The 57671-nt window shown below is 73.3% G+C and carries 39 protein-coding genes, 1 pseudogene and 1 riboswitch (1 of these 41 only partly in view); of the genes and pseudogenes, 11 read left to right on the top strand and 29 right to left on the bottom strand.

What is annotated here, in order from left to right; translation table 11 throughout:
• A protein-coding gene (locus ACRX5S_RS02335; protein WP_436770969.1) for a glycosyl hydrolase family 18 protein crosses the window boundary here: on the top strand, window positions 1-849 show its 3' end. Its footprint begins 993 nt before the window's first position; only the last 849 of its 1842 coding nucleotides appear in the window; the start codon falls outside the window, past its left edge; the stop codon is at window positions 847-849.
• 340 nt (window positions 850-1189) lie between these two features.
• Here ACRX5S_RS02335 and ACRX5S_RS02330 read toward each other — a convergent pair whose 3' ends face one another.
• Both ACRX5S_RS02330 and ACRX5S_RS02325 read right to left on the bottom strand, forming a co-directional pair.
• Entirely contained in the window at window positions 1190-1495 is a 306-nt protein-coding gene (locus tag ACRX5S_RS02330; RefSeq protein ID WP_436770968.1) for a putative quinol monooxygenase, read from the bottom strand.
• A gap of 65 nt (window positions 1496-1560) precedes the next feature.
• Window positions 1561-2223 (bottom strand): maleylpyruvate isomerase N-terminal domain-containing protein, encoded by a 663-nt coding sequence (locus ACRX5S_RS02325; RefSeq protein ID WP_436770967.1) that lies wholly within the window; start codon window positions 2221-2223, stop codon window positions 1561-1563.
• A 97-nt stretch (window positions 2224-2320) separates the two neighbouring features.
• Here ACRX5S_RS02325 and ACRX5S_RS02320 point away from each other — a divergent pair, with 97 nt between their 5' ends.
• Window positions 2321-4330: a hypothetical protein gene (locus ACRX5S_RS02320; RefSeq protein WP_436770966.1), complete on the top strand. Its 2010-nt coding sequence runs from the start codon at window positions 2321-2323 to the stop codon at window positions 4328-4330.
• Between the two features lie 100 nt (window positions 4331-4430).
• Here ACRX5S_RS02320 and ACRX5S_RS02315 read toward each other — a convergent pair whose 3' ends face one another.
• Window positions 4431-5504, bottom strand: coding sequence for a serpin family protein (locus tag ACRX5S_RS02315; protein ID WP_436770965.1), 1074 nt, complete (start codon window positions 5502-5504; stop codon window positions 4431-4433).
• Window positions 5505-6143: 639 nt separating this feature from the next.
• On the opposite strand from ACRX5S_RS02315, the gene ACRX5S_RS02310 reads away from it, so the two are divergent.
• Window positions 6144-6659 carry a nuclear transport factor 2 family protein gene (locus tag ACRX5S_RS02310; RefSeq protein ID WP_436770964.1) on the top strand — a complete coding sequence of 172 codons (516 nt, stop codon included), beginning with the start codon at window positions 6144-6146 and terminating at the stop codon, window positions 6657-6659.
• Between the two features lie 248 nt (window positions 6660-6907).
• Entirely contained in the window at window positions 6908-8572 is a 1665-nt protein-coding gene (locus tag ACRX5S_RS02305) for a purple acid phosphatase family protein (RefSeq protein ID WP_436770963.1), read from the top strand.
• A gap of 96 nt (window positions 8573-8668) precedes the next feature.
• On the opposite strand, the gene ACRX5S_RS02300 is transcribed toward ACRX5S_RS02305, so the two are convergent.
• From ACRX5S_RS02300 to ACRX5S_RS02275, 6 genes are all read right to left on the bottom strand, one after another.
• Complete coding sequence (locus ACRX5S_RS02300) at window positions 8669-13315, bottom strand: hypothetical protein (protein ID WP_436770962.1); 4647 nt, start codon at window positions 13313-13315, stop codon at window positions 8669-8671.
• A gap of 223 nt (window positions 13316-13538) precedes the next feature.
• Entirely contained in the window at window positions 13539-14468 is a 930-nt protein-coding gene (locus ACRX5S_RS02295) for a hypothetical protein (protein ID WP_436770961.1), read from the bottom strand.
• Complete coding sequence (locus ACRX5S_RS02290) at window positions 14465-16156, bottom strand: hypothetical protein (RefSeq protein ID WP_436771146.1); 1692 nt, start codon at window positions 16154-16156, stop codon at window positions 14465-14467. Before ACRX5S_RS02290 ends, ACRX5S_RS02295 begins: the two co-directional genes overlap by 4 nt.
• Before the next feature lie 246 nt (window positions 16157-16402).
• Window positions 16403-17839 carry a HEAT repeat domain-containing protein gene (locus tag ACRX5S_RS02285; protein ID WP_436770960.1) on the bottom strand — a complete coding sequence of 479 codons (1437 nt, stop codon included), beginning with the start codon at window positions 17837-17839 and terminating at the stop codon, window positions 16403-16405.
• A gap of 139 nt (window positions 17840-17978) precedes the next feature.
• Entirely contained in the window at window positions 17979-18476 is a 498-nt protein-coding gene (locus ACRX5S_RS02280) for a hypothetical protein (protein WP_436770959.1), read from the bottom strand.
• A gap of 99 nt (window positions 18477-18575) precedes the next feature.
• On the bottom strand, window positions 18576-18806 hold the full coding sequence (locus ACRX5S_RS02275; RefSeq protein WP_436770958.1) for a hypothetical protein: 231 nt from the start codon (window positions 18804-18806) through the stop codon (window positions 18576-18578).
• A gap of 1004 nt (window positions 18807-19810) precedes the next feature.
• Here ACRX5S_RS02275 and ACRX5S_RS02270 point away from each other — a divergent pair.
• On the top strand, window positions 19811-20974 hold the full coding sequence (locus tag ACRX5S_RS02270) for a hypothetical protein (RefSeq protein ID WP_436770957.1): 1164 nt from the start codon (window positions 19811-19813) through the stop codon (window positions 20972-20974).
• A gap of 77 nt (window positions 20975-21051) precedes the next feature.
• Here ACRX5S_RS02270 and ACRX5S_RS02265 read toward each other — a convergent pair whose 3' ends face one another.
• The gene (locus ACRX5S_RS02265) at window positions 21052-22947 is read right to left on the bottom strand and encodes a penicillin-binding transpeptidase domain-containing protein (RefSeq protein WP_436770956.1); all 1896 of its coding nucleotides are present in this window, start codon (window positions 22945-22947) and stop codon (window positions 21052-21054) included.
• A gap of 379 nt (window positions 22948-23326) precedes the next feature.
• Between ACRX5S_RS02265 and ACRX5S_RS02260 the strand changes: the two genes are divergently transcribed.
• Complete coding sequence (locus tag ACRX5S_RS02260) at window positions 23327-23611, top strand: WhiB family transcriptional regulator (RefSeq protein WP_358354603.1); 285 nt, start codon at window positions 23327-23329, stop codon at window positions 23609-23611.
• 150 nt (window positions 23612-23761) lie between these two features.
• On the opposite strand, the gene ACRX5S_RS02255 is transcribed toward ACRX5S_RS02260, so the two are convergent.
• From ACRX5S_RS02255 to ACRX5S_RS02245, 3 genes are all read right to left on the bottom strand, one after another.
• On the bottom strand, window positions 23762-24382 hold the full coding sequence (locus ACRX5S_RS02255) for a phosphoribosyltransferase family protein (protein ID WP_436770955.1): 621 nt from the start codon (window positions 24380-24382) through the stop codon (window positions 23762-23764).
• 133 nt (window positions 24383-24515) lie between these two features.
• Window positions 24516-26456, bottom strand: coding sequence for a vWA domain-containing protein (locus tag ACRX5S_RS02250; RefSeq protein ID WP_436770954.1), 1941 nt, complete (start codon window positions 26454-26456; stop codon window positions 24516-24518).
• A 4-nt stretch (window positions 26457-26460) separates the two neighbouring features.
• On the bottom strand, window positions 26461-27540 hold the full coding sequence (locus ACRX5S_RS02245; RefSeq protein WP_436770953.1) for an AAA family ATPase: 1080 nt from the start codon (window positions 27538-27540) through the stop codon (window positions 26461-26463).
• A gap of 298 nt (window positions 27541-27838) precedes the next feature.
• On the opposite strand from ACRX5S_RS02245, the gene ACRX5S_RS02240 reads away from it, so the two are divergent.
• Window positions 27839-29629, top strand: a complete 1791-nt coding sequence (locus ACRX5S_RS02240) for a serine/threonine-protein kinase (protein WP_436770952.1) — start codon at window positions 27839-27841, stop codon at window positions 29627-29629.
• 779 nt (window positions 29630-30408) lie between these two features.
• On the opposite strand, the gene ACRX5S_RS02235 is transcribed toward ACRX5S_RS02240, so the two are convergent.
• The gene (locus ACRX5S_RS02235; protein WP_436770951.1) at window positions 30409-31452 is read right to left on the bottom strand and encodes a DUF2637 domain-containing protein; all 1044 of its coding nucleotides are present in this window, start codon (window positions 31450-31452) and stop codon (window positions 30409-30411) included.
• Between the two features lie 451 nt (window positions 31453-31903).
• On the opposite strand from ACRX5S_RS02235, the gene ACRX5S_RS02230 reads away from it, so the two are divergent.
• Window positions 31904-32758 (top strand): hypothetical protein, encoded by an 855-nt coding sequence (locus ACRX5S_RS02230; protein ID WP_436770950.1) that lies wholly within the window; start codon window positions 31904-31906, stop codon window positions 32756-32758.
• Window positions 32759-32779: 21 nt separating this feature from the next.
• On the opposite strand, the gene ACRX5S_RS02225 is transcribed toward ACRX5S_RS02230, so the two are convergent.
• From ACRX5S_RS02225 to cobT, 4 genes and pseudogenes are all read right to left on the bottom strand, one after another.
• Window positions 32780-34780 carry a protein kinase domain-containing protein gene (locus ACRX5S_RS02225; RefSeq protein ID WP_436770949.1) on the bottom strand — a complete coding sequence of 667 codons (2001 nt, stop codon included), beginning with the start codon at window positions 34778-34780 and terminating at the stop codon, window positions 32780-32782.
• Between the two features lie 109 nt (window positions 34781-34889).
• Window positions 34890-35837 (bottom strand): TrmH family RNA methyltransferase, encoded by a 948-nt coding sequence (locus ACRX5S_RS02220; RefSeq protein ID WP_436770948.1) that lies wholly within the window; start codon window positions 35835-35837, stop codon window positions 34890-34892.
• A gap of 41 nt (window positions 35838-35878) precedes the next feature.
• Window positions 35879-37117: a uroporphyrinogen-III C-methyltransferase gene (gene cobA, locus ACRX5S_RS02215; protein ID WP_436770947.1), complete on the bottom strand. Its 1239-nt coding sequence runs from the start codon at window positions 37115-37117 to the stop codon at window positions 35879-35881.
• Between the two features lie 91 nt (window positions 37118-37208).
• Window positions 37209-39395 (bottom strand): annotated as a pseudogene (cobT, locus tag ACRX5S_RS02210) (nicotinate-nucleotide--dimethylbenzimidazole phosphoribosyltransferase); the annotation flags it as partial.
• 2778 nt (window positions 39396-42173) lie between these two features.
• Here cobT and ACRX5S_RS02205 point away from each other — a divergent pair.
• The gene (locus tag ACRX5S_RS02205; protein WP_436770946.1) at window positions 42174-43706 is read left to right on the top strand and encodes a hypothetical protein; all 1533 of its coding nucleotides are present in this window, start codon (window positions 42174-42176) and stop codon (window positions 43704-43706) included.
• 20 nt (window positions 43707-43726) lie between these two features.
• Here ACRX5S_RS02205 and cobC read toward each other — a convergent pair whose 3' ends face one another.
• From cobC to ACRX5S_RS02175, 6 genes are all read right to left on the bottom strand, one after another.
• Window positions 43727-44830, bottom strand: a complete 1104-nt coding sequence (gene cobC, locus ACRX5S_RS02200; RefSeq protein WP_436771145.1) for an Rv2231c family pyridoxal phosphate-dependent protein CobC — start codon at window positions 44828-44830, stop codon at window positions 43727-43729.
• Window positions 44831-44998: 168 nt separating this feature from the next.
• Window positions 44999-45427: a cobalamin biosynthesis protein gene (locus ACRX5S_RS02195; RefSeq protein WP_436770945.1), complete on the bottom strand. Its 429-nt coding sequence runs from the start codon at window positions 45425-45427 to the stop codon at window positions 44999-45001.
• A complete protein-coding gene (gene cbiE, locus ACRX5S_RS02190) occupies window positions 45427-46641 on the bottom strand; it encodes a precorrin-6y C5,15-methyltransferase (decarboxylating) subunit CbiE (RefSeq protein WP_436770944.1) in 1215 nt (404 codons plus the stop codon). Before cbiE ends, ACRX5S_RS02195 begins: the two co-directional genes overlap by 1 nt.
• A gap of 205 nt (window positions 46642-46846) precedes the next feature.
• Window positions 46847-48262, bottom strand: a complete 1416-nt coding sequence (locus ACRX5S_RS02185; protein ID WP_436770943.1) for a cobyrinate a,c-diamide synthase — start codon at window positions 48260-48262, stop codon at window positions 46847-46849.
• Complete coding sequence (gene cobO, locus ACRX5S_RS02180) at window positions 48256-48870, bottom strand: cob(I)yrinic acid a,c-diamide adenosyltransferase (protein WP_436770942.1); 615 nt, start codon at window positions 48868-48870, stop codon at window positions 48256-48258. Before cobO ends, ACRX5S_RS02185 begins: the two co-directional genes overlap by 7 nt.
• 174 nt (window positions 48871-49044) lie before the next feature.
• The gene (locus ACRX5S_RS02175) at window positions 49045-51165 is read right to left on the bottom strand and encodes a putative cobaltochelatase (RefSeq protein WP_436770941.1); all 2121 of its coding nucleotides are present in this window, start codon (window positions 51163-51165) and stop codon (window positions 49045-49047) included.
• A gap of 119 nt (window positions 51166-51284) precedes the next feature.
• Window positions 51285-51408: riboswitch (cobalamin riboswitch) on the bottom strand.
• 78 nt (window positions 51409-51486) lie between these two features.
• On the opposite strand from ACRX5S_RS02175, the gene ACRX5S_RS02170 reads away from it, so the two are divergent.
• Together ACRX5S_RS02170 and ACRX5S_RS02165 are read left to right on the top strand one after the other, a co-directional pair.
• Complete coding sequence (locus ACRX5S_RS02170) at window positions 51487-52512, top strand: alpha/beta hydrolase (RefSeq protein ID WP_436770940.1); 1026 nt, start codon at window positions 51487-51489, stop codon at window positions 52510-52512.
• 65 nt (window positions 52513-52577) lie between these two features.
• Window positions 52578-53348, top strand: coding sequence for a class I SAM-dependent methyltransferase (locus ACRX5S_RS02165; RefSeq protein ID WP_436770939.1), 771 nt, complete (start codon window positions 52578-52580; stop codon window positions 53346-53348).
• Between the two features lie 58 nt (window positions 53349-53406).
• Here the strand turns inward: ACRX5S_RS02165 and ACRX5S_RS02160 are convergent, their stop codons facing one another.
• The 5 genes from ACRX5S_RS02160 to ACRX5S_RS02140 form a co-directional block, all read right to left on the bottom strand.
• Complete coding sequence (locus tag ACRX5S_RS02160; protein WP_436770938.1) at window positions 53407-53865, bottom strand: GNAT family N-acetyltransferase; 459 nt, start codon at window positions 53863-53865, stop codon at window positions 53407-53409.
• Window positions 53866-53995: 130 nt separating this feature from the next.
• Window positions 53996-54808: a MetQ/NlpA family ABC transporter substrate-binding protein gene (locus tag ACRX5S_RS02155; protein WP_436770937.1), complete on the bottom strand. Its 813-nt coding sequence runs from the start codon at window positions 54806-54808 to the stop codon at window positions 53996-53998.
• Between the two features lie 33 nt (window positions 54809-54841).
• Window positions 54842-55513 (bottom strand): methionine ABC transporter permease, encoded by a 672-nt coding sequence (locus ACRX5S_RS02150; protein ID WP_436770936.1) that lies wholly within the window; start codon window positions 55511-55513, stop codon window positions 54842-54844.
• Between the two features lies 1 nt (window position 55514).
• Entirely contained in the window at window positions 55515-56639 is a 1125-nt protein-coding gene (locus tag ACRX5S_RS02145) for a methionine ABC transporter ATP-binding protein (RefSeq protein WP_436770935.1), read from the bottom strand.
• 548 nt (window positions 56640-57187) lie between these two features.
• Window positions 57188-57664 carry a GNAT family N-acetyltransferase gene (locus tag ACRX5S_RS02140; RefSeq protein WP_436771144.1) on the bottom strand — a complete coding sequence of 159 codons (477 nt, stop codon included), beginning with the start codon at window positions 57662-57664 and terminating at the stop codon, window positions 57188-57190.
• Window positions 57665-57671: the final 7 nt, after the last annotated feature.

The raw sequence follows: 57671 nt of genomic DNA, 5'->3' as shown, positions 1-57671 counted from the left end.
CAGCAGTTCCCGAACATCAAGATCCTCTGGTCGTTCGGCGGCTGGACCTGGTCGGGTGGCTTCGGCCAGGCCGCGCAGAACCCGGCGGCGTTCGCCGAGTCCTGCTACCGACTTGTCGAAGACCCGCGCTGGGCCGACGTGTTCGACGGCATCGACATCGACTGGGAGTACCCCAACGCCTGCGGCCTCACCTGCGACAGCAGCGGATCGGCGAGCCTGCGCAACGTCATGTCCGCACTGCGGGCCCGCTTCGGCGCGAACTACCTTGTCACGGCCGCGGTCACGGCCGATGCGACGCCGGGCGGCAAGATCGACGCCGCGGACTACGCCGGCGCGGCGCAGTACATGGACTGGCTCAACGTCATGACGTACGACTTCTTCGGAACGTGGGCGACCACCGGCCCGACGGCGCCGCACTCGCCGCTGACGTCGTACCCGGGCATCCCGACCGAGGGCTTCCACAGCGACGCGGCCATCCAGAAGTACAAGGCCAAGGGCATCCCGGCCGCGAAGCTCAACCTCGGCATCGGCTTCTACGGCCGCGGGTGGACCGGCGTCACGCAGAGCGCCCCCGGAGGCAGCGCCACGGGCCCGGCGCCCGGCACATACGAACAGGGCAACGAGGACTACAAGGTGCTCCGCAACAGCTGCCCGCCGACCGGCACCGTCGCGGGGACGTCGTACTCCCACTGCGGATCGAACTGGTGGAGCTACGACACACCGGCCACCATCACCACGAAGATGGCCTACGCCAAGAGCCAGGGCCTCGGCGGCGCGTTCTTCTGGGAGTTCAGCGGCGACACCGCCGACGGTGAACTCCTGACCGCCCTCGACAACGGCCTCAACTAGCCCCACTCCCCAGGGCGGCCGCCGCCGCCCCACCCTGGGGGATGGCACCCGCCACCCCCACCAACGAACCCGGGCCCGGGCCCGTCCCCCGGGCCCCGGGTTCACCAAGCCCCAGCGCCTTCGAGCGCAGTGGAGGCTGTCGTACGAGCAACTGACCGGCGGCGCGGACTCGTTCCGGGAAGACTGGGGCACCTGTGCCGGTGCCCGCAAACCCGGGGCTTCGATCGCCGGGCGCGGACGGGTGATCCTGGCGGTTTGGGAACGTCGCCCTGGCTCAACTCAGTGACGACGGACGCGACTCCCCGGACGAACGGTCTCGCGGCCGTGGTGTTGTCGGATGTCAGGTGTCGATGCCCAGGCCGCCTGCGATGGTTAGCTCTCTGGTGGTGAACTCACCGGTGAGCATCGGCATTGCGGTGGCGATAGCTTCCTTGGCCTCGGGCAACTGGAGGGACGCGTCATGGTGGGCCTTTGAGTCCCAGACTTCCGTGACCAGGATCGTGTCCGGGTCGTCCGCGGCCAGGCCGACGACGTAGCTTCGGCAACCGAGGTCCCGGAGGCTCGCGGCGCCGGAGAGCAGAATCTCGACCACGGCGTCGCGTAGGCCGGGCTTGGTCTTCATGGAGCCGATGTAGCCGTAGAGCATGTTCGTTTGCCGCCTTGGGTCGCCGAGGTGTGAGTCGCGGGTGTGCGTCGCCAATGTGTGTGCCGTCAGGCGTCTTCGGTCAGGGGCGCGGCGCGCCAGCGCCATTTGCCGCGGCGGCGGTCGTGGCCCGGGATGTCCGCGCGGCCGGTGGCCCAGAGGAGGGTCTGCCAGCGGTGCGTGTCGGCCGGCGCCTCGGGGAACATGCGGGCGAGCGTACGGTCACACAGGTCACTCGGCGGGGTGAACTCCACGCCGAGTCCCGCGCCGATGTCGAATGCGTGGACGAGTGTCTCCACGACGCCCATCGCGGCGAAGCCCTCGGGGTCGGAGACGCCGTACGAGTGGTACGCCCGTACTGTCGGGGCGCGCGTGGCGACCAGGGCGGCGAGCATGCCCGCACTGGCTTCGAGGACCTCGTAAAGGGCCTCGGGGCCGCCCTCGCGTTCGACGTGCACGGTGTTGCCCGGTCCGTCTTCCCGCTTGTACGTGTAGACGAACGGCACGTAGCGCGCCAATGGGGGCGTGGGCGCGGCGATTTGCCCGGCGTACGCGAAGAGGTCGTCGGCCAGGTGCTCCGCGGTCTCCCAGCAGTCCCAGTCCAGCGGGCCCGCCTGCGCCGACCAGTCGGCGTCGGCCGGGGCGCGGCGAAAGGCGGCGATGGCGAGCGAGACGGCGTACTCGACGTCCCCGGCGCTGACGGGGATGCGGGGTTCCGGGGTGTCGGCCATGCGGCGAACCGTACCCGAGGAATCGCACCCGCACGCGTCGTGACGGTCGACCAGGCTACCTTGATCGCCTCATCGGACGTGAAGGCGGAGGCTTGTCGTGCTGGACGGTTTGGACGCGGTCGCATGGGCGACGCTGAGCCACGCGTACGGGTCTGCTGAGGACCTGCCCTCCTTGCTGCGCGAAGCCGCTGCCGACGATCCGGAGCGGCGCGAGGAGGCGGTCCAGGAGTTGTTCGGGACCGTGTGGCACCAGGGAACCGTGTACTCGGCGACACCGCACGCGGTGCCCTTCATCGCGGAGTTGGCCGTGCACGGGCCGGGCCATCGCGGCGACATGCTCCACCTCCTGGCGTGCGTCGTGGAAGGCGGCGACGATTGCGGTGGCGACGCCGAGGCCGTCGAAGCGGGCCGCCGCGCGGTGTGCGTCCTGCTCACGAACCCGTCGGATCTGTCGCGGTTGTCAGGACTTCCGGGCCTGGCGGGCGACGCCGATCGGGAGGTCCGGGAGGCGTGGCTCCGCGTGGTCGCCGCGTGCGGGTCGGGTGCGGCGCCTCTGCTCCCTCTCCTCGACGAGCGCCTTCGGGTCGAATCGGATCCCGTAGTGCGCGCCGACGTGGTCACGACCTTCTCCAAGGTGGATCCGTCCGCGGCCTCGGTTGCGGCGCGACTGCGGCCGTTGGAGCGGGACCCCGCCCCGCAGGTGCGCTTCGCGGCGCTGACCGAGATGGTGCGCGGCACTCCGACGCCGTACCCCGAAGACCTCGTCGCCCGGGCCGTCGACGCCCGCTTGGCGGCAACGCCGATACCCGAACGCGGCTGGCCCGAATTGAACATATCCTTCGAGGATTTGCTTGCCGAAGACGTCGGTGCGGCCTTGTTCGCGACGGCGCACGCCGCCGCAGCCGGCTCACGGTGGTCGCTCGCGTTCGCCGTCGACGAGATTTGGCGTGACCGCGAATCCGACGTCCTGCCTTGGTACTTCGAGGACCTGCGAAGCGCGGAGGACGACAGGCGGACAAGTCACGCACTGGCGCGGATCGCGCGGGCCGCGGCCGCCGCGCCCGCCTTGGCGGCCCCGTACATCGAGGTGCTTTCCCGATACGCGGCGGACGACCATGAGCCGTCGACCCGGGCGGCGGCGGTCACCGCGCTGGCCCGTGCCGGGTCGGTCGAAGCGATCGACCGGTGCGTGCACCTGGTCCGCGACGCACCGGGCGACCACGGCACCGACCCGGCCGTCGCCGCCACGGTCGAGGTCTTCGCGGAGCGCGCGGAACCGGTCGCCCTGGCGATCGCCGAACGCCTTCGCGATGCGGCCGGCGGTAGCGCCGGCACGGGCGACCGTACCGCCTCCGCGGGCGGCCATCGGGACACCGAGATGATCATGTCGCTCCGGGCGTTCCCGGATCTGGCCGAGACCCTGGTCGCCGACCTGGTGACGTTGCTGGAGTCCGACCACAGCCCGCACGCGGTCGTCCTCCTCCTGGAATCGCTGGGCCCACGGGCGCAGGCCGCGGTACCCGCGCTGCTCGAAGTCGCCCGCGGCAGCGACGAGACCTTCATGAACCTCGTTGCCGCGACCGCGTACTTCCGCATCACCGGGGACTCTGCGGTGGCCCTCGACCTCTTCGATCGGAGACTGCGCAGCGAGGACGCACAGCGCGTGTACGGGCGGGTCGGCGTACTCGGCAGAGCCGCGCTCCCCTTGCTGCCCCGGCTCGAAGGCGGCCTCCGTGCGGGCATCGATTGGGCCAGGGTCGGCGCGGCGGAGTCGATCTGGCGCATCACCGGACGCGTCGAGGACACGGTGCCGGTGATCGCCTCCGAGGCACAGAAGCCCGACACCAACAACTACGGCAACGCGCAGGCCGACGCCATCCGTGCCCTCACCGAGATCGGGCTGGTTCCCGGCGTGCTGCTGCCGGACCTGCGCTTGTTCGCGGACTCCCCGCGGCGGCTGGTCCACGACGGAACGCACGACGGCACCCCGCACAAGGACAACACCGCCCGTGACGCGGTACGCCACCTGCTGAGCACCGCCGAGGCCAGCCCGCTGCCGGTGGCCCCGCCGATTCCGGACGACGACCGCGGGTGGGGCCCGTGGTAGGGAGACGGTACGGCCTCGGCGTCGTTCAGTGCGGGAACGTGGCTCAACCCGCGCCCCAAAGGGCGCCGGACAGTCGCTCAAAAGGGCGCCGGACAGTCGCTCAGGAGGTGCCGGGGACCGAGGCCTGGTAGGCCGTGAACAGGGGGACCGTCCCGGACGCGTCCATGACGGCGCAGGCGAAGGGACGGTCGAAATTGAGGTCGAGAGTGGGCGCGGGCGGGTGCCAGCTCATGTAGTCCATGCGGACTTCCGTGACGGACGCCGCCTCGACGCCCTCCTCGTCCACGCGCAGCAGCGACTCCTGGTCGACGCGGTCCACGAACAGCGGTTCGGGCGAGAGGGCGCCGAATTCCGCCGCACCGTCGGAGAGCGCGAGTTCGACGCCGAGCATCGGGAGGTGGTCGTGCACTTCGAGAGAGGTGCGGAGGGCGAACCGCGGTAGACGCAGCGAGACTTCGTCGAAGGCCACCGGGTTCCCGGCGCTGCGCGGGGCCCAGGCCGAGGACATCACCGGGGCGGGCGGCATACCGTCCGGTCCGAGGGCGAAGCGGATGAGGGCGGGGTCGTCGCCGGCGCAGCGGAGTTCGACCACATGCACGGCGCCACCGTACGCCCCGATCGTCCACACGTCGCCCGCAGGCACCTTGCGGAACATCGTCGGGACGTCCTCGGGCTTGCCGTGCGCGGGCGTGAACGTGCGGGCGAGGGTGTCGTGGCGGTTGAACGGCTCGGCCCAACGTGCTTTGAGAGCAAGCACGTTGACGAGTATCAGGCGGGTGAGCGGGCCGGGGTCGGCCGGCATGCGCTCGATCAGGCCGTCGGTGGCGCGCGTGATCCACGCGTCGATCGCGGCGGCGTCGTCCAGGTCGCCGAACTCGATGACGGGCAGGCCGTCGCGGAACGTCTCGCGCAGTGGCGCCCGGCTCCAGATGCCCGTGGCCACCGCCAGCGCGTCGGTCGCGGCGAGGTCCCGGGCCACGGCGTTGACCAGCGGCTCGGCCTCGGGGCCGGCGACGCCGAGCAGGTCGGCCAGTTCCTCGGCGGTGTCGCCGAGCGCGCCGCACGAGATGCCAGCCAGCGCGAGCCACAGTCCGGTGGGCGAGCACACCACGTCGCCGCCCGCCGACTCGACGGCCGGATCCGACAAGACCCGGTCCAGCCAGCGGGATCCCAACTCGCGAATTTCCCCCGCGTATTCACGGACAGTCAACCCGCACTCGCCGTGGGCCATGAAACCGCCTCACCGTGTCGAAGATCGCCGGACCTCCACACTAACCCGCCCCCACACACCGCAAGCCAACCGTCGAAGACCGCCGGACCTACACCAGCCCGCCAGACCGCAAGCCACCCGTCGAAGACCGCCCGACCACCACGCCAACCCGCCCCCATACCGCAGGCCAACCGTCGAAGACCGCCCAACCTCCACGCCAACCCGCCCCCACACACCGCGAGCCAACCGTCGCGCACACAGAAGGCGCACAGGAGACGCACACAGAAGACGCGCTCGTGAGTCGCGGAACCGCGCCCGACCCGCCTCCCCCTCCCGCCCGCCCTTCCATACCTCGGGAACGTTCGCCGCCGCCGCGAAGTGCCGACGCCGATCCCCTGTCACCCGAACCAACGAAGTCGTCGTCGCGCCGGCCGCCAAGTTCGACCGAGCGTTCGATGAGCGTTCGATGCTGCCACCCGCCCACGGCCGGGCAGCCCCGCCGACACCCCACATCCCCGCGTCAGGCAATCGCTCGAAACCACCGGCGCCCACCACGGCGCGCGGCGGGTGGAAACCTCTGCTTCCGGGCGCGACAATCCGGCGATGGGACGTGATCATGAAGACGCCGTGCGCCGGATGCTCGACAAGCAGGAGATCCACGAGGTCGTGCTGCGCTACTGCCGCGGCGTCGACCGGATGGACCTGGACGCCGTACGCGACTGCTACCACCCCGACGCGACCGACGAGCACGGCAGCTTCTCCGGCGACGTCGACGCCTTCGTGGCATGGATCGGACGCCTGCTGCCGCGCTACACGATGACGATGCACCTGGTCGCGAACCACCTCGCCGAGTTCGCGGGTCCGGACGCGGCTCGCGCGGAGACGTACGGCATCGCCTTCCACCGCACCGACTCCCCCGACCCGCGCGGCAATCTCACGACCGGATTCCGGTACGTGGACGACTTCCGCCGCCGCGACGGCCGCTGGCGCATCGCGCGGCGGGTCGCCACCACGGAGTGGGTCCGCGTCGACGACCCGGCGGCGCACTGGCCGATCCCGGAGGGGATGCTGACCGGCCGCCGCGACCGCACCGACGCGGTGTACGCGCCGCTCGCCTGAGAAGGCGCTCCCCCACCGCACACGCCAACGGCACCAACATCAGTACGCGCCAACTCGCCCGTCACCGCCACCCCCACAGCCACCCGCCCTACCGCAACCCACTCCCGCATCAACACCCCAGTCCGACCCGGCCCTCTCCCCGCCCACTTCACTGGACGCAATATCGAGTCTTGTTTTCTTGCGTCCATCTCAATACGGTCCTCCGCGTCGGGGGCGCATCAACCAGGCGACGGAAGAGGGCTGGGCTCATGGCGATTTCCCGCAGATCCGTACTGTCCACCGGCGGCGTGGCCGGCGCCGCACTGCTCACCGGGGCCGCCGCGGGCACCGCCGAGGCGGCCCCGGAGCAAGCGGCCCCGGGCGCGGCAGCCACACCCGCAAGCACAACAGCATCCGACCCCTCGTCGGCCCTGCTCTGGCAACAGCCCGGCAGGATCGGCGCACCCAGTGTCACCGGCCTGCACCTCCAGTTCGGCGCGGACGCGTCCCGTGAGGTCGTGGTCTCGTGGCTCACCCCGCAGCCGGTCACCCGGCCCCGCGTGCGCTACGGCACCGTCGAGGACGGCTTCGGCCGCAGCGTGGACGCCGAGACGCGTCACTACCGCGACGGGCTCTCCGGCGTCGAGGTGTTCGTGCACCACGCGCGCCTGACCCGGCTGCGTCCCGCCACGCGCTACGTCTACTTCGCGAGCCACGAGGGCGCCGCACCCGAGACCGGCGTGTTCGACACCGCGCAACGCGGCCGCCACCGCTTCACGTTCACCAGTTTCGGCGACCAGGCGACGATGAACCTCCGCAAGGAGATCAAGCTGCCGCCGGGCACGCCGTCCCCGAACGGGCCGTACCCGCTGCACTCCAGCAACAACATCGGCACCCAGGCCTCCGCGGACATCGTGGCCGCGGTCGAACGCGTCGCCCCGCTCTTCAACCTCGTGAACGGCGACCTCTGCTACGCGGGCGTGGCGGGTATGTTCGGCCAGGACCGCGTCGCGACATGGGCCGACTGGTTCATCTCCAACAGCCGTTCGGCGCGCTTCCGGCCGTGGATGCCCTGTGTGGGCAACCACGAGAACGAGAAGGGCAACGGGCTGCTCGGTGCGTCCGCGTACCAGGCGTACTTCACGACACCCGATTCCGGAACAGACCGCGAGATGAAGGGACTTTGGTACTCCTTCACGGCGGGCTCGGTACGCGTCATCAGCGTCGCGAACTGCGACGTGGCGATCCAGGACGCCGGCGACAGCTACATCCGCGGCTATTCCGGCGGCGCGCAACGCACGTGGCTGGAACGGGAGTTGCGTACGGCCCGGGCGGACCGCGACATCGACTGGATCGTGGTGTGCATGCACCAGCCGTTCATCTCCAGCACGCGGAGCGGCAACGGCAGCGACCTGGGCGTCCGCGAGGCCTGGGGCCCGCTCTTCGACCAGTACGGCGTGGACCTCGTGGTCAGCGGCCACGAGCACCATTACGAACGCTCGCACCCGCTCCGCGGTCGCCTCCCCAACGAGACCCGCACCCCGACCCCGGCCGCGACCCGGCAGGACGTCATCGACACCAGCCTCGGCACCGTCCACATGATCATCGGCGGGGGCGGCAACTTCGCGAGCTCCCACACCAACCTCTTCGACCGCCCGCAAGGCCGTGTCATCGTCGCCCGCAGCGACCAGGACAGCCCGATCCTGCCCGGCCACAAGGACTCGATCTGGGTCACCGAGGACGCCCCCTGGGCGTCCGTCCAGGACCGCGAAAACCCCTACGGCTTCGCAGCGTTCGAGGTCGATCCCGGCGACCGCCGATCGGGCCGCACCCGCATCAACGTCACCTACTACACCTTCGAAGGCGCCCACGGCGCCCTGACCCCGGTGGACCGCTTCACCCTCGAACGCCCCCGCAACGACGCCCACCGCTGAGGCCCACCCTGCGAGGCCGCCCGAGCGGTGGCCTCGCAGCCCCACGGGGTCCAACACGCCGTTGTCAAAGCCGCGTTCGTCGGGGGCATGGCCCGGTCAGGGGACGCTGACGCCTGGGGTGTCCCTTGGGTGCGGCTGGGGCGGGATTCCCTCTGCGGTGGGGTCGGTTGGGGCGTCCGCGGGTTTGCGGAAGACTCGGGTCGCGTGGATCTGGCCCAGGCCTTCGGGGATTTCGGGGTCGGGTTGGGGGAGGCCGGGGCGGAGGTGTTCCTCCACGGAGATGTATTTGAGGCCGGCTCGGAGGTCGGCGTCGTTGCGTAGGCGGACCACGAGAGGGAACTCGGCCAGGGCCGTTGTGTCGAACAGGCCCGTGGTGTAGATGAGTTGCACGCCGAGGGCGTCGGCGACGGCGCGTTGCAGTTCCAGGAGGTAGGACGCGTTCGCGCGGCCGATCGGGTTGTCCAGGAAGAGCGTTCCCGCGTGGCGGTGGCGGGCGCGGCCGCGGTCGTTGCTGCGGAGTGCGGCCATCGTGCAGTAGAGGGCGATGGCGGCGGTCAGCAGTTGGCCGCCCGAGAAGACGTCGCCCATCTGCCCGACCGGCACGCGCTCGGCGCGCAGCACGGAGTCGGGCTTGAGGATCTCGACCTGCACGCCCCGCGGTTCGAGGCCCGCGTGCACACCGCGCAACAGCAGCGTCATGCCGTCGCGGCGCACCGGGGCCGCGTTGGGGCCGCGTCGGGCGGTGCGCGTGGCCTCGTCCACCACCTCGCCCAGCCGTTCGGACAGGTGTGCGGCGTCGGGGTCGTCGAAGCGGATACGCAGGAATTCCTGGCCCGACCACTCCCCCAGTTCCTCCGGCAGCCGCGAAAGGCGTTGCGCCGCACGGAGGGTCGTGAGCGCCGCGTCCACCATGCCGCGCAGGCGGTCGACGATGCTGTCGCGGTTGCGTTCGATCTGGGCCAGCTCGTCGGTCAGCACCCGCAGCCGCGGCTCGAACGCGGCGGCCCAGGCGAGCGCGTGGTCCGGCAGTGCGGACAAGGGGAGTTCGCGGATCTGCTGGCGGGCGGGCATGCGCACCTGCTCGAACCGCGTGGCCCCGGCATGCCGTACGACCGCCTCCGCGCGCTCGCGCACCTGGCCCTCGGCCGCCGACAGTTCGCCCGCCGCGGTACGCAGCGCCCGCCGGAACGCCGTCGCCGCCTCACGCGCCTCGGCCGCGGATCCCTCGAAGGGGACGACCTGTTCGTCCTCGGTGGACTGCTCCGCGGCCGGAAGGGTGTCGGTGAGCGAGACCGAGATCTCCGCGAAGACGGACGCGCCCGACTCGGCGTCGGACAAGGCGCGTACCAGACGCGTGTGCGCGTCCCGGGCCGCCTCGACCTCCTCGCCGCACGTGGCGTGTTCGGCCGCCGCCTCGCGCAACAGCTCCTGGGCGTGCGCCGGATCACGCGGCACGCGGTCCTCGGGCAGCTCGACGTGCGCGTCGCGCCCGTCGCCGGGGGCGTGCCGCTCGACCTCGCCGCGCAGGCGGCCGAGGAGTTCGTTGGCGGCGTCAGCGCGGCCCTCGATGGTGCGTACCTGTTCCTCGGCACGCGCGGCGGCGGCGAGCCGCGAGGGGCCGTCGGCGCCGTCCGGGCTCTCCAGGAGTTCGGCGGCCTGCTTGCGCACGCGTGCGGACAGCCGGTCCAACGCGGCCTGTGCGGCGGCCTGTTCGCTCTCCGCACGGGCCTGCTCGGCGCGCAGGTCGGCACCGACGCCGACTTTGTCGTACAGCACCGACGCGGTCCGGTACGCCTCCCGCAGCGCCGGCAGCGACGCCGATGCCTCCGATGTCGCCGCCGTGTCGTCGCCTTCCGGGGCACCGCTGATCTCGGCGCGCTCCTCCAGCAACGCCCGGGTGGTGCGCCGCGCGTCGTCGGCCGCGCGCTGGGCCTGGCGGCGGTCCTGGTCGGCGGCGCGGGCCAGCAGCTGGTTGGCCTCGGCGGCGCGCTCGTGTTCGCCGGTCTCCTGGTCGAGTTCGCGGATGCGGCGGGTCCAGCCCGCCCGTTCGCGCAGCCGGAAGGCGAGTCCGGCGAGCGTGTCGGCGCGGCGGCGCGCGAGTTGCGCGGCGTCCATGCGGCGGTCGCGCTGGTCCACGGCGCGCGTACGCACGGTCTCGGCCGCCGCGGCGGCGGCCTCGGCCGCGGAGCCCGCGGCGCGGGCGGCGACCAGGGCCTCGGTGGCGGCCTCGACGGCCGTGGCGAGTTCGCCGACCCGGCCGACCGGGCACGAGGCCCGCCACGCGGCGAGGCGCCCGGCGAGCGTACGGTCGCCTTCGAGGCGGGCGGCGCGTTCCCGGATGGCGTCGTCGCGGTCGGTGGCGCGGCGGCGCAGGGCGGTGCGCTCGGTGTCGGCGGCGCGTTCGTCGTGCATGGCCGGGTTGGGCGGCACGAGGAACACCGCTTCGGCGTCCGGGACTTCGGCGCGGGCGGCGAGCAGGGCGTCCGGCGTGCCGACCGCGACCGCGGACCGCGGCAGCAGCGCGGCCTCCGCCAACACCTCGCGTGCGCGGGCCATTTCGTGCGGGGCGGTGACGACGACGCCGTCCACGAGGTCCGGGTGCGCGTCCAGGACGGACGCGTGGCGCTCGGGCGGCACCGACTGGGCGAGGTACCGCCAGCCGGGCAGGGCGGGGATGCCGTGTTCGCCCAAGTACTCGACGGCGGAGAGTACATCGGGGCTCGGCGGCAGCAGGCCGCCGTCGCCGAGCGCGGCGAGGATGCGGCTGTCCTCAGCGGCGTCGGTGCGCAGTTGGAACAGCGCGCGCTCGCCTTCCGCGACCGCATCGGCGAGTTGGCCGCCGAGGATGTCCGCGGCGCGGTCGAGGACGGCGGCGGGACCGCCGGGTCCCTCGGGGTCGTCCGCGCCGGGACCGGACCCTGCCCCGGAAAACGCCCCCGTCCCGAACTTGCCTTCCAGCCCCAGGAGTTCGGCGACCCTCGGCTCGTCGAGCAGCTCTCCCGCGGAAGTCCGCACCCCCTGCAAGTCGTGCTCGGCAGCGGCCAGCTTGTCCGCCGCGCGGGCCGCGGCGAGTTGCGCCCGCCCCCGCTCCGACTCGGCGTCGCGTACGGTCGCCGCCGCCTGTTCGACGGCTGCGCGCGCCTCGCCCCAAGCCGTCGCGGCGGCCTTCTCCTCCGCCGCGGCGCGCTCGGCGGCCTCGGCGGGGTCGTCCTCCTCGGCGATCCAACCCGCCTCGACCGCCTGGCCGAGTTCGCTGCCGACCTCGCTGAGACGGGCGCGCAAGTGCACGGCCTCGCTCCGGGTGCGCTGCGACTCGGTGGCTGCGACGGTCGCGGCGCGCTGCGCGGTCTCGCCGCGTTCCTGGAGTTCGGCGGCGCGCTGTTCCTCCTGGTCCGCGCGCTCCTCGGCGACGGTCGCGGCCGCGGTGAGGGCGCGGACCAGCGCCCCGGCGGCGGCCTGGCGGGCGGCCAGCGCCGGTGCCGCGTCGCGCTCCGCCGCCTGGATCGCGGCGGCCACGCGCTCCGCCCGGTCGACGGCCGAACGCTGCCGCAGCACCGCCTCGGTGCCCAGCCACGCCGCGTGCGCGCCGCGCGCCTCGGTCAACTCCCGCTTCAGGGAGGCCCCGTCGGCCTCCGCCGCGGCCAGCCGCATGTTCGCGTGCCGGTGGGTGATCTCCGCGGTGATCAGCGCCGTATGCGCGCGGGAGCGCTGCGCGGCGTCGACGGACTCGGCCGCCGCGGCGACCTGGTCGGACAGGTCGGCGGCCCGGCTGCGCTCGCGGTCGGCGCGCAGGGCGAGTTGGCGGCCGAGCGCGCGGGCGTCCTCCTCGGCGGCGTGGTGTCCGGCGCGCACCCGGGCCCGCTGGTCGGACGCCTCGGCGAGGGTGTGCAGCAGCCCGGTCGCGCCCGCCACGAAGTCGCGCTCGGCCATGAGTTCGGCTCGCTGCGAGAGCTTGGCGGCGAACCCGTCGACCAGGTCGGCGAGTCCGTCGGTGTCCGCGGTGTCGGTGACCGCGCGCAGCAGCAGGTCCACGAAGTCCGCGTCGTTCTTGACCGCGAACAGGCCCGCGGCCTCGCCTTCGTCCGCGTTCATCTCGCGCTGGTAGCGGAAGAGTTCGGGGTCCAGACCGAGGTGGTTGAGGTGGTCGTTCCAGCGCTCGTGGATCTCCTCCCAGACGACGTCGACGTCCGGGTACAGCTTGGCGGTCTCGGCGAGGGCGTCGCGGAAGCCGCGCATCGTGCGGCGGCGTCCGGACGAGACGACCGGCAGGTCGTCCAGCGTCAGGCCGGGGCCGGGCCGGAACGAGTACCACGCCTCGGCGAACTTGCGGGGGTCGGAGGACACTTGGCGTCCGCGCCACTCGCTGACCTTGCCGACGACGACGAGTTCGCCGGTGAGGGTGTGCTGCCATTCGAGCGCCACGTGGCCGCAGTCGTCGGCCAGGAGGAACTTGCGCAGTACGCCCGAGCTCGCGCCGCCGAGCGTGTTGCGGTGGCCAGGCAGCATGACCGAGAAGATCAGCTTGAGCAGCACGGACTTGCCGCCGCCGTTCTCCAGGAACAGCACGCCCGCGGGCGCGGGGCGGCGCGGCGGGCCGACCGGCTCGCCCTCGAAGAGCTGGGCCTGCCGGGGCGCCGGGTCGGGCACCGGCTCGCCGACGCCGCGCAGGTCGAGCACGGTGTCGGCGTAGCGCGCACCCGCGGGCCCGATGGAGAACAGGCGGACGCGGGACAGCTCGTACATCGGTGGCGTTCTTCTCTCGGCTCGGCGGGGTGGTTCGCGGGTGGATGGTTCGTGGGTCGATGGTTCGTGGGTCGATGGTTTGCAGGTCGGTGGTTCGCGGGTCGCGGACTGGCGGGTCGGCGGGGTCGGGCAACGGAGTCGGGCATCAACAGGTGCGGCGGTTCGGACGATGCGGCGTACACGCGGCACATGCAGGCCGCACACAGGCAGCCGTACGCCCCGCTCAGACGCCGTGGAAAGGCAGCCCCGCCCCCGGCGCCAGCTCCCCCGCGTCGTCGGTCGGCGGCACCAGTGTCGCGCCGCCGTCCGACACCGGGACCACGCCCAGTTCGAGCAGCTCGCTCATCGCCGCGGTCCCGGCCATGTCGCGCACCTGGAGCTGGTAGCGCGCGGTCGTGCGGTACGTCCCGCCCGCCTCGTCCGACACGCGTTGCAGGAACCCGGAGTCGACGAGGAAGGCGACCGCCTTGCCGACGATCCCGATTGTCGACGCCGACAGTCTGCGCGCGTCCTTGGTGGCGCCGGTCGCGCTGCGCCGCGCGTACACCCGCCAGGCCGCCTCCAGCCCGGGCGAGTCCACCGCGGGGTCGATGTTCTCCCCCGCCTGCTCGGCGCGCTCCTCCAGGCGGCGGCAGGCCTGCCGGACGAAGGCGTCGACGCCGTGCACGCTGATGCGTCCGACGTACGAGTCCTCGGCCAGGTCGTCGGGACGCGGGAACGCCAGGGCCGCTATGGCCAGATGCGCCAGCCCGTGCAGGAAGCGGTCGGTGGACTCCGACGACGCGCGGCGGGCGTAATCGCTCATGCGCACCGCGAAGACCGAGTCCTCGGCCGCGGTCACCGCCATCCCGGCGCGCGGCGACACCTCCAGCACCACCAGGCCGAGCCCGGCGGCGACCGCGTGGCACAGGGACGCGAAGCGCGGGTCCTCGCGGTGGCGGCGCACCAGTTCGGCGTACTCGGCGTCGCGCGCGGGCAGCAGCTTCGGCTGGAGGCCGAACGCGACGAGCCGCGCCGCGTCGCTGACGTCGCCGGACGTGATGGGGGCGGCCGCGGGCGGCCCGGCGGCGTGCTCCGCGGCGGTCCCGGCCCCGATGCCGCCGCCCCCGGCGAAGTGGCGGTCCTGGGCGGGGAACGCGGTCGACTCGGTCATGCGGTCCCCTGCCCGTCCTGCGCGGCGCCCGTCCGGACGTCCGTCTCGCTGATCACGTCCACGCTCACATCCATGTCCATCTCCGGGACGCCGTCCGCGCGTTCACCCGGAACCGAACCCGAACGCGGAACCGAGCCCAGCCCCGAGCCCGGCCCCGAGCCCAACCCTGGCCCCGGCCCCGGCCCCGAGCCCGGATCCGGATCCGGTTCCACCCCAGGCTCCGGCCCCGGCTCCGGCTCCGCCGAAAGCAGCGCCGTCCCGACGATGAGGTCCGCGCCGCCCACCTCCGGGTCGTCCAGCACCACCCCGTCGTCCACCGCCACGAGCAGCGACCGGTCCCCCTGCCGCAGCGCGGTGCCGACCGGCGGCGACGCGGCGTGGAAGGCCAACAGGGCGACCAGGTACGGCAGATCCGGGTCGCCCGCCCGCGCCTCCGCGAGCAGTCCGGACAGCCTGCGCGGCGCGTCCGGCGGCAGGTCCAGCAGCGCCGCCGCCGCGTCATGCTGCGCCTCGCTGAAGCGGCTGTCGTCCGGCGTCGCGACGAGGTCCGGTTCGGGCAGCTCGGCGCCCAGGTACTCGCGCTCCAGCGGGGGCGTGAGCAGCAGTTCGGTGAGGTCGTGCAGGCGTACGGCCACCGGGGTGCGCAGCCCGGTCCCGGACGCGAAGAACCGGTCGGTGACCGAGCGGGCGTCGGCGACGCCCAGTTCGAGGACGGGGCGCAGGAGTTGGCCGTACAGGTCGAGGCCCGGACGCTGCGGCCGGGCCGCGAACGCCTGCCGGTCCTGCTCCGCGCGGAACAGCGGCCCGGCCTCCATCAGCCGCGTCTGCAACTGGGTGTGGCGGCGGATGCAGTCCTGCACGATGTCGACCAACTCGGCGGCGCTGCGCTTGTGCTCGGGCTCCTCGGCCTCGTCGCGGGCGCGCCGGATGTTGGTGAGGATCGCGTTCTCGTGCCGGTAGCGCTCGGCCACGTGGTCCAGCGCCTCGTCTATCAGGTCCGGTACCGCCTTGAGCCAGTCGACCGCGCGGACGTTCCGGCGCGTGGCCTCCAGCGCGCGGCGCAGCGTCTCGGCGTACTGGACCGTGCGGTAGCGGGCCTGTTCGGCGGCGAAGCGGGCCTCGGCGAGGCGGCCGCGGCGGATCAGGTGTTCGAGCTTGACCTCGGCGGCGATCTGCGCGCTCGTGACGTCGGTGTCGAGCGCGCCGACGAGGACGTTGACCGCCTCGTCGGTGGCGCGCAGGAAGATGTCGCCGTTGGGGCCGGGGACTTCTTCCAGGAGCTTGAAGTCGTAGTCGCGGCGGACGTATCCGCCACCCTGCGTCAGCGTGCCGTACACCGCCCGGAAGCCCCGGTCGACGCTGCCGACGTTGATGAGGTTCTCCAGCACCCAGCGGGCGACCCTCTCGTGCTCGGCCGGGGTGCGCTCGGGAGCCTGGGCCGCGACGCGCGGGCGGAGCCTGGCGACGACCTCCTCGTGGTCGGCGCCCGTGTCGAAGTCCATGGTCACGGTGACCAGGTCGATGGCGGTGAGGCCGATCTCGGCCATCGCGTAGACCGAGTACTCGCCCGCGAGGTTGACCTTGCGCGCCTCCAGGTCGTGCAGCGGCGCGGTGCAGGCCAGCGCCTTCAGGCGGCGCGCGAGACCGTCCTCGGTGACCCCGGAGCGGTGCGGCACGGCCCCGGGGATGTGCGGGGCGCTGTGCGGGGTGCCAAGAGGGGCAGCCTGGGCGGAAACGGTCACGGTCGACAAGAGTAGAGCGTCGGGGCGACAGTCCCGGCCGTGCCTCGCCGGTGTCGTACGGAGGCGGTTGCTCCGTTCGGACGCGGCCGGGCGAGGGGCCGTCGCCGGGCAACGCTACCCGATCGGGTGCGTCCGCCCGGGGCAGGCGGTCATGGGGGTGTCACGGGCGGGCCCGCCGTGGTGCCGGCGTGCTCATACGGCGGCCAGTCTGCGGCGTGCGGCCGCGCGTACGCCGTCGTCCTCCGCGGGGTCGCGGGCGAGGGCGCGCAGTTGCTCGGGGACGCCGTCCACGCGCATGTCGGCCAGGTCGACGGCGACGAGCCGGGTCCCGGCCTCGCAGTCCCACAGGCAGTCGACGGCGGTGGTGGCGGTGAAGTCGGGCTCTATGCGGGCGAGGGTGTCGACCGCCCGCGAGCGGAGTCCGGCGCAGGGGCTGGCGCGATAGAGGTCCCGCACCGGGTCCAGGGCGTCGGCGAGGGCGAGTCGGCCGACGCCGTCGACGAGGTCGAGGAGCTGATAGCGGTCGCGGTCCGGGCGGCAGCGTCTCAGGGCGGCGACGAGGGCCGGTCCGTCGGCCTGTTCGCCGGCTCCGGCCAGTATCCGCACGGCCACCTCCCCCAGCGCGCCGTCGGCGCCGAGCCATCCTCTGGCCCGGACCACGGCTTCGCCGGTACGCAGGCCGCCGACCGCCTGTACCGCCGCCTGCCGAACCGGAACCGGCGAATTGTCGGCGAGCGCGTTCTCGGCGAGGTCGAGCAGCGCGGGGTCACCGACGTCGCCGAGGTAGCGCAACGCCGCTATCCGTGCACCGGCGGCGCCCGACCACGCGGTCGCGAGGATCAGGCCGCGGTGCTCGGCGGTGGCCACCGACGCGAGGCGTCTGCCGCACACGAAGCTGCGGCGCGGGCTCGCGGCGGCCTCGGACAGCACTTGGTCGACGGTGGGCCGGGGTCCGGGGTCGGCGGGCTTGCCGCGCGACAACTCCCAGCGCCACCAGTCGAGGTCGACGCGTTCGACGATGGAGCGCATGCGCGCGTCCTGGAAGCCCCACACGCGCCACGGGCGCATTCCGGAGCCCCGGCGCACGCAGTCGTACAGTTCCTCGTCGTCGCCGCGTTCCAGAGCCAGGACGAGCATGCCGTGCAGCGCCATGGGGTTCGAGGCGCGGGTCAACTGCTCGATGGCGATGGTCCAGTCGCGGCCCTCGGCCGCGTAGCGGCGCAGCAGGGCGACGGCGTCGTCGCGGCCGGCCCGGGCGAGGGCGCCGAGTACGGCCAGCGGCAGCGTGGTGCGCTCGGCGTCGTCGTCGGTCCAGTCCTCGTCGCACAGGAGGTGTGCGGCGAGGGCGTCGAGCGGCGCGTCGAGCCGGGTGTACAGACGCGCGTAGTAGAGGGAGCGGGACTCCGTCGCCGGGACGGCGCGCGGATCTCGCAGAACGCAGGAGTCGAGTGCGGCGACGATCTCGGCGCGCGCGGCGTCGCCGACGGCGGCGAGCGCCCGGCGGGCGCCCTCCCCGTGGCCGCTGCGCAGCAGCGCGAGCAGGTCGCTCTGCGACGGGTGGCCCGCCGGGGCACCCGCGGGGTCGGCGGCTGCCGCCGACTCGATCGCGGCACGTGCCCGACTGGTCATGACTTGTTCCTGGCTGGATCGAACATGCCGACAGCATCCGGCTCCCCGGATCAGGGGGCAACAGGATTTCACCCACATGAACGCCGGGTGGCCTGGAACGGACCGTTTTGCGGTCCTCGCCGAGCCGGGCCGTGCGGGTTCAGGCCTGCCGCGGAAAGCTGATCCGGGGTCGGTGGCGCCGTACCGCCCGGTAGTCCTCACCGGGCAGCGGGGTGAGCATACGGGCCGGGACGTACGCCTCCTGCGCGCAGGTCCGGGTCTGCACCTCCCCGGCGTGCGCCACGGCACCCCAGACGGGCCAACTGACCCGGGCCCGCCAGGTGCCGTCGCTGTACTGGTGCCAGCTCACCAGCGTCACGTCGAGGCTCTGCCCGTCCGGCAGCCGCAGCCGCACGCGCGGGGGGCGCATGCGGCGGTGCGGGCGGGCCAGATCCGCCGTACCGCGCGGCTCCGCCGGCGGGGCGGCGAGGGCCTCGTCGGTCGGCTCCGACGCGGGGGCGGGAACCCGCGCCTCAGGGGGCGCGGGATCGCTCCGTACGGGGCGCAGCGGGGTCGCGGTGAGGGCGGGCGCGGGGGTGGGGGCGTGCCCGACACGACGTGCCGAACCGGCGCCGGCCCCGGTCTTGGTGCTGGTCACGGGGCACATTGTGGAACGCGGACGCCGCCGTGCCGGGGGACCTGCGCGGCCCGGTCACGCCAACCACCCGTGTGGCGCAAACCGCCGGGGCACTCCGCGCTACGACACCACGCGCAGGTCCGGCGGGCCGCCGGCGGGCAGGCCGAGCATCACCGCCAGGTCCTCCACCAGATGCGCCGCCTGAGCGAGCGTCAGACGCTCGACCGTCCACTCCTCGGTCGGCCGCCCCTCCGCATCCGTGTGCGGCCCGAACCGCAACTCGACCGGCCGCTCCGCATCCGTCGACCGCAGCACCGGCACCCGCGCCACCAACGTCACGTTGTTCGACATACCGCACTCCAACCTTCCGGGGCCGTTCTCAGCCCGAGAGACTTATCGACACACATCGACACCCCGCCCCCACCCCTTAACCCCCCACCAAGGTGACCTCCCCCACACGCCCTCAATCGCCACGGCCGCACGATCCGCACCCCGCGACCGACGCCACCCTCAACGCGGCGGCAGGTCACCCAAGAAGGGAAGCGCAGGATCGCGGTCACTGGTCAGTTCCCGATTCCGTACGCGATCCGGCCCCGGCGACCTGGAGTGGTCGACAACGCGGCCCAGCCCGCCGCGTGCCACGGGGTGGCCAGTTCCCGATTCCCTACGCGATCCGGCCCCGACGACCTGGCGTAGTCGACAACGCGGCCCAGCCCGCCGCGTGCCACGCGGGTGGCCAGTTCCCGATTCCGTACGCGATCCGGCGCCGACGACCTGGAGTGGTCGACAACGCGGCCCAGCCCGCCGCGTGCCACGGGGTGGCCAGTTCCCGATTCCCTACGCGATCCGGCCCCGACGACCTGGCGTAGTCGACAACGCGGCCCAGCCCGCCGCGTGCCACGCGGGTGGCCAGTTCCCGATTCCGTACGCGATCCGGCGCCGACGACCTGGAGTGGTCGACAACGCGGCCCAGCCCGCCGCGTGCCACGGGGTGGCCAGTTCCCGATTCCCTACGCGATCCGGCCCCGACGACCTGGCGTAGTCGACAACGCGGCCCAGCCCGCCGCGTGCCACGCGGGTGGCCAGTTCCCGATTCCGTACGCGATCCGGCGCCGACGACCTGGAGTGGTCGACAACGCGGCCCAGCCCGCCGCGTGCCACGGGGTGGCCAGTTCCCGATTCCCTACGCGATCCGGCCCCGGCGACCTGGCGTAGTCGACAACGCGGCCCAGCCCGCCGCGTGCCACGGGTCGGGACCACGGAGGCCGGGGTTCGGCTGGGATGGGGGGTATGGCGGGCCGGGGGGAGGGGGTACCACCATGGGAGGCGGTGTTGCTGGGTCGGGGAGGGTGGGCGTGATGGAGGCGTGCGAAGGGCTTGCGCCGGACGCCGCCGAGCGGGTGTTGGAGCTCGCCGTCTCACATCCGGATCCGGCGACGCGGGCGGATTTGCTGGCGATTTTGGTGTGCGTGGCGCTGCCCGAGCAGTTGCGGCCGCGGCTGTCGGTGACGTTGATGGACGCGCTGTCGGTGGCGGACGCGGAGTTGTTCCCGGATCTGGTGCGCACCGCCGCGGGGAGCGACAACGCGGCCGTGGTGATGTGGGTGCGCGCGTTCGCGGCGACGCCCGGGCCGCGGCGGCTCGCGGCCCTGGAGGCGCTGGTCGACGCGGGCGACCGCGATGTGGGGATCGAGTTGCAGCACCTGATGCGCTCGCCCGAGGCCGCGGACCGGGTGGTTGCGGTACGGCTGCTCGCCCGGTGGCGGAGGCGTGGTGGGGGTCGGGTGGGGCAGGGCGAAGAGGAGAGCGAGGCAGGTCCGGGGCCGCCGGTCGAGGCGGCGTCGGCTGAAGCGGCGTCGGCTGAGGCGGCGTCGGCTGAGGTGGCGGCCGGTCCAGCCGGGGTGGCGGCGGTTTTGGACGGCCATCTGGCGGTGGTGGACACCGCCGCGGAGGCGGCTCCCGCTGAGGCGATTGCCGTCGAGGAACCCTGGCGTCCGACCTATCACGGGATCCTGCGGGTGGTCGGCTCTCGGTGGTTCGAGCTGATGCAGCGTCACCCGCCCATACACGCAACCTCGTTGCCGCCGGAGCGGCTGGGACCGCTGCTGGTGGACCGGCTGTTGGACAGCGCGGTCGCGGGGTCGGACGTCCCGTCGGTGAACGGCACCGCGCGGCGCCGGACGGTCGAACTGCGGGAGTGGCCCTCCGAGATGCCGTCCGAGACGGCCGTACGCCTGGCCCGCGAGCTGAACGGCGCCTACCTGCCGGACCGCACCGGCCTGTTCCGCCGCTACCGCCTGGCCCGGCGCGGTGAAGGACCCGATCTCGCGGTGTCCGCCCAGACGTTGGCCGAACTCGCGGGCGTGGGACCGCCGGTGGCCGCGGTCAACGAGATGCTGGGCGCGCTGCTCTCCCCCGACCCGAACGAAAGCGCGGATGCCGCATCGTTCCTGCGCACGGCCCTCGAACAGGCCGCCGCGGCACGCACCCACGGGGCGTACCGCCCAACCGAGCATTGAGCGCGAGGAGATACCGAGTCAAACGGCGGCCCCGGCGTCGAGTGGGAGAACTCGACGCCGGGGCCGCCGGGTAAGCGTCAGACCGCGCTCAGGAAGGCCTTCACGATCGGGCCCGCCGCCTTGCCGCCGGACTCGCCCTTCTCGACGATCACGGCGACCGCGATGTCGCCCTTGAAGGCGATCATCCAGCCGTTGGTGAGCACCTGGCCGTTCTCGCTGAACTCCGCGGTTCCGGTCTTCGCGCCCTCGGCAACGCCCTTGAGCTGCGCGGCCGTTCCGCCCTCGACGACGCTCTGCATCAGCGCGCGGAGCTGGCCCGCGATGGCCGGGTCCACGGGCTTGGCCGCGACGCGGCCCGGCGGGGCCGGGTCGGTCACGATCACCGGCTGGTTGAAGGTGCCGGAGTCGACGGTCGCCGCCACCGAGGCCATCACGAGCGGGCTCGCCTGCACCTTGCCCTGGCCGATCATCGACGCGGCCTTGTCGTTCTTGCTGGCCGCCGGGGGCACCGAGCCGTCGAACGTGGTGGTGCCGACGTCCCACTGCTGGCCGATGCCGAACGTCTCGTTGGCGACCTTGGTGAGGGTGTCGTCCTGGAGGCGGTCGGCCTGCGCGATGAAGCCGGTGTTGCAGGACTGCATGAAGTCCGTGCCGAAGGTGGCGTCCGGGATCGGCTTCAGGTCGTCGTAGTTCTTGAACGTCTGGCCGTTGACCACAAGGGTGTTCTCACACGGCGCCTTGTCGGTCGGCTTGAGGCCGGCCTGCATCAGCGCGGCCGCGGTGACCGTCTTGAACGTGGAGCCGGGCGCGTAGCGGCCGTTGAACGCGTTGTTGGCGCCGTTGGCCGGGTTGTTCGCGGCGGCCAGGATGCCGCCGGTCTTGGTGTCGATCGCCACGATCGAGGCGTTCTTGTCCGAGGCGGCCATGACCTTCTCGGCCTCGGTCTGGATCTTCTGGTCGAGCGTGGTCTTGATCGGCGTGCCCGGCGTGCCCGCCTTCTCGAAGAGCGGCGTGCCGACCTCGGCGCCGTTGGCGTTCTTGATGGTCACCTTGGTCGTCGGGGTGCCGCCCAGTTGCGCCTGGTAGCGGGCCTGGAGGCCGCTCGTGCCGACCTGGTCGCCCGCGCCGGCGTTCTCGTAGCCGGGCTTCTGGAGGATCTCGTCGGTCGCCTCGCCGACCTGGCCCACGATCTGCTTGGCCACGGTCGACGTCTGGAGCGTGATGTCCTTGATCACTATCGCGGCGCCGAAGCGCGAGAGCTTGGGCTGCGCGATGCGGTCGAACTTGTCCTTGCTCAGGTTGACGACGAAGACCGCGTTGTCCGGGTTGGACTTGGCGACCTGCTCCTTGAGCTTCGGGATGTCCTTGTCGAAGACCGGGTCGGAGAGCGCCGCGTAGATGGCGTCGGCGTCCGCCCCCATCTTGGCCGGCCACAGCGAGATCGACACCGCGGGCATCGCACCCGCGAGGTTCCCGCCGTTGCGGTCGAGGATCGACGCGCGGTCGGGGGTCTTGCGGACATTCGAGAACTTCCAGCCCTCGTCGAACTGCGGGTGCAGGATGTTGGCCTGCCAGTGCACGAGCGCCTTGCCGTCCTTGTCGATGACCGGGACGGCCGACTTGATCGTCAGCGGCTCCGGCACACCGGCGACGGTGAGCTTCGCGGTGTACGCGAGGCTGCCGGGCGCGTCGTCCTTGCCCTTGGTGTAGCCCTCCGCCGTGTACTCGCCCTGCCGCAACTGCAATTGCTTGCGCGCGTCGTTGAGCGCGGCGGTCGCCTTCGCCGGGTCGTCCGTGAGCGCGGCGGCCTTCGGGATGTCGTTCGCCTGCCAGGCGGCGAGGAATTCCTTCGCCGTCGCCTCCGACGTGTCCTTCTTTCCGCCGTCGTCGCTGCACCCGGTGAGCGCGAGCGCGACCACGACGGAAAGGGCCACCGGCACCGCCGAGGGAATCCGTCGTCTTGTCCTGCCCACTTACGCCTCCTGCTTTGCCGCCAACCGCCGGGTCCCCCGGCCGTACGTGCCGCCACGCTATCCAACGCCGCCGCGAGCGGAAGCCCGGCGGTGGGTTCGGGCGCCGGTTGTGACCGACCTGTAGATGTTGAAATCCGACCGGTATGACGAATCGCGGAGGCCGACCGCCGACGGCCCGCTCCCCCGCGTGCGGACATGGACACGCATCGTCAGATCGGATGACATGACGGGTGGCTCCTCATCCTCTCGCACGAAAACTCCTGCCGCACGGAAACCAATACGAGGAGATGCGCGTCGGATAGAGACATGGGGCCGTACGGCACAGGCCCAACGGACATCCGGTCGGGGAGTGCCGGTCGAGCAGGAGGAGAACGGGGCGATGGGGACCACGAGGATCGCCATTCCGACACCACCGCGGTACGGGTGGCAGGAGGACGCGTCCTGCCGGGGAATGGACGCGGCATTGTTCTTCGGCGACGACCAGGAGCGGCCCGGCGAGCGCCGGGCGCGCGAACGCGTCGCGAAGAAGGTGTGCATCAGCTGCCCGGTGCGGCGGCTGTGCCTGGACCACGCGCTGACCGTGCCCGAGCGGCGCGGTGTATGGGCCGGGATGGGGGAGACCGAACGGGCGGCACTGCTGCGGGAACGCGAGCACGCCGCATAGGGGCCGGACGGCAGAGGGCTGAAGACACGGGGCTGAAGGCACGGGGCTGAAGGCACGGGGCTGGATGCAGACAGCGGGAGACAGCGGACGCAGGACCGGAGGGCGGGACCGCAGGACCGGGCGTCGCGGGGGCGGCCGGTCGTCCGACGCTCAGCCGGGCAGGTCGGCTTCGGCGACGAGGCCGCGCACACCCAGGCGTTCGCGTACGCGCGGCTCACACGCGTCGACGATCACCGCGACGCCGGCCCACTCGGCCCCCGCCTCGGCGACCATGCGGCGCACGGCGTTGGCCTGCGCGCCGGACTCGATCCACTCGTCGACGAGCAGGACCCGGTCTCGCGGGCCGAACAGCCGCCGCGGCGCCATCAGCGTGAGCCCGCCGTCCTGGTAGTCGGGCGGCGTCTGCGCGCGCAGCATCGGGTCGTCGCCGTCGCGCTGGCCCTCGCCCGCGATGCGGTACTCCTTGCGGACCTCCACGAACCCGACGCCCAGGTGGACGGCGGTGAGGGGGCCGAGAACCAAGCCGCGGGTCTCAATACCGGCTACCACCGTCGGCGCGCCTGCGGAGTCGTCCGGGGACGCGGCACCGCTGCCCTCGGCGTGCGGCTCGGACCGCGCCTCCGCGTGCAGTTCGGCAAGCGACGGGCCGAGCATGCGCAGCAGCTCCGGGTCGCGCCACCATCCGGACAGGTCCGCGAACTCGCCGACAGGCGTGTCACGCCACGCGAACGCCTCCCGCAACAGCCGGACGACTCGCTGACGGTCCGTCACACCCATACCGTCACACCCATGCGCGGATAGCCCGCCCTTTCCCGCCGACGACCCGGCCGCCCCAGATGAGCGAGCCATCCGAACGACCTGAACGACCTGAACGACCGGCAAGGCTACCGGTCGCACCACCCGGTCACACCACGTGGAACACCGGCCCCCTCGGAGTGAACGGCAGCCGCGCACCCCGCGGCACCAGGAACGCGTGTTCGCGCCGCACGGCCACCCGATCGCAGTAGCCGTCCGTGATCACCAGGATCGGCCCGTCCGGTGGGAAGTCCTCGACACGCTGGAGCAGGTCGACCCCCGGTTGCAGCACCGTCCCGCCGCGACCGCGCACCCGTACGCTCCCCGCAATGTCCTCGACCGCCATGTACCCCGCGTCATATGCGGCCGCGTCGCAGAACACCACGCGGGCGCGCGGCACATCGCGCGCAGCCGCATATGAGGCGATCGCCCCCAGCGCCTTGCCGAGCAGTTCGCCGTCCATCGACCCCGAGGTGTCCAGGACGACGCCGAACGTGCACTGCTCCACCGCCTCCTCCGGCAGGTGCCGGCCCGGCCGCGGGATGTCGGGGGTGGCCGCCTGCCGCCGCGAGGCGCGCGCGTACGACCGCCTGTACTCGGGGGCGCGCACATGTTCGTCGAACCAGCGGGCCAGTTTGGCGTCCCAGGCCAGCGGCGGGTGTTCGAGTGCCCGGATCTCCTCGATCAGGCCCGCGGGCACCAATCCGCGCCCACTGTCGTGGTACGCGAGGCCGGTCGACAGAGCGCGCCGGTAGAACGCGTCCAGGTCGACCGCGTCGCGCGGCCCGTCGCCCCCGCGGTCCCACGGCGCAGGCGGCAGATGGCCGCGCTCCCGCTGCCGGGTGCCGCGGCGGTCGGCCGCCTGCGGGTCGCACAGCCAGTCCCCCAGCACGTCGCCCGTCTTGCCACCGTGGGTGCGCCCGCCGAACGTGCGCAGTTTGCGGGCCCGCCGCAGGTCGGTGACGAGGGTGTCGTACACGGCCTCCGCCGACAGACCGCGCAACTGCGGGTCGTACAACAGCCCTTCGGGCATATGTCCGACACCCATCTGGACCAGCCAGTCGTTGATGACGAAGTCGCAGGCGATGTTGAACAGTTCGGGATCGCGGCCCTCGACGCGCCGATCGTGGCCGAGGGCGGCGTGCAGCATCTCGTGGGCCAGCACGAACCGCCACTCCTCCGGCGTGAGATCGGCGTGCGGGTTGACGTAGATCTCCCCCGCACTGGCGCTCACCGCCGCGATCGAGATGTCCCAGGCGCGCGCCACCTCCGGGTCGTCGACGATCGTCAGCCCCGCGGCGAGCGCGCCGAGCAGCGGGTACGCCGACACGAACCAGTTCAGCGCCCGGTCCCACGGCCCGCGCGAGGCTTTGCGCCGGACGCCGCCGGCCTGCTCGGCGGCCCGGGCCATCGCGTCCTGCGCGGCGTTCGCGAGGGTGCGCGCGAACTCCGCCGTCCAGTCGTGGTCCCACGGCTCCCAAGTGCAGTCGTGGCCGCGCGGTTCGGGCAGGTATTCGAAGCAGGGACGCGCGCCGTTCGTGCCGAGACCGCGCAGTTCCGGCGGAATCCCGCGCTCCGCCCAGGTCTCGGCGAGAGCGGCCTCGTCGCCGTTGGGCAGTGGGGGCAGGTGGACGAGCGGCACGCCGACGCGTACCGCCTCCTGGGCGAACCGTTCGACCGCGACGCAACATGCGATCGCGTACGCCTCCGGCACCGGTCCGCCCGGCTCGATCCCCACCTCGCGCAGACGGTCCGGCGCGAGGTGGCCGAGCCCCAGGTGCAGCAGCAAATGGGTGAACACCCAGGCCCATTCCTCCGGTCGGCCGTCCTGGTACGCGTTCACCTCGATCCCCGCGCGCGAGTCGATACGCGCCCACGCAACCGGCGGCTCGGGTTTCGCCTCCCGCACGGACGCGGCCCGCGCAAGGCCCCGCATCGCCCAGTTGCCCTCGGTCATCTGCCATCCGGCCGCGCGGGTGCGCAGTCGGCGCGCGGCCCGCTCGTGCGCGGCCTTGGCCCCGGGCCCCTGCCTGGCTCCCGACCTCGCCACCGCGTCACTTCCCCGCGCGGGCGGCCACCAGCCGCGGCATGTCCTTCGCGGCCTCGACCAGGAACCAGCCGGGCAGCCGGGAGTTGCCGTGCTCGTCGTCGGCGATCACCAACTGGGCTATCTCCAGCGAGATTTCGGCCAGCTCGACGAGCAAAGCCTTGGAGCGGAACGCGAACTGGCGCACGGCGGGCGACGCGTGCCGCTTGTCGGACGGCAACTCCTTGGCCATCCGAGCGCGGAACGTCTCGGCGAGGAAGTACAGCAGGTCCCGGTCGGCGGGCGCTGCGGGCCAGCGCGCGTCGCCCTTGAGGATCGCCTCCAGCCCATAGGCGTTGCGCACGGTCTTGAGGTACGCGAGGAACCCGGCGGCATGAGTGGCCGTCAGTGTCCCGTGCGCGAGCAGCGTCACGATCTCGGTGCCGCGCGGACCGGAGACCGCATCGCCGTACGACGCAAGCGTGTCCGACAGCATGTGCCAGCTCCGCGGCGTGGAGAACGGCTCCTCGCTCTTCGGCGGCGCGCTCCACAGGTGGTCGGGACGCTGCGTCAGGTACTCCACGATCCACGGGTGGATCCCCGCGTGCACCGCCCACGTCAGCCAGTCGGCCGCAGATGCGCGCAGGTGCACATGGACGAGCCGGTTCGCCAGCGCGGACGACATGGGACGCGCGAGCGCGTTGTCGGTCGCCCGGTTGCCGGCGCCGATGACCACCGATCCGGCGGGCAGTTCGTAGGTGCCGATGCGGCGGTCGAGGATCAGCGAGTAGAACGCCTTCTGGACGTCCGGGGACGCGGCGTTGAGCTCGTCGAGGAAGAGGCAGTACGGCTCGTCGCGGGCGATCTGCTCGGGCGGGCAGAAGCGGCTGCGCCCGTCGGCGATCTGGGGTACGCCGATCAGGTCCTCCGGGGCGAGTTGTGTGCCGAGCAGGGACACGCATTCGAGGCCGAGCCCTTCGGCGAACTGCCGGATCATCGAGGACTTTCCGATGCCGGGCGCACCCCACAGGAACACCGGGCGCACGACGGCCACATGGAGCAGCACCTCGGGCAGCGCGGCGGGTGTCACGGTCACGGAAGAATGCACAGAAGTCCTCAAGCAGATCGGAAGGTCGCGGAGGCCCGCGGAAGGCCGGGATCGGGCGGGGCGAGGGGCCGCGGCGAGGCGCCGGAGGGGCGGCGCGCGGCCGCGTCCAGGGTGGCGGGAGGGCTCGTACGATGTCACCCGGTTTTGCGCGCCGGGCCGCAGATGCCGCTTGAACCGCCGACCTTCCTCTAACGTGTGTCACAGACGACTGATCACCTCCGGGGAGCCCCCCCGGAGCGGCCGTCGACCCGAACGACCGCGCAGGCCCGAACGACCAGGTACTAGGAGATCGCCCTCGATGACGATGGTGCGGCTGCGGCGGCAGGACCCGCGCGTCGTCGGGTCGTACCGGCTGCTGCGCAGACTCGGCGCGGGCGGCATGGGCGTCGTGTACCTGGGCACGGACCGGCACGGCAAGAAGGTCGCGCTCAAGCTGATCCGCCCGGAGCTGGCCAACAACCCGGAGTTCCGCTCGCGTTTCGCGCGCGAGGTGGCCGCGGCGGCGCGCGTGCGCGGCAACCGCACGGCCCCGCTGGTGGACGCGGACCCGGAGGCGGCCCGGCCGTGGCTGGCGACCGCGTACGTCCCCGGGCCCTCGCTCCAGCGCCGGGTGGGTGAACGCGGGCCGCTCGGCTGCGTCGAACTGGCGCGCGTCGGCTCGGCGGTGGCGGACGGGCTGGTGTCGGTGCACGCCGCGGGGGTCGTGCACCGCGACGTGAAGCCGTCCAACATCCTGCTGTCGCCGGACGGGCCGCAGATCATCGACTTCGGCATCGCGTACGCCGACGGGGCCGGGACGCTCACCCATACGGGGACGGCGGTCGGGTCCCCCGGCTTCCTGGCGCCCGAACAAGTGCGCGGGCAGCCCGTGACCCCGGCGACCGACGTGTTCGCGCTCGGGGTCACGCTCGCCTATGCCGGGCGCGGGAGTTCGCCGTTCGGGTCGGGGCCGGTCGACGCGCTGCTCTACCGCGTCGTGCACGAGGAACCGGACCTGGAAGGCGTCCCCGGGCCCGCGATGCCGCTGATCTCGGCGTGCCTCGCGAAGGACCCTCTCATGCGGCCCAGCGCGGAGGAAGTACGCGACCGACTGGCCGTCCTGGCACGGCGTCAGGCGGAGGCCTCCGGCGACTCCGGGCCGCGTTCGGGACCGGTGCGCACCGGGGGCGTGAAGTCCTCGGGACCGGGCCCGGGTTCGGGGGGATACCCGGCGCAGGGCTCCGCGTCGGGCAGCCACGGTGTGAAGGCGGGGCCTGGGCCGAAGTCGGGTGCCGGGCACAAGTCCGGGTCGAAGGCGCCGGGGGTCGCGGGCATCGCCGCGGCGCTCGCGGGCGCGTCGGGCTCGGGCGGCGGCGGTCCGCATCCTCGTCCCGCGGCCAACCCCGGCCCTGGCGGCGCCGATTCCGACCCCGACACGGCGCGCAACCGCACCCAGGGCCGACCCTCGGCACCCCGGGGTACGGCGACCCCCGGCCCGCGCTCCCGGGGCGGCTCCACCGGCGGTACACGCCCTTCGGCCCAGCGGCGCCGCCGCCGGGTCCTGGTGCACCAGGCCATCGTGTTCGTGATCGTCACCGCCGTCGTCGCCCTCGCCATCGCGGCGTTCCAGGGCTCGGACGACGACTCCGGCACCCCGCGCCCCGCCGACAACCCGCTGCCGACCGAGACCGCCGGCGCGCTGGCCCCCGCCGCCACCGCCCCCGCCGCCGACTGGGCGAACCGCACCTACGCGGACCCCACCGCGGGCGGCGCCTCCCTGACCCTGATCAACGGCTCCGCAACCGTGGGCGCGGACCGCGTGGACCTCTCCGAGACCGTCCCCGCAACTTTCGTCGGCGAGCCGGCCGTGGTCGTCGTGCTCACCCGCACCCCCGGCACCGGCGGCCCGGTCACGCAATTCGTCGAGCTCTTCCGCTTCGACGGCGGCGTTCCGGTGCCGCTGGGCGTCAAGGCCGTGCAAACCGACCCCCGCGCCACCGCCACCAAGTGGACCGTCGAACCCGGCGCGATCCTCCGCACCACCACCATTCCCGGCGAACCGGACGTGGTGAGCCGCTACGGCGTACGCCCCGACGGCACCCTCAACTAATCCCGCCCCGGCAACCGACGGCGCAGCAGGAAACACCGGGCACACGCCACCGACGAGGCCCCAGGCGCAGCCTGCGCCCGCGACGGTCGCGCCCGGCGGGCGCTCGCCCAGCCCACGACGCCACCTCTGTTGGACCGCGGAGCCTTCGGGTGGCCCGGTCGCGAGCCAATGCAGCCGCAGGCGGCACGCTCACGCACCAACGCCCGATGTCTGTCCCCGCGCGACGAGCCAGTCCAGAGCGTTTGGCCCTCCGCCACGCTCACGACAGTCGCGCACAGCGATCGCGGGGTGCCGGCCACGGCACCACGACAGTTGCCGCGGGCGCGCACCGACTCGGAGTTGGGAGTCGCCGCGTGCGGACGTCGGCGCCCCCCCACGCTGAGGGTCCCCGGCACACCTGAGGTGGTGCCGAGCGTCGAACGAGCAGGCGCCGCTTGGCACGTGCGGGGGGGATGGCACGAGGGCGCGGCGGTGCGGGACTGGCACGGAGACACCCGGAGCCGCGTTGCGAACCGGACGTGGTCGCGTGGGCCAGGCGACCGATCGCCGCTCACGACCATCGCGGCCATGCTCGGACGCCGTACGCGTCGTGGCGCGCTGTGGTCGTCGGCACAAGTCCTGTGGGACCGAACGGTGGCGGAGTTCAGTCGGCTTCGAGTTGCCGTGGTGCGCCGGCCGCTGATGAGGGCGTCACCGTCGTCGCTGGCCGGTCGGGGGCGGAAGCGGCGAGGCGCCCTCTGGCCCCAAACGGGGGGAGGGCGCCTCGGGGTTGCCTTGGGTCAGCCGAACTGGCGTTCCAGGTCCTTCAGTTTTTGCTCCAGGGAGTCCAGACGCGGGAGCGTCATGGTGTCGTCTTCGGCGGTGAGGTCGATGACGTCGCGGGCGGGGGCAGTTCCCTCGGTCGGCGCCGGAAGGGCAGGACGGCCCGGGCCGGATGTGCTTTCGGCTATGGCCGGCTCCGAAACAGCTTCGGAGCCCCCACCTCCCGGCAGCGCCGCGATCTCCTGGCGCGGGCCGGAGCGGCCCCAATGGCGGCCGTCTCCACGGCTGATCGCCTTCAACTGCGCACGCTCGCGCTTGCTCTGGAGGCGGCGGCGCTCCCGCGTGTCCTGCTTCGCGCGGCGGTCGTCGCGTACTTCCTCGACGGCCTCGTCGAGGGTACGCACGCCCTCAAGCAGCATGAGGGACCAGGCCGCGTACGTCTCCCGCGGGGCGCGGAGCCAGCGGACGATGCGGATCTGCGGCAGCGGCCTCGGGATCAGGCCCTGCTCGCGCAGCGCCGCCCGGCGCGTCTGCTTGAGCGCGCGGTCGAACAGCACCGCGGCGGACAGCGACATGCCCGCGAAGAACTGCGGCGCGCCCGCGTGGCCGATGCCGCGCGGCGCGTGGACCCAGTTGAACCATGCCGAGGCACCCGCGAACGTCCAGACCAGAATGCGGGATCCGAGTGCCGCGTCGCCGTGGCTCGCCTCGCGGACGGCGAGGACGGAGCAGAACATGGCGGCGCCGTCGAGACCGAGCGGGACGAGGTACTCCCAGCCGTCCGTCAGCCCGAGGTTCTCACGTCCGAAGCCCATCAGGCCGCGGAACGACAGCGCGGCGGCGATGGCGGCGCAGCAGAAGAGCAGCGTGTACGACGCGATGCCGTACCAGAGTTCTTTCCGCCTTCGTCGCTCTTGATCGCGTTCCCAACTGTCGTCACCGGCCAGGGCAACTCCGGTGTCGCGCTTGGACCTCAGCAGGTACGCCACCAGTGCCACGAGGAGCACGAATTCGACCAGGCCGACGACGGCCCAGGCCAGGGGTACACCCATGATCTTCATGAAGCCGTTGTGCCTCACTTCCCATACCTGGTCCGGACCGCGGACGCCGGTCCCCCGTGTACCCGAGCGAATCGGCGCGCGCCGGACCGGAGTTCGGAGCGTTCCCTGCGCGCCGGATGCCCCCTCGTACGGCGCCCTATCTTGGCGGAAAATCCGCTCCGCGTATCCCGAACGGCGGAACAACCCCTCTCCGGGTGAATGGCGCTTCACCCTTGAGGGACCCCTCCGCGGCCGACGGGCGCGTGGTGATGGGACGGTCCGAGAACCGGTGCGGTCGAAAACTCGACCGCCCGACGATACAGCCGTTCGGGTGATGCATGCGCCACCGCGTCGTCTCCCGCGCGTAAACGTCGGTGAAAACCGGATGACAACCCGGTGCCGACACGTGGAACCTTGCCGCACAACGGACATGACGGACCCTCACCAGGACGGACGTGGAAAACTGACCGCGATGACCGCGCACCACGGGATCAAGCTGCACCGCCGGACAATTCGTCTGGACGGCCGCCCCTGCACCGTTCTGGGCCTGCGCCCGGGAACCGTCGAGCGGTTCTCCGTCAACGAGTTCCACGACACCTGGCACATCGTCACGCACCGCGCTGGCGCACTCCTGTTGGGCTCGCTGCTGTGGGGCATGGCGCACCAACGCGCCCAGAACACCGTGTTGGTCGTGGACCGGCCATTCCTGGACACAAACCCGTTCGATGCGGAGCCGTCTCCGCCGATCGTGATCGCACCGGCGCAGTCGGCGCCGTTCGGCGACCGCGCGGCGCGGGAACTCCGGCGCCGGCTGCCGCTGTCGACACCCTCCGAGGGCACGGTCAGGCTGCGCGCGCCCGGGTACGCGGAAGCCCTCGCCGACACCGGGGCGTGGTTCCGGGCCCAACCTGCGAGGCACTTCCACGGGTACGACGAGCGGCACCGCCGGCCGGCCATCGGCATGCGCGCGGGAGTTCTCGTACTGCCCGGCACCACGCAGTGGTTGCGCGAATGGGCCGTTCAGATAGGCTCGCTGAACCCGGCGTGGCCCGGAGCGGCATCCGGTCACGGCATGGTTTATGACTACATGCACACCGATTACAGCCTGGAAGTCCAGGTGTTCGACAACTACCGCGACCGCGTGACGGCAGCGCGGATCGCCCGGCGGCAGATCGCGGCTGAGCCGTCCGCCCCGACCGACCCGCATTCCTTGCGTCCGCTCATCTGGGACCGCGGCACCGGGATCCACGCGCGGGTGCGGCGCAACAGGCGGGCGCACCAAGTCGCTTCGCGACGCGGCATCGGACCTCGGCCGGAAACCGGGTGACCCGGACGCCGGGCGCCGCGATCATGCGCGCAGTGCCCGTTCGATCGCGAACAGGCTCGCAACTGCCGCCGCGATCAGGCACGGTGCCATCTGTTCGGACGTGAGTGCGGTCAGGTCGGTCCACTCGTCGTGGTCGCGTCCACCGGGCCGCGAGGCCACCAGGATCGCGGCCAGCGACCACTTGCCGGCCGTCGCGAGCGCCCAGCCGCCGAGGATCCCGGCGGCCACGCGGAACGGCCGGACCAGCCCGCCCACCAGCAGCACGACTCCCGTCAGCGCCACGCCCATGATCCGCGCCGGTCCTTCGGGCGCGGTGACGAGGACGGACGCGGAGCCCAGCAGCGCGCACGCGAGCGCGGCCACCGTCGACGTGGGCCTCGGCTTCAGGCGGACCCGGTACAGCAGCAGGAGCGCGGCGAGCATCCCGGCCGCCCACGCGGCCAAGTACGGGGCGTAGTCGAGGATCGGGTGCAGGTCGTCGGCGCCGCCCGGGATCGCCGTGCCGCGGATCACCACGCCGTCGACGAGCCAGACCGCGGCGCCGCCGGTGAGCAGCGCGGCGGCGGTCTCGGCGTGCCGGTCGGAGAAGGCCAGGCGCGCCGCGACCAGGACCAGAAGGAACGGCAGATGGGTGGCCGCGAGCATGACGGCGAGCAGGCCGCTGTCCTTGGGCAGACCCTCCGCCACGAACATCCAGTCGAGTACGCGGTCATGGGAGTCCGCCGCGGCCACGGCGCCCCGCGACGGATCCGGCTCGGCTCCGAACGCCGCGCCCATCTCCCAGGATTCCCACGGCTGCGCGGCGATTCCGGCGGCCTCGCCGCCGAGCGGCACCGTGTGGAACTCCAGCGTCGCCCACGACACGATCCAGACGGCGACCGCCGCCAAGGCGGCGAGGCCGACCAGGACCAACAGGCCGCGGCGCCGCGCCGATTCGCCGGCGGGCGCGGATTCGTCGGCGGCGGACGGGGAATCGGGCCACGCGGCGGTTCCCGCATACGGTGCCTCGGACCGGCTGCCGGTCGCCTCGTGCACCGGGAGCGCCGGACCGGGTAGCACGCCGGGCGGGAGTTCGAGTGTCGAAGGCCGGGGAGCCAGGCGTGGGAGCGGAGTGGTCAGCGCCGTATTGGGGTTCGCGACAACGATGTCCCCTTCCGAGGCGACAGGCGAAGCGGGCAGGGCGGGCAGTGCGGGCAGGACCGGCGCTGCGGGCAGCGCGACGGGCGGTCCGTCGGGCGTGCCGCCGAGCGCGCGCACCACGCCGTCGGCGTCCGGACGGGCCGCCGGGTCCTTCACCAACAGCGCCTCGATGACCGGCCCGAGGTGGTCACCCGCATGCGGCGCGGGCGGCACCGGCTCGGTGACGACCGCGGCGACCAGCGCGGCGAGACCGTCCGCCGCGAACGGCCCGGCGCCCTCCACCGCGTGGAACAGCGTCGCTCCCAACGCCCAGAGGTCGGACGCCGGTTCGGGTCGGCCGCGGATCTGCTCGGGTGCCATGTACGCGGGGGTCCCGACGACGGTGCCGGTCCACGGGCCGTCGTCCAGCCGCCGGGCGATGCCGAAGTCGGTCAGCTTCACGCGGTCGCCCGGCAGCAGCATGACGTTCTCGGGCTTGATGTCGCGGTGCACGATGCCCAACGCGTGGGCGGCGCCGACGACTTCGGCGAGGCGGCGGCCGATCGCCGCGACCCGGTCGGCGGACAGCGGTCCGTGCGCGTCCACGACGGCGGCGAGGGTCGGAGCGGGGACGTACTCCATCACGATGTAGACGTCGGCGCCGTCGCGCACGACGTCGTGCACGGTGACGGCACCGGGGTGGTTGAGCCGAGCGGCGGCGCGGGCCTCGCGTACCAGCACCTCGCGGATCGCCGGGTCGCCCTGGATGGTGGGCGCGTGCAGGCACTTGACCGCGACGGAGCGGCCCAGCACGGTGTCGGTGGCGTGCCAGACGACACCCATGCCGCCGCGTCCGAGCTCGTGGTGGAGCTCGAACCGCTCGGCCAGCAGCCGTTCGCTCACCCCGCCGCCTTTCGCCACCCGCGGTCGGGCTGTTGCCCGCCGTGTCAATTGTGGTGGTTAGGACAGGAGTTGGTCAGTACCTCGGCGGCGCGAGACTGGAGACCGAGGATCAGGCCTTCGGACGGGTCGCGTAGAAGACGACGGCCGAGGCGGCGGCGACGTTGAGCGAGTCGATGCCGGCGGCCATCGGGATGCGCACCCACGCGTCGGCGGCGTCGAGCGCGCGCCGGGACAGCCCGTGGCCCTCCGAACCGAGCATGAGTGCGCAGCGGTCGAACTGCTCGGACGGCAACTCGTCCAGCGGCGTGGCCCGCTCGTCCGGCGTCATGGCGAGCACGCGGTACCCGGCGTCGCGCAACACGCCCAGACCGGACGGCCATTCGGCGAATCGGGCGTACGGAACGGAGAACACCGCGCCCATCGACACCTTCACCGCACGGCGGTACAGCGGGTCGGCGCAGTCCGGGGACAGCAGGATCGCCCCGATGCCGAGGGCCGCCGCGCTGCGGAACGCGGCGCCGAGGTTGGCGTGGTCGACAAAGCCCTCGAAGACCGCGATCCGCGCGGGGCCGGTGACGTCCCCGGAACCGGCCGCCGCGCCCAGGAGTTCGGCGGGCTCCGGCAGCGGCTTGCGCTGCATGGACGCGAGCGCGCCGCGGTGCACGTGGTAGCCGGTGACGCGCTCCACGACCTCGGGCGCGGCGACGTAGACCGGCGCCCCGGCCTCGGCGGCGAGCGCGACGACGTCGGCCATCGCGTCCAACCAGCGCTCGGTCAGCAGCATCGACCGGAGCGGATGGCCGGTGTCCAGCGAACGCCGGATCACCTTGTCGCCCTCGGCCATGAACAGGCCCTCGGCGGGCTCGCGGCGGCGGCGCAGCTCGACGTCGGTGAGGTCGGTGTAGTCGGTGAGGCGCGGGTCGTCCGCGTCGTCGACCCTGACAATCGGGTCGGTCGGACGGGCCGAGTCGGTCAGGTCAATCGGGGAAGTCGGTTCGATCGGGGTACTCGGATCGATCGGGCCGGTCGACTCGTTCGACCCGTTCGGGCTGGTCATGCGTGCTCCTCACCCGGTCCTGTGCTGCCGCCGACTCGGGGTCAGTCGGTTCCGCCGATTTGGTCGGCGACGGCGACGACCTCGCCGATGACGACGATGGCGGGGGGCCGCATGGCCTGCTCGCGTGCGTCGGCGGCGGCGTTCGCGAGGGTGGTGCGCAGGGTGCGCTGCGTCGCCATGGTGCCCTCCTGGATGATCGCCACCGGGGTGTCGGCCGGGCGCCCGTGCGCGACCAGCGTCTCCGCGATCGCGCCGAGGCGTTCCATCGCCATGAGCAGGACGAGCGTGCCGCGCAGCCGGGCCAGGGCGGGCCAGTCCGTCAGGGACTGCGGGTTGTCGGGGGCGACGTGCCCGGACACGATCGTGAACTCGTGTGCCACGCCCCGGTGCGTCACCGGGATGCCCGCGATCGCCGGGACCGAGATCGCGCTCGTGATGCCCGGCACCACCTCGACCGGGATCCCGGCCGCCGCACACGCCATGGCCTCCTCGAAACCGCGCCCGAAGACGTAGTTGTCGCCGCCTTTCAGGCGGACCACGAACTTCCCCGCCGACGCGTGCCGGATGATCTCCTCGTTGATCGCCTCCTGGGCCATCGCCCGGCCGTACGGAATCTTCGCCGCGTCGATCACCTCGACATCGGACGGGAGTTCGTCCAGCAGGGCACGCGGTCCCAGGCGGTCGGTGATCACGACGTCCGCCTCGGCCAGCAGGCGGCGGCCGCGCACGGTGATGAGGTCGGGGTCTCCCGGGCCGCCGCCGACGAGCGCGACGCCGCCGCGCTTGGCGCGGAAGTGCGCCGCGCCGAGCGTCCCCTCGCGCAGCTCCTCCAGCACGCGGTCGCGGACCGCGGCCGCGCGGCGCGGGTCGCCGCCCGCGAGCACGGCGATCTGGAGGCCGTCGTGCCGCCCGCTCGCCGGGGTCCAGGCACTTGCGTGCGAGGCGTCGTCGGAGCGTACGCAGAAGATGCGGCGTGCCTCGGCGTCCGCCTCCACGGCGGCGTTCACCGCCGGGTCGTCGGTGGCGGCGATGACGTACCAGGCGCCGTCCAGGTCCTCGGCGCGGTAGCCGCGCCGCTCCCAGCGCAGCTCGCCGTCGTCGGCCATCGCCTCGACGGACGGCGTGGCCTCCGGCGCGACGACCAGCACATCGGCCTTCGCGTCGACCAGCCCGGGCAATCTGCGGCGGGCGACCGTGCCGGCCCCCACCATGACGACCCTGCGACCGGCGAGCCGGAGGCCCGCGGGGTAGGCCGGGACGTCGTCGTACTTCGGGGACATGGCGCTCTTTCTCACTATCCGTCGGAACCCGGGCCGTCACGGCCCCGGGCCGGACCGCGCGGGACGGGGACCCGCCCCGCGCGGAGGCGGGTCAGCCCGTCTTGCCGCTGACTCCGGCGGAGTCGAACGTGGCCACATCGTGCATCACGCGGGCCGCGCTCTGCACCAGGGGGAGGGCCAGCACGGCCCCGGTCCCCTCACCCAGCCGCAGTTCCAGCTCCACCAGCGGCCGCAGCCCGAGCTTCGCGAGCGCGGCGGCGTGGCCCGGCTCGGCGGAGCGGTGGCCCGCGATGCAGGCGGCCAGCGCGTCCGGGGCGATCCGGTGCGCGGCCAGCGCCGCGGCCCCGGCGATCACACCGTCGAGGACCACCGGGGTACGCATGGCCGCGGCACCGATGATGAACCCGGCCAGCGCGGCGTGCTCCAGCCCGCCCACGGCGGCCAGCACCCCGATCGGGTCGTCGGGGTCCGGCGCGTGCTTGGCCAGCGCGGCCCGGACGACCTGCACCTTGCGGTCATGCGTGCTGTCGTCGATCCCGGTCCCGCGACCGGTCACCTCGGCGGCGTCGGTCCCGGTGAACACCGCGATCAGCGCGGCCGACGCCGTCGTGTTCGCGATGCCCATGTCCCCGGTGAGCAGGCAGCGGTTCCCGGCCGTCACCAGGTCGCGCGCCGTCTCGATGCCGATCTCTATGGCCCGCATGACCTCCTCGCGCGACATCGCGGGGCCCTGCGTCATGTCGGCGGTGCCGGGACGCACCTTGCGCGGCAGCAGTCCGGCGCCGACCGGGAGCTCGGCGGCGACGCCGACGTCCACGACGCAGACCTCGACCCCGATCTGCCGGGCGAACGCGTTGACCACCGCGCCGCCCGCGAGGAAGTTCTGGACCATCTGCGCGGTGACCTCCTGCGGCCACGGCGACACGCCCTGTGCGTGCACCCCGTGGTCGGCGGCGAACACCGCGACGGCGGCCGGCTCCGGGACCGGCGGCGGACACGTCCGCGACAGGCCCGCCAGTTGCGCGGAGATCATCTCCAGCACGCCGAGCGACCCGGCGGGCTTGGTCATCACCTTGTGGCGGTCCCAGGCGGCGCTGAGGGCCTTGGCGTCGAGCGGCCGGACCGAGCGGATCGTCTCGTCCAGCAGGCGTACGGGGTCCTCGCCGGGCAGCCCGCGCCGCCCGTACTCCTCCTCGTGCACCACCCACGACAGCGGGCGCTGCTTCGCCCAGCCGGACTGCTCCAGCTCCGGCTCGTCGGGGAAGGCGTCGACATAGCCGACGCACAGGTACGCGACGATCTCCAGGTGCTCGGGCAGCCCCAGCGCGTGGCTCAGCTCGCGCTCGTCGAAGAAACTCACCCAGCCGACGCCCAGGCCCTCCGCGCGCGCGGCGAGCCACAGGTTCTCCACCGCGAGCGCGCTTGAGTACGGACCCATCTGCGGCTGCGTGTGGCGGCCCAGGGTGTGCCTGCCGCCTCGCGTCGAGTCCACCGTGACGACGATGTTGACGGGCGTTTCGAGGATCGCCTCGGTCTTGATGCCGAGGAACTGCTTCGCCCTCGCCTTGGGCAGCGAGGCGGCGTACGCCTCGCGCTGCCGGGCGGCGAGCTCCTGCACGCCCGCCCGGGTCTCCGCGGAGCGGATGACGACGAAGTCCCACGGCTGCGAGTAGCCGACGCTGGGCGCGTGGTGCGCGGCCTCCAGGACGCGGATCAGGACCTCGTCGGGGACCGCGTCCGAACGGAAGCCGGTCCGGACGTCGCGGCGCTCGCGCATGACGCGGTGCACCGCTTCGCGGTCGGATTCGGCGTAGGCGGGGGCGGGGTCGGCTTCGGGGTCGCTCTCGTGGTCGGTCTCGGGATCGGCCTCGGAGTCGGTGGCGGCGGTCTCGGGGGTGGGCTCGGAGTCGATCGTGCTTTCGCTCTCGGTTTCGGGGGCGGTGGTGGTGCCCGTGGTGTTCGGGGCGTCGGCACGGCTTTGTGCGGACGCGGCCTCGGATTCGGACGGGTCCTCGGGCGAGCCGTCGGGCCGGGAGCCCGCGGGGTCGGCCTCGGGGGCCGTTCCCTGGCCGGGTGCCGCGTGGGCGTCGGCCGGGGGCTCGGTCTTGGCTGCGTCGGCGTCGGCGGTGGCGTTGGGTCCGGGCTCGGGCTGAGCTTGGGCCTCGATTTCGGGCTGGGACTCGGTCGCGGCCTGGGGCCCGGCGGAGGAACTGGCCTCGGCCGCGGCGTCGGGCGCGGCAACCTGGGCCACTCCTTGCGCCGCCGCTTCCGCGGGCGCGGCCACAACATCGGCCGTCGGGTTCTGCGCGTCGTCAGGCTGGACCGCGTCGGGTTGGGCCGTGTCGGTCTGAGCCGAATTCGGCGCGGCCGCAGTCTCCTTCGGCTGACCGGCGGGCTCGGCGGCAGGTTGCGGTACGGCGGCGGCCCGGGCCGCCGAACTGTCCGCTCCCGCCCCCGCAGGCACCTGCGCCGCAGCCGGTGCGGCCTCGCCCTGCGGAGTCGCCGACAGCCGGACACGCCGACGACCGCGTACGGCCTCGGTCCCCTGGTCGACGGCCGGAGCCGCCGCGGCGCCGGAGGCCGCCTGCTGGTCGGCAGGCGTACCAACCGGTGCCGCCGGTACGGGGGTTGCGGGGGCAGCCGAGGTGTCCGTCACTTCTTCCTTGCCTGTCTTGCCTGTCTTATCAGTCGTGCTGGTGGTGTCTGCGTCGGCCGTCTTGCCCTTGCCCTTGCCGTTGCCCTTGTCCTCGCCGGCGGCGGGTCCGGTCGTCGCGTCGGCGGGTGCGGGTGCCGCGGCGGCCGGGGGCGGGACCACCGGCGGAACCGGGATCGGCCCCTGATGTGCGGGCGCGGACGGTGCGCCGGCCGCCGGCGTGGATGCCACCGGGATGTTCGATGCCGCTTCGGCGCCACGGTCCTCCGAGCCCTCCGCGTGGGTCGGTGCCGGGGCGGCAGTCGTGGGCACGGACGCGGGAGCCGGCGCCGGGGCAGCCGGAGCCACGTCGGCCTGAGCGGGAGCGGCCTGAGCGGGGACGGCCGGAGCGGGGACGGCCGGAGCCGCGGCCCCCGCAGGTGCCGGGGCCGGAGCCGCAGCCGGAGCGGGCGCGGGGGCCGGAGCGGGCGCAGGCGCCGGGGCGACGCCCGCCTGACGCGCCCGGCGTGCCGCAACGCGTCCCGTGGGCAAGGGCGTCGGAGCACTGCCAACTACCCCTGGAGCAACGGTACTTGATGCCGCCTGACCGGGCGCGGCACCCGGGCCCGGCGGTACCGCGTTCGCATTCGGCACCTCGCCCGGCGCGGGCGTGGCCTGACCGGCGGGCGGCGCGGGAGCGTTCGGCACGACTGACGGAGCGGCCTCGGCAGGCGGTGCCGACACGGCAGCGTCCGCCCCAGTCGCCGGAGTTACGGCCGCCTGGGCGCCCTCCCCCGGCGCCGAGGCAGGCAGGTTCACGACATTTGCGCCCTCGGCACCGAACGTCGCCCCCTGCGGCGGTACCGGCGCCGTCCCGGCAACTGCCGGACCGGAAGCGCCTTCCGCGGCGGCAGCCTGCTCGTTCACCGCAGGCTCCTGCACCGGGACCTGTCGTGCGCGCCCGCGAGGCCGTACACCTGCCAGCCGCGTACGCGACGGCGAAGCGGCTTGCCCCGTACTCACGTTCTGCGGGGCGGCCTCCTGCGCGGGTGCGGCGGCGGCGGACTCAACCGCACCCGCGGGCTGTGCCGCCGGCGGCTGCCCGGCCGGAGTTTGCGCCTGAGACGTACCGGAGTTCGGCACGGGTGCGGCGGCGTCCGGCGCGGCAGCCGGGGTCTCCACAACCTCGGGGGCTTCGTTCGCGGGCGCGTCGGCGCCTCGCGTACGCACACTACGCGTGCGTACACCGCGGCGCGGGGCCGTCTCGGGGTCGGCGAACGCGGCCGTACGCATGCGGCGCGGCGTACCCGCAGCGGCAGGCGCCTCCGCGCCGACCGGCGTGGCGGATTCGGCACCGCCGGACTGCGCGATGGGAGACGGCTGCGCGGCCGCGGCGGGCTGCCCGGCCGCCGGCGTGGAAGTGCCAGGCTGGGCCTGCTCGGACGGCGTCGGCGCCACCGGTGTGCCCGGCGCCCCGGACGCACCCGGCGCTGTTCCGACCGGAGCGGCTTCGGCCTGCGGCGGAGTCGCCGCAACGGCCTGCGAGGGTTGGGCCTGCACGGACTGGGCCTGCACGGGTTGGGCCTGCACAGGTTGGGCCTGCGGAGCAGCGGACTCCTCCGCAGCCGCGGGCGTCGCCGGACTTGCCGGGGTCCCCGCAGCCGCGGGAGCTTCCATGACTCCCGCAGCCCCGGCTGTCCCCTGGGCCGCAACCGCCTCAGGACTCGCCGGTGTCTGCTGCACCGCGTTCGGCTGCGACGGGCCCGATTGCGCGATGTCGCCGGACTGCACCGGCCCCACGGGAGGCGGCGGGATGCGCGGGACGTCCGAACCCGGCGCATCCGCAACCGCGTTCGACCCCGAGGGCGCGGCCTGGCCGGAAGTGGCGGCGTTCGGCGCGGACGGCTGGGCAGCGGGTGACGGACCAACGGGCTGAGCAACCGGCGGCGGCGTCGCCGGAGCCGGGCTCGCGGTGGGGGGCGTCAGGCGCGCGGTGACCTCGGCGATCGGCTGCGCGGGAATCCCCGCCGCCTGAGCCCCCGATGCCGCGTCCCCGGCCGGGGCTTGCGCCGCCTGGTACTGAGCGGAGGCGGGCCCCCGCCCCACCCGGCGCTGACGCCGCGGCGGAAGTGTCGTACGCGGCCCCTGCGCGAGCGGAGCTCCCGCGGACATCGCCTGGACCGGCTGAGACTGCGGCGATCCGGTCGGCTGGTGCGGCAGTTGCACCGCACCGGGCGCCTGCCCTCCGGGTGTCGTGAACGTCACCTCGGCGGAGGCCGGCGCACCGGAGTGATGCGGGTTCGGTTGCTGGGGCGCGGCCGGAACGGGCCCGGAGCCACCCGGCAGTTGGCCGCCGGGAGACCCCGCCGGGACCGCACCGGGGCGTACGCCGGACGCCGGAATGGCGCCACCCTGCGCCCCCGCATGGGCGGCGCCACTGTCCCCGGTCTGCTGCCCGACGACCGGTTCGGCCTGCGGAATCGGGGTCGGCCGGGATTGCGGCCGGGGCTGAGACTGCGGCTGGGCCTGCATCTCGGCCTGCGCCTGAGGGTGCAGTTGGGCCTGCGGCGGTACGGGCTGTCCCTCGGCCCCAACCGGCGTTCCGGCAACCGGCGGTGCCTGCACCGGCGGCACCTGCGCCTGCGCCTGCCCTTGGGCCTGAATCGGCCCCGGTACGTGCGGCTGTGCCTGCCCCGCACCGAACTGCTGTGCCTGTGCGGGCGCGTCAGCCTGGGGAGGCTGGGCCTGCGGCGCGTGGGCCTCCGGCGCGCTCGGCTGCACGGGCGTCAAACCCGACGGCGGCACGGGCGCGGCCGCCGCGGCCGACATGCGGTCCGCGAGGGACCGTACCGGTCCCGAAGTCGGCGAGATCCCCGCCGCATTTCCCGGGGGAACCGCACCGAGCGCCCCGGACGACGCCGGGTCCACCGGCGGCGGTCCACCGAACTGCTGTACGCCCTGCGGCGGTACGGGCTGCCCCGCACCGAACTGCGGTGCCGCGGCGGGCTCCCCCGCCTGCGGCGTCCCGGGCTGCGGCACCCCCGCCAGGTCGGGACCGCCGTACGCCACCTGTCCAGCAGGCGTGTCGAACTGCGGTCCTCCGGCCTGCGGCGGAACAGGTCCGAGCGGCGACGTCGCCCCCTGGACGCCACCGAACTGCGGCGCGCTCGGCGCCTCCCCGCCCGTCGGGACCGGTCCGCCCGCCTGTGCCGCACCCGGCTGCTGCGGCGTCAGCGGCACCTGCGGTACGTGCTGCTGCGCGACATGCGACTGCGATGCCGCATCGTGCGGCGCCGGAACGGCCTGCTGCGGCACGGCACCTTGTTGCGGCACACCAGGTTGCGCCGCCCCGGCCTGCGGCACGCCCGACAGCGGAACATCGGCCTGGGAACCACCAGGCTGCACGAAACCGGGCTGCACGAAACCAGGCTGGGCAACACCGGGCTGCCCGCCCTCGGGCAGCCCGGGCCCGGCCTGCGGAACTCCCGGATGCGGTACGCCCGTCTGCGCGATCCCGGGCTGTGCAACGCCCGCATGACCGACCCCGGGCTGACCGACTCCAGGCTGCCCCACACCCGCCTGCGGAACCCCCGCCTGCGGCAGGCCAGGCTGCGGCACACCGCCCTGGACCATTCCCGCATCCGACGCAACCGCCCCCGGCATCCCCGGCTGCGGCATGACGGACTGCGGCATCACCGGCTGCGGCATCCCCGCCTGCGCCCCCGCCGGCCCGTTCGGGAACCCCTGTCCCCCCACCGGTGCCTGGGCCACGTACTGTCCCGACTCCGGCGACGGGACCTCCGCCCAGCCGCCCTGCGGCCCCGGCATCAACAGCGCGTCGTCGTCGTCCAGATCGTCGAGATCGCCGAGGTCGTCGACGCCGGGGTACGCGTACGCCGGCCCGGGAGTGCCGGGATGCCCCGGCCCACCCGCGATGCCCTGCGGCCCCTGAGCTGAACGAATCTCGTCCGGCTCGCTCATGTCGTCAACACTCCCTCTAGTGCAGCCGTGAAGGCCGTTGTCGTGGCACGGTCCCGTACCGCTATCCGGAGCCAGTCCGGGCCGAGGCCCGGAAAGGTGTCGGCCCGGCGGACCGCGAAGCCCCGCTCGCGCAGGAGTTCGCGGACCGTGAGGCCGTCCTCGACGTGCGCCAGCACGAACGAGGCGCGGGGTTCGACGGGGAGCCGGACCCCGGGTATCGCCCGTAGTCTTTCGACGAGGAACGCCCGATCTGTCGCGAGCGTAACGGCCGACGCGGACGCTTGGGCCAAGGCGTCGGGGCCGCTGCACGCCTCGGCCGCGACGAGCGCGGGGGTCGACACCGACCACAGCGGCTGCGCTTCCGCGCAGCGTCCTACCAGGTCGGAGGGGGCGAGCAGGTAGCCGATGCGGAGGCCTGCCAGGGCCCAGGTCTTGGTGAGGCTGCGGACGACGACGAGGCCTTCGACGTCCCGTCGTTCGGCGAGGCTTTCGGGTTCGCCGGGAGCGGTGTCGGCGAACGCCTCGTCGACGACGAGGACGCGTCCGGGCCGGGCCAGTTCGGCGAGCGTCCCGGCGCTGTGCAGGACGGATGTCGGGTTGGTGGGGTTGCCGATCACCACGAGGTCGGCCTCCTCCGGGATCCGTGCCGGGTCCAGGCCGAAGCCCTCCCGTTCGGTGAGGAGGACCCGACGGACAGTATGCCCGGCCGCCCGCAGCGCGGCCTCCGGTTCGGTGAACTGCGGGTGCACGACCACCGCGTGGCGCGGGTTCAGCGCGCGGGCGAGCAGGACGAACGCCTCCGCGGCGCCCGCGGTGAGCAGCACTTCACCGACCGGGCGGCGGTGCCGGGCCGCGACCGCGGCGCGCGCCGCGGTGGGATCGGGGTATGCGGCGAGGTGCGCGAGGCTTTCGGCGATGCGTTCGGTCAGCCAGGCGGGCGGGGTGGCGCCGCGCACGTTGACCGCGAGGTCGACGAGCCCGGGGGCGACTTCGCGGTCCCCGTGGTGGCGCAGGTCGACGTCGTCCGCGCGGGTGTTCTCACGCGGAGGGTCTGCGGTGGCGTACGCGGGCGCGGACGATGTGTCGGTGGTGGTGCGCATATGCCTTGTGCCCGTGCCCCTGCCCTGCGTCGTGCGGTCCGCCGTCGTGCCGTCGGCGTCCATCATGCTGGTGACTATGCCGTTCCGGGTCGGCGGGGTCGTCGGAATGATCACAACCCTGCCCCCTCTGATCGTTTCACTGACCGATGGCCGCCGTCACGCGGTCGTTCATGTCGGGTTCCCACCAACCCGATGGCGTGCAACGGCAATCGTGCACATAGATGGGTGCCGCCTGCTGCGGGTTTTGGCAATCAACAGCTCGCCGCCGCGTGTTGCGGTGATCGCGGCCGCCTCGGCGACGCTCGGGGTGCCGACGGCGGCGCCCACCGCGGACGACGGATGCGGCACCGCGACCCCGGCGAGCACCTCGGCGGCATAGTCCCGCAGTTCGGCGCCCAGTGCCTCGGCCAGTGCGCGTATCGCGGGTTCGCCGCGCTTCGCGGCCACCGTCGCCACGATCGCCACCGCGTCGGCCGACAGGCCCGCGTCCGCGAGCGCCGCGCGCAGCGTCTCGTCGACTTCCGCGAGCGCCACGCCGCGCGACGCGCCTACGCCGACAGCGAGTCGGGCGTTTCCCGGCAGAACTGGACGTTCCATTACAAGCGCTCGCCCCACAGCACGAACACCGGGTCGTCCGGCACGAGCCGGTGCGCGGGCCCGCTCGTGGGCGCGAGGCGCGAGGATTGCAGCAGGGTGCCGTCCACGGCGTACCCGGCGCCGGTGAGGGCGCCGTGGACCGTGCCGACCGACTCCAGGGCCGGCAGCACCGTCACGACGCGCTCCGGGCGGCGGGCCGCGCAGGCCGCGACGACCTCGGCTCCGCCGCCGCCGACGAACGCGGCGTCCGGGTCCGGCATCCGGGACAACGCCTCGGGTGCGGTGCCGGGCACGACATGGATCTCCACGCCGTAGCGCGCGGCGTTCGCGGAGATGTGCTCGCAGCCGACCGGGTCGCGCTCCACGGCGATCACCGCCGCGCCCTGCCGGGCGATCTCCACCGCGAGCGCGCCGCTGCCCGCGCCGACGTCCCACACCAGGTCGCCCGGCGTGGGCCCGAGCCGGGCGAGCACGACGGCACGCACCTCGGGGCGCAGCGTGGCGGCCCCCGCGCTGTCGTACGCGTCCTCGCCGAGCCCCCAGCCGCGCACCGGGCCGGGGAAGTTCGAGCGCTGCCCGGCGATCCAGCCGGCCGGGGCGGAGGTGACGGGGTTGGGACCGACCACGATGACCACGTTGGGGTCGGACCAGGTGCGGTCGGCCGCCTTGTCGGCGGCCAGCATCGTGACCTCCTCCTGGTCGGTCCCGAGGTTCTCGCACACCACGAAGGTGCGCGGCACGTCACGCAGCATCAGGCCCAGTTCGGCCGGGCCGGAGCCGGGGCCGGTGAGCACCGCGACCTTGCCATAGGCGCGGCACACGTTCACCGCTCGCCGCAGCTCGCGGCCGTGCGCGCTGACCACCTTGGCGTCGTCCCATGGCATGGCGGCGCGGGCGAACGCGTGGGCGACCGAGGACACCGCGGGGACGATCTCCAGTTCGAGTCCGTATTCCGGGCGGCGCAGTATGCGGACGATTCCGAAGAACCCGGGGTCGCCGGACGCCACCACCACCGCGCTGCCGCGGTGCTCGCTGATCCGGCGCGCTGCGACGTGAACGTTGCCCATGACGACGCGCTCGGCGGACTCGGGGACGTCCACCGCGTCCAAGTGCCGGGCACCGCCCGCCACGAGGGTGGCGGAGGCGAGCGCGGTCCGGGCGGGACCGGACAACGGCGCACCGTCGTACCCGATCACCGTCACCCTGTCTGCCATATGCCTACCGTCCCGTTTCCGTGCGTTTTGCCGCGTACCGTCATCCGGTCTCACGGGGCACGACGTGTTCCGGCCGCGCGGGGTTCCCGACACGACCGAGGGCCGATCATGCCGCGCGGCGGCCACGGTACGCATCTCACCCGGCCGTGTCGCGTTCCCGGGCCCGGTGTCGGCCGTGGGTTCCGCGCGGTCGGCGCCGTGCCGGTCATGCACACGGTGCCGCCCCGCGGCACGCCGCGGCGAACCGGCCCGCGAAGCCGGGGGAACCGGCCCAGTGGGTGTGCAGGTACGAGGCGTGCACACGTCCGACCACGAAGCCCTCGCGGACCGGTCCGACCGCCGGGCCCCCGGCCCGGGGACGGGTCGGCGTCGACTGCCAGGCCGCGTGTGCGCCCGCGCCCGGGGCCACCGCCGTCCGGTGGAACTCGTGCCCGCGCACGGCCGTTCCGGCCTCGGCGAGCACCGAGTCGGCGGCGGCCACCGCCTCGCGGTAGCCGAGCGTCAGCCGTTCCGTCATGTGCGCGTCCGCGTCGAGGATTCCGCACATGGGACTGCCGTCGAGGGAACGGGCCAGATAGAGCAGCCCCGCGCACTCGGCGGCGACGGCGCCGCCGGCGCGGGCGAACGCCGCGACGGCGGCGCGCAGCTTCTCGTTGGCAGAAAGGTCGGCCGCGTAGACCTCCGGAAAGCCTCCGCCGATCACCAACCCCGCGGTGTGCTCGGGCAGATCCGCGTCGCGGAGCGGATCGAGGGGCACCACCTCGGCACCTGCGGCGGCGAGCAGCTCGGTGGTCTCGGCGTAGCCGAAGGTGAACGCGGCACCGCCCGCGACGGCGATGCGCGGGCGTGCGCGGCGGGCTTCCGGCGAACTGCCCGTCTCGGTCTCGCGCACCGGATCCCAGGGCTCGGCCGCCAACGGCCCGGCGGCGCGCGCAATGCGCCACAGCGCGTCCAGGTCCACCGCCGCGCCGACCAGTTCCCCGAGGGCGGCGACGGTCGCCACCGCCTCCGCGTGCCGCTCGGCGGCCGGGACCAGGCCGAGGTGCCGCGACGGCTTGGCGATCGCCTCGTACCGGCCGAGCGCGCCCAGGACCGGGATGCCGAGTGGGTCCAGGGATTCGCGCAGGATCGCCTCGTGGCGTTCGGTGCCGACGCGGTTGAGGATCACCCCGGCGACGCGCACGCCCGGTTCGTACGAGGCGAACCCTTGCACGAGCGCGGCGACCGAACGCCCCTGCGACCTGGCGTCGACGACCAGCAGGACGGGCGCCGCGAGGAGCCGGGCGACGTGCGCGGTGGAGGCGAACCCGCCGAGGCCGGCGGCACCGTCGTACAGGCCCATGACGCCTTCGACCACGGCGATGTCCGCACCGCGCGAACCGTGTGCGAACAGCGGGGCGACGCGCTCCTCGCCCACCAGGAACGGGTCGAGGTTGCGGCCCGGCCGTGCACAGGCGAGGGCGTGGTAGCCGGGGTCGATGTAGTCGGGACCGACCTTGTGCGGCGACACGCGCGCGCCGCGGGCGGCGAGGGCGGCCATGAGCCCGGTCGCAATCGTGGTCTTGCCCTGGCCCGACGCCGGCGCGGCGATGACGACGCGCGGCGTCGGCGCACTCACCACTCGATGCCCTTCTGGCCCTTCTGCCCGGCGTCCATGGGGTGCTTGACCTTGGTCATCTCGGTCACGAGGTCGGCGTGCGCGAGCAGGTCAGGATGCGCGTCGCGCCCGGTGACGACCACGTGCTGGCGCCCCGGGCGCGAGGCGAGCGCGTCGATAACGTCGGCGACGTCGACCCAACCCCATTTGATCGGGTACGTGAACTCGTCCAGCACGTAAAGCCGGTAGGTCTCGGCGGCCAGGTCGCGCCGGATCTGCGCCCATCCCTCGGCGGCGTCGGCGGCATGGTCGGCCTCGGTGCCGGGGCGCCGTGTCCAGGACCAGCCCTCGCCCATCTTGTGCCACGTGACGGGGCCGCCCTCGCCGGTCTCGTCGTGCACGCGCCCGAGGGTCCGCAGCACGCTCTCCTCGCCGACACGCCACTTGGCCGACTTCACGAACTGGAACACCCCGATGGGCCACCCCTGGTTCCAGGCCCGCAGCGCGAGGCCGAAGGCCGCGGTGGACTTGCCCTTTCCCGCGCCGGTGTGGACGACGACGAGAGGGCGGTCGCGTCGCTGACGTGTGGTCAGGCCGTCGTCCGGGACATGGTCGGGCTTGCCTTGCGGCATGGTCGTCTCCTCGCGTTCGGGCTGGGGCGGGGTAGGGCGGGTGCGTTTCCGGGAGGTTGTCCCCCTAGACGCGTCGTTCTCGACCGGCTCTGGTGATCGCCTCACCATCGACTCGCTCGCGCACGTGAACTCGCGCTTGCCGGCGGTTCGCGGCGCGTCGGCGGCGGTGGCCGGTCAGACGGCGGTGCGGAAGTCGCGTACGAGTCCGGCCAGGCCGTCGGCGGCAAGTTCGCCGAGGCCCAGCACGGGGCCGCCGAGGTCGGCGGCGAGTCGTGCGGCGAGACCGAGGCGCACCGGGCCGCTCTCGCAGTCGACCACCACCGACGCCGTGCCCGACGCGGCCAACAACCCGGCGGCGCGCCGCGCTTCGCCGAGCGCGTCGCGGCCGTGCGTCGCGCGCCCGTCCGTCACCACGACGACAAGCGGACGTCTCCGGGGGTCGCGCAAGCGCTCGACGCGCAACGCCTCGTGCGCGCGCAGCAGCCCGGCCGCGAGCGGCGTACGCCCGCCCGTCGGCAGCGCGGCCAGCCGCGCCGCGCCCGCCTCGACCGACGACGTGGGCGGCAACGCGAGTTCGGCGCCGGATCCCCGGAAGGTCACCAGCCCCACCTTGTCGCGCCGCTGGTACGCGTCCAGCAACAGTGAGAGCACCGCACCCTTTACTGCGCGCATGCGCGCGCGGGCGGCCATCGAGCCGGACGCGTCCACGACGAAGAGCACGAGATTGCCTTCACGGCCCTCGCGGACCGCCTCGCGCAGGTCGTCGCGCCGCACGACGAGCCCCGGGCCGCGTCGCCCGCGCGCGATCTGGTGCGGCGCGGCGGCGCGTACGGTGCCCGCCAGGTGCAGGTGCCCCGCGCGGGCCCCCGTTGGCCGGCGCTCCCTGGTCGTACGGCCGGTCCCGGTCTCGGCGCGCGACCGCCGGCCCGCCGCGCCGTGGCCGAGGCCGGGCACGGCGATGAGCCGGGCACGGTAGGGCTCGGCCGCGGCTACGGCCGGCTGCTCGGCGGCGGCTGCGGATTCCGGGGCGGAGCGCGGGTGTTCGGTTGGCGGTGGTGTCACGTCGAGCGGGGCCGTGGAGGTGGCGTCCGCGCCTGCGCCGGAATCAGGCCGCGGGGCCGGCGGCGCTCCCCCGCCCCCCGGCCCCCCGTCGGGACCCGGTCCGTCGGGCCCGCCGTCCGGGTCGGGGTCGGGATCGGGGTCGGGGTCGGTGTCCGGATTCCGGCCCGCATCGGCGTCCGGCCCAGGGCCGTCGCCCGGCCTGTCCGACCCCTCAACCTCCCCCGGCTCCTCCGACAGCGCCTCGTCCAACCTGTCCTCGTCAAGACCCGGCGCGTCGAAGGGATTTCGGCGCCGCCGGTGCGGCAGTGCCAGCCGCGCCGCCTGCCGGACGTCACCTGCCCCGACCTCCGTACGCCCGTCCCACGCGGCCAGCGCCATCGCCGTCCGGGCCGTGACCAGGTCGGCTCGCAGCCCGTCGACCTCGAAGGCCGCGCACACGCGCGCGATCCGCTCAAGTTCCGCGTCCGGCAACACGACGTCCGGCAGCAGCGCCCGCGCGCTCCTGATGCGCTCCGCGAGCGCCGCGTCTTCGTGCTCCCATCCGCGTGCGAAACCCTCCGGGTCGGCCTCGTACCGCAGCCTGCGCCGCACCACCTCGGCCCGTTCGCGCGGCTCGCGGCTCGCGGCGACCTCCACCGTGAGACCGAAGCGGTCGAGCAACTGCGGCCGCAGTTCCCCCTCTTCCGGGTTCATCGTGCCGACGAGGATGAACCGCGCGGCGTGCCGCACCGAGACGCCCTCGCGCTCCACATGCGCGGTGCCCATCGCCGCCGCGTCGAGGAGCAGGTCCACCAGGTGGTCGTGCAGCAGGTTGACCTCGTCCACGTACAGCAGCCCCCGGTGGGCTGCGGCGAGCAGTCCTGGTTCGTACGCCTTGACTCCCTCGGCCAGCGCGCGCTCCAGGTCGAGGGATCCGACGAGGCGGTCCTCGGAGGCGCCGACCGGGAGTTCGACCAGTCGGGCCCGGCGCACCTCGCCCGGCCCGTCCTGGTCGTGCGGGCCGTCGGGGCAGGCGGTGTCGGGGGCCGCGGGGTCGCAGGCGAAGCGGCAGCCGGACACCGTGGCGGTGTCCGGTAGCAGCGCCGCGAGCGCCCGTACGACGGTCGACTTCGCGGTCCCCTTCTCCCCGCGCACCAGCACGCCGCCGACGCCGGGCGACACGGCGTTGAGCAGGAGGGCGAGGCGCAGGTCGGCGAGTCCGACGACGGCGGAGAACGGGTACCCGGCGGTCACCGGCGAACCGCCAGGCTCCGGGAACGGCACGGTATGCGCGGCGACATGGGCTGTCGGCCTCCCTCGGGTGTCCACGCCCTGGTAGGTGGCGGGCCCGCGGCACGGGCCCGGACAGCCGGAAGTGTCTGGCTCCCGGAGGGCTCATGCCCCGCACGCGGACGCGTCGAACGAGTCGGCGCGCCGGTCGGGCCTGGCCTTCCGGTCACAGTGGCGGGACCGCTCCGGTGTCGCACCGGATTCCTTCCCTGCTGTCGGGCGACAGCCTCTCACACGCCCCCGCGCCTGATCCGACCCCGCCCGCCGCGATGGCAGACTGCCCCCATGGAAGACCCCGGCCTCGTCCCCGACTACGCTCCCGACGTCCTCGGCGCCCCCTACGAGAGCGCGACGCTCCGCCTCCGCGACGACGCCGAAGGCGAGGCCGTCGCGACCCTGGTCCGGCGGCGCGCGGACGTTCCGACCCGGCGCGCGGTGCTGTACGTCCACGGGTTCAACGACTACTTCTTCCAGACCCACCTGGCCGACCGGTTCACCGCGCTCGGCTTCGACTTCTACGCCCTCGACCTGCGCTCGTACGGCCGCTCGATCCGCCCGCACCGCCGCACCAACTACATCGACGACCTCGGCCGCTACGCCGAGGAACTGGACCTGGCCGCGCAGATCGTGCGCGACACCGAGGGCCACGACACGCTGCTGGTGAACGGCCATTCGACCGGCGGCCTGATCGCGGCCCTGTGGGCGCACCACCGCGCCGGGCGCGGGATTGTCGACGGGCTGTTCCTGAACAGCGCGTTCCTCGACCTGAACGCCCCGCTCGTGGCGCGGACCGTGGGCGTGCGCGCCGTGCACGCGGCGCGCCACTACGTCTCGCAGCGCCCCCTGCCCGGCGGTCTCGGCGGCGGCTACGGCCAGAGCCTGCACGCCGGGCACCACGGCGAGTGGGAGTTCGACCCGACGTGGAAGGCCATCGAGGGCATCGCGCCGTACGCGGGCTGGGTGGCCGCCGTGCACCGCGGCCACCGCGCCGTCGCGCGCGGACTCGCCGTCGACTGCCCGGTGTTGGCGATGTCGTCGACCGCCAGCGTGGACGGGCGCGTGTGGCACGAAGGGCTGCACACCGCCGACGCGGTGTTGAACGCGGACCGCATCGCGCTGCTGGCGCCGCGCATCGGGCCGCACGTCACCATCGTGCGCGTGCCCGGCGGCATGCACGATCTGACGCTCTCGGGCCCCGAGGTGCGCGCCCGAGTGTTCGACGAACTGGCGCGCTGGATCGGCGCGTACGTACCGTCCGCAACGTCGGCACATGGCGCGCGAAGCCTGTCACCGGATCGGGTTAACAGGTGACGGCGAGTACACAAAATCCGTTCTACCTGCGGCGATTCCCGGTGCTGGACTGTTAGCATCGCCGCGTGGGGGCTCACGAGGTCGCGAACACCGGTTACGCGCGGGCGGTACGCGTCTACGAACGGGCGCGCCCTTCCTACCCGTTGCCGGTCCTGGCCGAGCTCACCGACGCCCTCGGGCTGGGCGCCGGCCGCACCGTGGTCGAACTGGGCGCCGGCACCGGCCTGTTCACCCGCCTGCTGATGCTCACCGGCGCACGCGTGGTCGCGGTCGAACCGGTCGCGGCGATGCGCGGGCGCCTCGTGGAACTGCTGCCCTCGGTGACCGTCGCGGACGGAACGGCCGAGCACACGGGCGTGGCCGCCGGTTCCGCGCACGCGGTGATCGCGGCGCAGGCATGGCACTGGTTCGACGCGCAGGCCGCCCCCGCGGAGGTCGAACGGGTGCTGGCCCCGGGCGGCGGGCTCGGGCTGGTGTGGAACACGTACGACGACACGGTCCCGTGGGTGCGCGACTACCAGGACATCTACTTCCGGCGCGCGCCCGCCGACCTGCCGTCCCACCAGGACGGCACGTGGCGCAAAGTCCTTGAGTCCCGGCCGGGTTGGAGCGGCATCAGGGAGCGGCACTTCCCCAACCCGCACAGCATGTCGCGGGACGGCGTGATCGACCGCATGCTGTCGAGCAGCCACATCGCCTGCCTCGACGCCGCCGAACAGGCCCGCGTGCGCCGCGAGGTCGAAGACGTGCTGGACGGCCACCCGGAGACGCGCGGCCGTGACACCGTCGAACTGCCGTACGTGACAGACCTGTACTGGACCGTCCGCGCCAACTGAGCGGCCCGCTCCGGTTCCGCCCGACGCGGCTCGACCGGCCCGACCCGCCGAGTCCGGCTCAACCCGCGGCGACCGGAGCCGGCGGACGGCGCATCTCGACGTGCGGGATGCCGTCCTCCAAATACGTCTCGCCCGCGCGCCGGAAGCCGAACCGGCCGTACCAGTCCTCCAGCGGCTCCTGCGCGTCCAGGATGCACGGCGCGTCGCCGACCAGTTCGAGGGCGTGCTCCATCAGGCGCACCGCCGCGCCGGAGCCGCGCTCGGCCTTCGCCGCGCAGAGCCGGCCGATGCGCGCGGTGCCGTCGACGTCCCGCAGCAGGCGCAGAGTCGCGGCGATCTCGCCGCCGCGTTCGAGCCACAACTGCCGTGCGCCCGGCTCCAGGTCGCGGCCGTCGAGATCGGGGTACGGGCACTGCTGCTCGACGACGAAGACGTCCACGCGCAGACGCAGCAGCCGGTACAGCACCATGACGTCGAGGTCGAGGGTCCGGGCGCTGCGGAACTCCAGATCGCTCACGCGGTCCACGGTACGCTTTCCGGCCCCGCGAACGGCCCGGCCGGGCCCGTGTGTCGGGACCCGGCCGGGTGAACTCGCCGCGCGACCGCGGCATCGGTGCGATCCGGGCTTCGTTCGCCCGGCCGTCCGGTCAGAACGCGGCGAGCACCGAGCCCTGGTAGTTGTCCTCGATGTACTTCTTGACCTCGGGCGAGTTGAGGATCTTCTTCAGTTTCTGCACGTTCTCGTCGTTCTCGTGGCCCTGCTTGACCACGAGGACGTTGGCGTACGGGTTGCCGTCCGCCTTCTCCAGCACGAGTGCCTGCTTGGCCGGAAGGTTCGCCTGGAGCGCGTAGTTGCCGTTGATCACCGAGGCGTCGACGTCGTCCAGCGTGCGCGGCAGTTGCTCGGCGTCCAGCGCCTTGAACCTGAGGTTCTTGGGATTCCCGACGACGTCCTTCTCGGTGGCGTTGACGCCGACGCCGTCCTTGAGCGTGATCAGCCCGTTGTCGGCGAGCAGCTTGAGGGCGCGGCCGCCGTTGGTGGCGTCGTTCGGGAAGGAGATGGTCGCGCCGTCCTTGATGTCGGCGACGGACTTGTCCTTCTTGGAGTACAGGCCGAGCGGTTCGAGGTGGACCGGCGTCACCGGGACGAGGTCCTTCTTGTTCTCCGAGTTGTACTTGTCCAGGTACGGCTTGTGCTGGAAGAAGTTGGCGCCCACGCTGCCGTCGTCCAGCGCCGGGTTCTGGAGCGAGTAGTCGTCGAAGACCTGGACGTCGAGCTTGAGGCCCTCCTTGTCCGCCAGGTTCTTCTTGACGTATTCGAGGATCTGCGCGTGCGGTACCGCGGAGGCACCCACCTTGAGCGTGCCGGTCCCGGAGGACGAGGAGTCGTCGTCGCTGCCGCAGGCCGCGAGGCCCAGGGCGAGGGTTCCGACGGCCGCGAGAGATATGAGCTTGCGCACGAAGAGTGCCTTCCTACTGTGGGTGGGTGGTTCTCAGCGGTGGCTCAGCCGGCGCGACACGAAGTCGCCGACCAACTGGACCGCCTGCACGATGACGATCAGGACGACGACGGTCACGAGCATCGTCCGGTCGTCGAAGTTCTTGTAGCCGTAGCGGATCGCCAGGTCCCCGAGGCCGCCGGCGCCGATCACGCCGGCCATCGCGGAGTACCCGATGACCGCGATCACGGTGACGGTGAAGCCGGAGACCAGGGACGGCAGGGCCTCGCGTACCAGCACTTTGCGCACGATCGCGGCCACCGACGCGCCCATCGCCTGAGCGGCCTCGACCAGGCCGCGGTCGACCTCGCGCACCGAGGTCTCGACGAGCCGCGCGAAGAACGGGATGGCGCCGACGGTCAGCGGCACCACCATCGCGTCCGTGCCGATCGCGGTGGCCTGCCCGAACAGGCCCATCACCCAGCGCGTGAACGGGATCAGCGCGACGAGGAGGATCAGGAACGGGAAGGACCGGCCGACGTTGACGACGAAGCCGAGCACCTTGTTCACCGGCGGGACGGCCAGCAGCCCGCCCTTGTCGGTGAGCACCAGCAGCACGCCGAGCGGCAGTCCGACCAGGACGGTGAACAACATCGTCCAGCCGACCATCGAGAACGTCTCCTGGGTCGCCGTCCACAGCAGCGGGCGCAGTTCGTCCCAGGACATGTCAGGCCTCCTTGGCCAGGCCCGGGGCGGCGGCGGCCACGTCGGACGCATCGGATGCATCGGTCAGGTCGGTCGCGCGCGCGGTGAGCTGTGCCCCGATCACCGGGGGCGCGGCCGGCGCGTCGAAGGCCGCGTCCGGGTGGTCGCCCAGGACGTCCACCTGGAGCCCCTGCTCGCGCAGGTAGCCGATCGGGACGACGTTCTGCTCGAACGGGCCGTCCAAGGCGATGCGCATGCGCCCCACCTGCCGTCCGCCGACGGTCTCCACGGCCGCGCCGAGGATGTTGACGTCGACGTTGTACGTGCGGGCCAGCGTCGACACGAACGGGTGGGCGGTCTCCTCGCCCCGGAAGGTGATGTCGACCACCGTCGCGCCCTTGCCGTCGACCGGGACGCCGAGCGGGAACATGTCCCGGGCCAGCCGCGAGTCGGGGCGGGTCAGCAGGTCCGCGACGGTGCCGGACTCCACGACGCACCCGTCCTCCATGAGCGCGGCGGAGTCGCAGATGCTCTTGACGACGTCCATCTCGTGGGTGATCAGCAGGATCGTCAGGCCGAGCGACGTGCGCAGATCCCGCAGCAGGCCGAGGATCGACCGCGTGGTCTCCGGGTCGAGGGCCGAGGTCGCCTCGTCGCACAGCAGCACGCGCGGGTCGTTGGCCAGCGCGCGGGCGATCCCGACGCGCTGCTTCTGTCCGCCGGACAGTTGCGCCGGGTACGCCTTGGCGTGTGCCGACAGGCCGACCAGGTCCAGCAGTTCGGCGACCTTGCGCCCGCGCTCGGCGCGGCCGACACCCGCGATCTCCAGCGGAACGGCCACGTTGCCCGCCACGTCGCGGCTGCTGAGCAGGTTGAAGTGCTGGAAGATCATGCCGATGCGCAGGCGCTCGGCACGCAGTTCGCGGGACGGGAGCGCGGTCAGTTCGCGGCCGCCCACCTCGACGGTCCCCGAGGTGGGGCGCTCCAGGAGGTTCACGCAGCGGATCAGCGTGCTCTTGCCGGCTCCACTGCGTCCCAGGACCCCGAAGATCTCGCCTTCGGCCACGTCCAGGTCGACGTGGTCGAGGGCGGTCACCTCGCGATCTCGGGTGCGGAAGACCTTGGTCAGGGCGTGGGTACGGATCACCGTGGGTTCCAGGTTGCTCGGGGACCACCGCCGCAGCGGGCAGGACGCAGCCCGACGGATCGTCGGCGGCGAGCATGGTCAGAGGCTGGTGGTTCGGGTCGAACGGGGATGAACCGGGGCGCCGCCGGTCGGCGGGGCGCTCATCCGGTCGCCGGGCTCAGGGCCTCAGCAGCCGCGCATTCGACACATTCGGCACATACAGCGGGGAGCCGTGGCGATTGCCCCGACTGCGCGCATGTGTGCCGTGATGAACATGCCAAGGATTAAATCAGACCAACCGCGACGATGGGAAATCTCCTCGGCCGCGATCGGATGCGAAAAGCCCCGACGACCATGACTTCGCAGGTCGCCGGGGCTTTTTCGAGTTGTTTCCAAGGCGTGAACGAGGGACTTCACCCTTGGGCCGGTGCGGCGATCGGGCCCTGCGGTCGGCTCGGGCCGACCGCGTGAAACCGGTCACGCACTACCGGTCACGCTTGCCGGCTCATGATCGCCGGCTCATGGTTGCCGGACGCTTACCGGACATGCCGGCCGGTCTCGCCTGCGGGTCACGCGGCGAGAGACGTGGCCTTGGTGAGGTAGACCAGGCTCAGGCGCGGGCCGACCCGTTCGACGCGGGCTTCCGCGTACCCCAGCCGCGCGTACAGGCGCAGGTTGTCCTCGCTGCGGTGTCCGGTGAACAGCTCGAAGGACTCCGCGTGCGCGAGCTTGTCCTCGACCGCGTTGAGGAGACGCGTGCCGAGGCCGTGGCCCTGGAGGCGGGGGTGCACGATCAGGCGGCCGATGCGGGCCACCCCGTCCTCGACGACGCCGCGGACCGAGCCCACGACCTCGTCCCCGAGGCGCGCCACCAGCACGGTGTGCGTCTCGAACTCGTCCCTGAGGCTGTCGAGGGACTGGGTCAGAGGCGCGATGCCGTAGTCGTTGTAGAGGGCCGCTTCGCCCTGGTAGCAGAGGTACTGCAACTTCAGGATCTGCTCGGCATCGGATACGTCGGCCGTATCGATGCGTACGTTCTGCCCCATCCGGTAC

Source organism: Yinghuangia sp. YIM S09857 (genome assembly GCF_051388915.1).
Taxonomy (GTDB): domain Bacteria; phylum Actinomycetota; class Actinomycetes; order Streptomycetales; family Streptomycetaceae; genus Yinghuangia.
Note: the sequence above shows the minus strand (reverse complement) of the source record. Positions and strands in the feature narration are given on the sequence as shown.

Excerpts from the sequence above, each read along its gene's own strand:
- ACRX5S_RS02170 (WP_436770940.1), top strand. The coding sequence starts at position 51,487 with ATGGAAGACCCCGGCCTCGTCCCCGACTACGCTCCCGACGTCCTCGGC.
- cobO (WP_436770942.1), bottom strand. The coding sequence starts at position 48,870 with ATGCCGCAAGGCAAGCCCGACCATGTCCCGGACGACGGCCTGACCACA.
- ACRX5S_RS02205 (WP_436770946.1), top strand. The coding sequence starts at position 42,174 with ATGGGCGGCGCCACTGTCCCCGGTCTGCTGCCCGACGACCGGTTCGGC.
- ACRX5S_RS02330 (WP_436770968.1), bottom strand. The coding sequence starts at position 1,495 with ATGCTCTACGGCTACATCGGCTCCATGAAGACCAAGCCCGGCCTACGC.
- ACRX5S_RS02325 (WP_436770967.1), bottom strand. The coding sequence starts at position 2,223 with ATGGCCGACACCCCGGAACCCCGCATCCCCGTCAGCGCCGGGGACGTC.
- ACRX5S_RS02140 (WP_436771144.1), bottom strand. The coding sequence starts at position 57,664 with ATGGGGCAGAACGTACGCATCGATACGGCCGACGTATCCGATGCCGAG.
- ACRX5S_RS02230 (WP_436770950.1), top strand. The coding sequence starts at position 31,904 with ATGACCGCGCACCACGGGATCAAGCTGCACCGCCGGACAATTCGTCTG.
- ACRX5S_RS02310 (WP_436770964.1), top strand. The coding sequence starts at position 6,144 with ATGGGACGTGATCATGAAGACGCCGTGCGCCGGATGCTCGACAAGCAG.
- ACRX5S_RS02235 (WP_436770951.1), bottom strand. The coding sequence starts at position 31,452 with ATGAAGATCATGGGTGTACCCCTGGCCTGGGCCGTCGTCGGCCTGGTC.
- ACRX5S_RS02220 (WP_436770948.1), bottom strand. The coding sequence starts at position 35,837 with ATGACCAGCCCGAACGGGTCGAACGAGTCGACCGGCCCGATCGATCCG.
- ACRX5S_RS02305 (WP_436770963.1), top strand. The coding sequence starts at position 6,908 with ATGGCGATTTCCCGCAGATCCGTACTGTCCACCGGCGGCGTGGCCGGC.
- ACRX5S_RS02150 (WP_436770936.1), bottom strand. The coding sequence starts at position 55,513 with ATGTCCTGGGACGAACTGCGCCCGCTGCTGTGGACGGCGACCCAGGAG.
- ACRX5S_RS02260 (WP_358354603.1), top strand. The coding sequence starts at position 23,327 with ATGGGGACCACGAGGATCGCCATTCCGACACCACCGCGGTACGGGTGG.
- cbiE (WP_436770944.1), bottom strand. The coding sequence starts at position 46,641 with ATGGCAGACAGGGTGACGGTGATCGGGTACGACGGTGCGCCGTTGTCC.
- ACRX5S_RS02240 (WP_436770952.1), top strand. The coding sequence starts at position 27,839 with ATGACGATGGTGCGGCTGCGGCGGCAGGACCCGCGCGTCGTCGGGTCG.
- cobC (WP_436771145.1), bottom strand. The coding sequence starts at position 44,830 with ATGCGCACCACCACCGACACATCGTCCGCGCCCGCGTACGCCACCGCA.
- ACRX5S_RS02285 (WP_436770960.1), bottom strand. The coding sequence starts at position 17,839 with ATGACCAGTCGGGCACGTGCCGCGATCGAGTCGGCGGCAGCCGCCGAC.
- ACRX5S_RS02300 (WP_436770962.1), bottom strand. The coding sequence starts at position 13,315 with ATGTACGAGCTGTCCCGCGTCCGCCTGTTCTCCATCGGGCCCGCGGGT.
- ACRX5S_RS02195 (WP_436770945.1), bottom strand. The coding sequence starts at position 45,427 with ATGGAACGTCCAGTTCTGCCGGGAAACGCCCGACTCGCTGTCGGCGTA.
- ACRX5S_RS02275 (WP_436770958.1), bottom strand. The coding sequence starts at position 18,806 with ATGTCGAACAACGTGACGTTGGTGGCGCGGGTGCCGGTGCTGCGGTCG.
- cobA (WP_436770947.1), bottom strand. The coding sequence starts at position 37,117 with ATGTCCCCGAAGTACGACGACGTCCCGGCCTACCCCGCGGGCCTCCGG.
- ACRX5S_RS02295 (WP_436770961.1), bottom strand. The coding sequence starts at position 14,468 with ATGACCGAGTCGACCGCGTTCCCCGCCCAGGACCGCCACTTCGCCGGG.